General features: G+C 64.5%; 52 protein-coding genes, 1 other RNA gene, 2 pseudogenes and 1 riboswitch (1 of these 56 running past the window's edge). Of the genes and pseudogenes, 32 read left to right on the top strand and 23 right to left on the bottom strand.

Features of this window, described 5'->3' with window-relative positions:
* The 8 genes and pseudogenes from AC1DOQ_RS23945 to ssrA all read right to left on the bottom strand — a co-directional run.
* Positions 1-243, bottom strand: partial view of a hypothetical protein gene (locus AC1DOQ_RS23945; protein ID WP_477369892.1) — the 5' end (the start) only. The gene continues 735 nt to the left of window position 1, outside the view; only the first 243 of its 978 coding nucleotides appear in the window; its start codon is at positions 241-243; its stop codon lies off the left edge, out of view.
* Positions 240-953 (bottom strand): WbqC family protein, encoded by a 714-nt coding sequence (locus AC1DOQ_RS23940; protein WP_477369889.1) that lies wholly within the window; start codon positions 951-953, stop codon positions 240-242. The genes AC1DOQ_RS23945 and AC1DOQ_RS23940 overlap by 4 nt, the downstream gene beginning before the upstream one ends.
* Positions 934-2,052 carry a dTDP-4-amino-4,6-dideoxy-D-glucose aminotransferase VioA gene (gene vioA, locus AC1DOQ_RS23935; RefSeq protein ID WP_477369886.1) on the bottom strand — a complete coding sequence of 373 codons (1,119 nt, stop codon included), beginning with the start codon at positions 2,050-2,052 and terminating at the stop codon, positions 934-936. Before vioA ends, AC1DOQ_RS23940 begins: the two co-directional genes overlap by 20 nt.
* Positions 2,053-2,190: 138 nt before the next feature.
* Positions 2,191-3,060, bottom strand: a complete 870-nt coding sequence (locus AC1DOQ_RS23930) for an IS5 family transposase (protein ID WP_477369883.1) — start codon at positions 3,058-3,060, stop codon at positions 2,191-2,193.
* Between the two features lie 66 nt (positions 3,061-3,126).
* Positions 3,127-4,821 carry a glycosyltransferase gene (locus AC1DOQ_RS23925; RefSeq protein ID WP_477369880.1) on the bottom strand — a complete coding sequence of 565 codons (1,695 nt, stop codon included), beginning with the start codon at positions 4,819-4,821 and terminating at the stop codon, positions 3,127-3,129.
* A 364-nt stretch (positions 4,822-5,185) separates the two neighbouring features.
* Positions 5,186-5,398 (bottom strand): annotated as a pseudogene (locus AC1DOQ_RS23920) (transposase); the annotation flags it as partial.
* A gap of 18 nt (positions 5,399-5,416) precedes the next feature.
* Positions 5,417-5,968: pseudogene (locus tag AC1DOQ_RS23915) on the bottom strand (IS5 family transposase); the annotation flags it as partial.
* A 150-nt stretch (positions 5,969-6,118) separates the two neighbouring features.
* Positions 6,119-6,477: a transfer-messenger RNA gene (ssrA, locus tag AC1DOQ_RS23910) on the bottom strand.
* Between the two features lie 162 nt (positions 6,478-6,639).
* Here ssrA and AC1DOQ_RS23905 point away from each other — a divergent pair.
* A complete protein-coding gene (locus tag AC1DOQ_RS23905) occupies positions 6,640-7,491 on the top strand; it encodes a class I SAM-dependent methyltransferase (RefSeq protein ID WP_477369877.1) in 852 nt (283 codons plus the stop codon).
* Positions 7,492-7,541: 50 nt separating this feature from the next.
* On the opposite strand, the gene AC1DOQ_RS23900 is transcribed toward AC1DOQ_RS23905, so the two are convergent.
* The 4 genes from AC1DOQ_RS23900 to ompA all read right to left on the bottom strand — a co-directional run bounded on the left by AC1DOQ_RS23900 (position 7,542) and on the right by ompA (position 10,642).
* The gene (locus AC1DOQ_RS23900) at positions 7,542-8,177 is read right to left on the bottom strand and encodes a glycine zipper 2TM domain-containing protein (RefSeq protein ID WP_477369874.1); all 636 of its coding nucleotides are present in this window, start codon (positions 8,175-8,177) and stop codon (positions 7,542-7,544) included.
* A gap of 205 nt (positions 8,178-8,382) precedes the next feature.
* Entirely contained in the window at positions 8,383-9,090 is a 708-nt protein-coding gene (locus tag AC1DOQ_RS23895) for an HAD family hydrolase (protein ID WP_477369871.1), read from the bottom strand.
* An 11-nt stretch (positions 9,091-9,101) separates the two neighbouring features.
* Complete coding sequence (gene ubiG / locus AC1DOQ_RS23890) at positions 9,102-9,821, bottom strand: bifunctional 2-polyprenyl-6-hydroxyphenol methylase/3-demethylubiquinol 3-O-methyltransferase UbiG (RefSeq protein WP_477327878.1); 720 nt, start codon at positions 9,819-9,821, stop codon at positions 9,102-9,104.
* A gap of 104 nt (positions 9,822-9,925) precedes the next feature.
* The gene (gene ompA / locus AC1DOQ_RS23885) at positions 9,926-10,642 is read right to left on the bottom strand and encodes an outer membrane protein OmpA (protein WP_477369868.1); all 717 of its coding nucleotides are present in this window, start codon (positions 10,640-10,642) and stop codon (positions 9,926-9,928) included.
* A gap of 407 nt (positions 10,643-11,049) precedes the next feature.
* Here ompA and gyrA point away from each other — a divergent pair, with 407 nt between their 5' ends.
* The 16 genes from gyrA (at position 11,050) to cysM (ending at position 28,573) form a co-directional block, all read left to right on the top strand.
* A complete protein-coding gene (gene gyrA / locus AC1DOQ_RS23880) occupies positions 11,050-13,665 on the top strand; it encodes a DNA gyrase subunit A (protein WP_477369865.1) in 2,616 nt (871 codons plus the stop codon).
* Positions 13,666-13,870: 205 nt separating this feature from the next.
* The gene (locus AC1DOQ_RS23875) at positions 13,871-14,428 is read left to right on the top strand and encodes a DUF2059 domain-containing protein (RefSeq protein ID WP_477369863.1); all 558 of its coding nucleotides are present in this window, start codon (positions 13,871-13,873) and stop codon (positions 14,426-14,428) included.
* A gap of 13 nt (positions 14,429-14,441) precedes the next feature.
* Positions 14,442-15,530: a 3-phosphoserine/phosphohydroxythreonine transaminase gene (serC, locus tag AC1DOQ_RS23870; RefSeq protein WP_477369860.1), complete on the top strand. Its 1,089-nt coding sequence runs from the start codon at positions 14,442-14,444 to the stop codon at positions 15,528-15,530.
* Between the two features lie 114 nt (positions 15,531-15,644).
* Positions 15,645-16,715, top strand: coding sequence for a prephenate dehydratase (gene pheA / locus AC1DOQ_RS23865; protein WP_477369857.1), 1,071 nt, complete (start codon positions 15,645-15,647; stop codon positions 16,713-16,715).
* A gap of 112 nt (positions 16,716-16,827) precedes the next feature.
* The gene (hisC, locus tag AC1DOQ_RS23860) at positions 16,828-17,931 is read left to right on the top strand and encodes a histidinol-phosphate transaminase (RefSeq protein ID WP_477369854.1); all 1,104 of its coding nucleotides are present in this window, start codon (positions 16,828-16,830) and stop codon (positions 17,929-17,931) included.
* Positions 17,932-18,837: a prephenate dehydrogenase gene (locus tag AC1DOQ_RS23855; RefSeq protein ID WP_477369851.1), complete on the top strand. Its 906-nt coding sequence runs from the start codon at positions 17,932-17,934 to the stop codon at positions 18,835-18,837.
* Positions 18,834-20,165, top strand: a complete 1,332-nt coding sequence (aroA, locus tag AC1DOQ_RS23850) for a 3-phosphoshikimate 1-carboxyvinyltransferase (protein WP_477369848.1) — start codon at positions 18,834-18,836, stop codon at positions 20,163-20,165. The genes AC1DOQ_RS23855 and aroA overlap by 4 nt, the downstream gene beginning before the upstream one ends.
* A 34-nt stretch (positions 20,166-20,199) precedes the next feature.
* The gene (cmk, locus tag AC1DOQ_RS23845) at positions 20,200-20,862 is read left to right on the top strand and encodes a (d)CMP kinase (protein ID WP_477369845.1); all 663 of its coding nucleotides are present in this window, start codon (positions 20,200-20,202) and stop codon (positions 20,860-20,862) included.
* Positions 20,863-20,953: 91 nt separating this feature from the next.
* On the top strand, positions 20,954-22,660 hold the full coding sequence (rpsA, locus tag AC1DOQ_RS23840; protein WP_477369842.1) for a 30S ribosomal protein S1: 1,707 nt from the start codon (positions 20,954-20,956) through the stop codon (positions 22,658-22,660).
* A gap of 18 nt (positions 22,661-22,678) precedes the next feature.
* Positions 22,679-22,984 carry an integration host factor subunit beta gene (locus tag AC1DOQ_RS23835; RefSeq protein WP_008446215.1) on the top strand — a complete coding sequence of 102 codons (306 nt, stop codon included), beginning with the start codon at positions 22,679-22,681 and terminating at the stop codon, positions 22,982-22,984.
* A gap of 164 nt (positions 22,985-23,148) precedes the next feature.
* The gene (locus tag AC1DOQ_RS23830; RefSeq protein WP_230027580.1) at positions 23,149-23,451 is read left to right on the top strand and encodes a LapA family protein; all 303 of its coding nucleotides are present in this window, start codon (positions 23,149-23,151) and stop codon (positions 23,449-23,451) included.
* Between the two features lie 15 nt (positions 23,452-23,466).
* On the top strand, positions 23,467-24,642 hold the full coding sequence (gene lapB / locus AC1DOQ_RS23825) for a lipopolysaccharide assembly protein LapB (protein WP_477369839.1): 1,176 nt from the start codon (positions 23,467-23,469) through the stop codon (positions 24,640-24,642).
* 4 nt (positions 24,643-24,646) lie between these two features.
* Entirely contained in the window at positions 24,647-26,017 is a 1,371-nt protein-coding gene (locus tag AC1DOQ_RS23820) for a UDP-glucose dehydrogenase family protein (RefSeq protein WP_477369836.1), read from the top strand.
* Positions 26,018-26,025: 8 nt separating this feature from the next.
* On the top strand, positions 26,026-27,036 hold the full coding sequence (rfaE1, locus tag AC1DOQ_RS23815; protein WP_477369833.1) for a D-glycero-beta-D-manno-heptose-7-phosphate kinase: 1,011 nt from the start codon (positions 26,026-26,028) through the stop codon (positions 27,034-27,036).
* Between the two features lie 98 nt (positions 27,037-27,134).
* Positions 27,135-27,488: a ComEA family DNA-binding protein gene (locus AC1DOQ_RS23810; protein ID WP_477369830.1), complete on the top strand. Its 354-nt coding sequence runs from the start codon at positions 27,135-27,137 to the stop codon at positions 27,486-27,488.
* 182 nt (positions 27,489-27,670) lie between these two features.
* Positions 27,671-28,573: a cysteine synthase CysM gene (gene cysM / locus AC1DOQ_RS23805; protein ID WP_477369827.1), complete on the top strand. Its 903-nt coding sequence runs from the start codon at positions 27,671-27,673 to the stop codon at positions 28,571-28,573.
* Positions 28,574-28,714: 141 nt separating this feature from the next.
* On the opposite strand, the gene AC1DOQ_RS23800 is transcribed toward cysM, so the two are convergent.
* The 5 genes from AC1DOQ_RS23800 to AC1DOQ_RS23780 form a co-directional block, all read right to left on the bottom strand.
* Positions 28,715-29,059 carry a hypothetical protein gene (locus AC1DOQ_RS23800; protein WP_442123671.1) on the bottom strand — a complete coding sequence of 115 codons (345 nt, stop codon included), beginning with the start codon at positions 29,057-29,059 and terminating at the stop codon, positions 28,715-28,717.
* A 452-nt stretch (positions 29,060-29,511) separates the two neighbouring features.
* Positions 29,512-30,660 (bottom strand): lytic murein transglycosylase B, encoded by a 1,149-nt coding sequence (gene mltB / locus AC1DOQ_RS23795; RefSeq protein WP_477369824.1) that lies wholly within the window; start codon positions 30,658-30,660, stop codon positions 29,512-29,514.
* A complete protein-coding gene (locus AC1DOQ_RS23790; protein ID WP_477369821.1) occupies positions 30,657-32,675 on the bottom strand; it encodes a transglutaminase TgpA family protein in 2,019 nt (672 codons plus the stop codon). The genes mltB and AC1DOQ_RS23790 overlap by 4 nt, the downstream gene beginning before the upstream one ends.
* Positions 32,672-33,676, bottom strand: coding sequence for a DUF58 domain-containing protein (locus AC1DOQ_RS23785; RefSeq protein ID WP_477369975.1), 1,005 nt, complete (start codon positions 33,674-33,676; stop codon positions 32,672-32,674). The genes AC1DOQ_RS23790 and AC1DOQ_RS23785 overlap by 4 nt, the downstream gene beginning before the upstream one ends.
* A 24-nt stretch (positions 33,677-33,700) precedes the next feature.
* Entirely contained in the window at positions 33,701-34,621 is a 921-nt protein-coding gene (locus AC1DOQ_RS23780) for an AAA family ATPase (RefSeq protein WP_477369818.1), read from the bottom strand.
* A 118-nt stretch (positions 34,622-34,739) separates the two neighbouring features.
* On the opposite strand from AC1DOQ_RS23780, the gene AC1DOQ_RS23775 reads away from it, so the two are divergent.
* The 7 genes from AC1DOQ_RS23775 to AC1DOQ_RS23745 all read left to right on the top strand — a co-directional run bounded on the left by AC1DOQ_RS23775 (position 34,740) and on the right by AC1DOQ_RS23745 (position 41,161).
* Positions 34,740-35,669, top strand: a complete 930-nt coding sequence (locus AC1DOQ_RS23775) for a histone deacetylase family protein (protein ID WP_477369816.1) — start codon at positions 34,740-34,742, stop codon at positions 35,667-35,669.
* 56 nt (positions 35,670-35,725) lie between these two features.
* Positions 35,726-36,613, top strand: coding sequence for a hypothetical protein (locus AC1DOQ_RS23770; RefSeq protein ID WP_477369813.1), 888 nt, complete (start codon positions 35,726-35,728; stop codon positions 36,611-36,613).
* Positions 36,614-36,787: 174 nt separating this feature from the next.
* Positions 36,788-37,663: a hypothetical protein gene (locus AC1DOQ_RS23765; RefSeq protein WP_477369810.1), complete on the top strand. Its 876-nt coding sequence runs from the start codon at positions 36,788-36,790 to the stop codon at positions 37,661-37,663.
* The gene (locus AC1DOQ_RS23760; RefSeq protein ID WP_477369807.1) at positions 37,653-38,945 is read left to right on the top strand and encodes a choice-of-anchor X domain-containing protein; all 1,293 of its coding nucleotides are present in this window, start codon (positions 37,653-37,655) and stop codon (positions 38,943-38,945) included. The genes AC1DOQ_RS23765 and AC1DOQ_RS23760 overlap by 11 nt, the downstream gene beginning before the upstream one ends.
* Positions 38,946-38,954: 9 nt before the next feature.
* The gene (locus AC1DOQ_RS23755) at positions 38,955-39,572 is read left to right on the top strand and encodes a hypothetical protein (protein WP_477369804.1); all 618 of its coding nucleotides are present in this window, start codon (positions 38,955-38,957) and stop codon (positions 39,570-39,572) included.
* A 30-nt stretch (positions 39,573-39,602) separates the two neighbouring features.
* Complete coding sequence (ylqF, locus tag AC1DOQ_RS23750) at positions 39,603-40,550, top strand: ribosome biogenesis GTPase YlqF (RefSeq protein ID WP_477369801.1); 948 nt, start codon at positions 39,603-39,605, stop codon at positions 40,548-40,550.
* Positions 40,550-41,161, top strand: coding sequence for a pyridoxamine 5'-phosphate oxidase family protein (locus tag AC1DOQ_RS23745; RefSeq protein ID WP_477369798.1), 612 nt, complete (start codon positions 40,550-40,552; stop codon positions 41,159-41,161). Before ylqF ends, AC1DOQ_RS23745 begins: the two co-directional genes overlap by 1 nt.
* Positions 41,162-41,177: 16 nt before the next feature.
* On the opposite strand, the gene AC1DOQ_RS23740 is transcribed toward AC1DOQ_RS23745, so the two are convergent.
* The 4 genes from AC1DOQ_RS23740 to AC1DOQ_RS23725 all read right to left on the bottom strand — a co-directional run bounded on the left by AC1DOQ_RS23740 (position 41,178) and on the right by AC1DOQ_RS23725 (position 45,751).
* Positions 41,178-41,588, bottom strand: coding sequence for a GNAT family N-acetyltransferase (locus AC1DOQ_RS23740; protein WP_477369795.1), 411 nt, complete (start codon positions 41,586-41,588; stop codon positions 41,178-41,180).
* Positions 41,589-41,590: 2 nt separating this feature from the next.
* Positions 41,591-42,412, bottom strand: a complete 822-nt coding sequence (locus tag AC1DOQ_RS23735; protein WP_477369794.1) for a DODA-type extradiol aromatic ring-opening family dioxygenase — start codon at positions 42,410-42,412, stop codon at positions 41,591-41,593.
* A gap of 184 nt (positions 42,413-42,596) precedes the next feature.
* On the bottom strand, positions 42,597-43,529 hold the full coding sequence (locus AC1DOQ_RS23730; RefSeq protein ID WP_477369791.1) for a hypothetical protein: 933 nt from the start codon (positions 43,527-43,529) through the stop codon (positions 42,597-42,599).
* Positions 43,526-45,751 (bottom strand): M1 family metallopeptidase, encoded by a 2,226-nt coding sequence (locus AC1DOQ_RS23725; protein WP_477369788.1) that lies wholly within the window; start codon positions 45,749-45,751, stop codon positions 43,526-43,528. Before AC1DOQ_RS23725 ends, AC1DOQ_RS23730 begins: the two co-directional genes overlap by 4 nt.
* Before the next feature lie 140 nt (positions 45,752-45,891).
* Positions 45,892-46,184, top strand: a riboswitch (cobalamin riboswitch).
* A 76-nt stretch (positions 46,185-46,260) separates the two neighbouring features.
* Here AC1DOQ_RS23725 and AC1DOQ_RS23720 point away from each other — a divergent pair.
* From AC1DOQ_RS23720 to AC1DOQ_RS23705, 4 genes are all read left to right on the top strand, one after another.
* Complete coding sequence (locus AC1DOQ_RS23720) at positions 46,261-48,198, top strand: TonB-dependent receptor (protein WP_477369785.1); 1,938 nt, start codon at positions 46,261-46,263, stop codon at positions 48,196-48,198.
* A 402-nt stretch (positions 48,199-48,600) separates the two neighbouring features.
* Complete coding sequence (locus tag AC1DOQ_RS23715) at positions 48,601-49,263, top strand: thiol:disulfide interchange protein DsbA/DsbL (RefSeq protein ID WP_477369782.1); 663 nt, start codon at positions 48,601-48,603, stop codon at positions 49,261-49,263.
* On the top strand, positions 49,260-49,598 hold the full coding sequence (locus AC1DOQ_RS23710; RefSeq protein WP_477369780.1) for a hypothetical protein: 339 nt from the start codon (positions 49,260-49,262) through the stop codon (positions 49,596-49,598). The genes AC1DOQ_RS23715 and AC1DOQ_RS23710 overlap by 4 nt, the downstream gene beginning before the upstream one ends.
* Positions 49,599-49,699: 101 nt before the next feature.
* Entirely contained in the window at positions 49,700-50,374 is a 675-nt protein-coding gene (locus AC1DOQ_RS23705) for a thiol:disulfide interchange protein DsbA/DsbL (RefSeq protein ID WP_477369777.1), read from the top strand.
* Positions 50,375-50,445: 71 nt separating this feature from the next.
* Here AC1DOQ_RS23705 and AC1DOQ_RS23700 read toward each other — a convergent pair whose 3' ends face one another.
* Positions 50,446-51,762: an ATP-binding protein gene (locus tag AC1DOQ_RS23700; RefSeq protein WP_477369774.1), complete on the bottom strand. Its 1,317-nt coding sequence runs from the start codon at positions 51,760-51,762 to the stop codon at positions 50,446-50,448.
* A gap of 212 nt (positions 51,763-51,974) precedes the next feature.
* On the opposite strand from AC1DOQ_RS23700, the gene AC1DOQ_RS23695 reads away from it, so the two are divergent.
* The 4 genes from AC1DOQ_RS23695 to AC1DOQ_RS23680 all read left to right on the top strand — a co-directional run bounded on the left by AC1DOQ_RS23695 (position 51,975) and on the right by AC1DOQ_RS23680 (position 55,575).
* Entirely contained in the window at positions 51,975-53,201 is a 1,227-nt protein-coding gene (locus AC1DOQ_RS23695) for a hypothetical protein (protein ID WP_477369771.1), read from the top strand.
* Between the two features lie 62 nt (positions 53,202-53,263).
* A complete protein-coding gene (locus AC1DOQ_RS23690; RefSeq protein ID WP_477369768.1) occupies positions 53,264-54,133 on the top strand; it encodes a MipA/OmpV family protein in 870 nt (289 codons plus the stop codon).
* A 2-nt stretch (positions 54,134-54,135) separates the two neighbouring features.
* Entirely contained in the window at positions 54,136-54,810 is a 675-nt protein-coding gene (locus tag AC1DOQ_RS23685; protein ID WP_477369765.1) for a hypothetical protein, read from the top strand.
* Positions 54,811-54,828: 18 nt separating this feature from the next.
* Complete coding sequence (locus AC1DOQ_RS23680) at positions 54,829-55,575, top strand: SDR family oxidoreductase (protein WP_477369762.1); 747 nt, start codon at positions 54,829-54,831, stop codon at positions 55,573-55,575.
* Between the two features lie 15 nt (positions 55,576-55,590).
* Here the strand turns inward: AC1DOQ_RS23680 and AC1DOQ_RS23675 are convergent, their stop codons facing one another.
* On the bottom strand, positions 55,591-56,277 hold the full coding sequence (locus tag AC1DOQ_RS23675; protein ID WP_477369759.1) for a response regulator: 687 nt from the start codon (positions 56,275-56,277) through the stop codon (positions 55,591-55,593).
* Between the last annotated feature and the right edge of the window lie 362 nt (positions 56,278-56,639).

Below are 56,639 nucleotides of genomic sequence, written 5' to 3'. Positions count from 1 at the left end.
TCCGATGATCTCGAAACGCTCATCAACGGAATACTGCTCGCAACCAATGCCGGCCTCGCGGAGCGGCGCATACATCGTGTCACACAGGTAGCGCGGCATCCATACCCGATTCGGCCTCGCCGCACGAAGTAATGCGAGGAACGCCGATCGCCCTGACTGGAAACGCAGCGCGCCCGGATAGACCTGGGTCCGGCCACGCGGCAGCTCGAGTTCGAAATAACCTCCGATCGGGTTGACCATCATGCACTGACCTCAGCACCGAACATTGCCATCACCTGCTCGCGACTATTGAACATGAGAATATCGATGATCGACAGGCCCGGCTGAAATTGGTCCGTAAACTGCGGATATGGCTTCAAGCTCGGCCGGACGAAGTGCAGCCCCAGCCCTCGCGCGGAAAAATCCTGCGGGTTGTACAATTCGCGTCCGCCCGGCGGATTGACATAATCACTTGCACCCTCCCTAGCGCAGATATCGAGCACGCGAGCGGTCCCGCCGAGCGATGCATTGCCATAGATTGCCGAGCTCGGAACAAATTCCGTGGTGAGGCCGAGGTAGCGGCACACGGCCGTCACGCTGGCCTTTGCGATCTCGCCGATCTTGTGCTGATCCGATAAAACGATTTCCTGGAACAACGCATTGACGTCTGCGAAGTACGGCGCCTTCGAGTATGAATGCCGCAGACTCTCTACCAGCTTGCGCCGCCATCCGTCGCCGGTTTGGACGCCGATCTCATTGATCTTCAGGAATGGGCTCGCCCCGGCAAGGGGCACGGTGATATAGCGCGTAGCGCCGGCCAGGATCAGACGGTTCCGGTTGATCCAGCCATTCTTGATGAAGTTGACGTCATCGTAGAACACGAACTTGTCTACCGCCGCGACCAACTGGAAATACCCTATGTATGGGAAAAATAGGGCTGCATGATCGCCAGTTTCACCAGTTTTCTCCAGCAATGATGCGCACCACGCGTTTTACGTCCTCATCGGCCAGGTTCGGGTAGATCGGCAAGCAGAGAACCTGCCGGGCTGTCCGAGTTGCCACCGGCAGGTTGTCGCGATGCGCGGACGGCAGGCCTCGGTACATCGGAAAGTCCGAGATGAGCGGGTAAAAATATCGGCGCGCGACGATGCCCTGATCCTTCAACTTCTGGAACAGTTCGTCGCGCTTGAGCGGATACGCCTCCTCGACAAGGATCGGGAAGTACGAATAATTCGACGTCTCTTGGCCGGCATCGGCCAGGCAACGGACACCCGGCACCTCCGCCAGCAGGCGGCGATACAGCGAGTCGATCTGCTGGCGCCGTGCGATCGCGCCGTCGACGTATTCCAGCTGAAGCATGCCGAAGGCGGCATTAATCTCGCTCATCTTGCCGTTAATGCCGGGCGCAACCACGGTCAACTCGTCGACAAAACCGAAATTCTTCAGCTGGTCGATGCGCAGTTTGGTTTTCGCATCCGGGCAGATAATTGCACCGCCTTCGAAGGTATTGAATACCTTGGTCGCGTGGAAGCTCAGGATTGAGAGGTCGCCGTAACGCAGCACGCTGCCTCCATTGGTTTCGACGCCGAATGCGTGCGCCGCATCGTAGATGACCCGCAGGTTGTAGTTATCGGCGATTTTCTGGATGGCTTCCACGTCGCACGGATTCCCATAGCAATGCACGGGCATGATCGCCGTGGTCTGCGGCGTGATCGCTGCCTCGATCTTGGCCGGATCGAGATTGAGGGTCGCTGGATCGATATCGACAAACACCGGCTTGATCCCGTTCCACAGCAGCGAATGCGCCGTTGCGACGAACGAGTACGGTGTGGTGATCACCTCGCCGGTGATACGCAGCGCCTGCAGTGCCGTAACGAGTGCGATCGTCCCGTTCGAGAATAATGCCAGGTGCTCGACCCCAAGGTATTCGCACAATGCCTTTTCCAGCTGCTGATGGAACGGCCCGCCATTAGTCAGGATCTTGTTGTCCCAGATCTTTTGCAGATAAGGGTAAAACTCTTCCAGCGGCGGCAGACTGGGTTGGGTGACGTAGATCGGTTTTTGGTTACTCATTCTTGTCTCGTTACGCATGCCGGCAAGCGGCGTGTCATAGGCGACGGTTGTCAGTATTTTTCGATGTACCGCGCCATGGCGGTATGCAGGCCGTCGCGGATACGGTGGGGCGGGCGATACCCGAGCGGACTGCGGGCGTCAGAACGCCTCGATGCCGGCCTCCTTCAGGTAAACCAGCCGCTGCAAATTGTAGGCCGCGACCTTCCAGTGCAGATGCAAGGTGGGTCGCGGCAGACCGATCAAACGCACTGCCTTGCCGCCGAATTGCGCCAGGCCAGCGGACACGTGCTCGACGCGTGCGCGCGTCCTGGCAATGCGGTGGTTGCGGCGCTGCCGGGCCTCGGAAATGGGTTTGTCCTTGCTGCCTTTGCGCTGGATGTGCATGCCCCAGCCTTGCTTGGACAGCCGCGCCTCACGCCCGCCATTTACGTAGCCCTTGTCGGCCAGGATGTTGCGGTTCGTGTTAGCCGAATCGAGGACGTCTTCGAAGTGGAGCGTATCGTGTTCGCTGGCGGTGCTCACCTTGATCTTGCGCACCAGCTTGTAGCGCTTGTCGGCGTTGGCCGACACCTTGTAGGCGAAGTAGGATCTGCCGTGCTTCTTGGTCCAGCGCGCGTCCACATCCTTCTGGCGCCGCTTCGCTGGCGTCCATTCGATAGGCATCGCGTCCTGTTGCACCAGCGCTTTCTCTTCTTTGCTGAGGGATTGTTTCGGTGCTTGCACAATACTGGCATCGATCATCTGACCGCCGCGCGCAATGAAGCCGTGCTTTGCCAACTGCTCGTCGCTCAGATTGAACGACTGCTGGATCAGCAGAACGCGGACCATCAATTCGGTCGGAAACGGCGGACGGCCGCCGCGCTCACGGCTCGGGCGTGGTGCCGCACAGTCCACTTCTGCCGCCAACGCGGCGAAATCGACGTGCTGCTCCAGCACGCGAAGCGCATCGCCAAGCTTGTTCAGCTTCGCTTCGCGCTCCTGGTCGGTAAACAGGCTGGTCTTGATCATGAGAACTGCATCAAACTCGGGAAGCCATCATCATGCCATGCGGTGGCGGGTTTTCGAGGTGCCCTATTATGAAAACATTGGCGCCTTCCCTTTCGAGAAAAAGAAAAATGGCTCTCGGGAGTTGCAACCATATGTTTCGGCATCAAGATCTCCAAGCACGGTCGTGTGAGGATATAGATCCCCATTCAACCCTGCTGCATGAAATTTATTAAGAATGTCTGCGCCGAATAGGCGAACATGGTCATCTTGGCCGTAATAATGCGTGGCGAATTCTGAGGTGGCGGGTTTGTTCAGTTCAAACGTGTAACGCAAGACGGGGGAATATGGCGTTTGTGCAACCAAATGCCCGTTGAATGTCAGGCAGCGCCGAAATTCAGCGAGAGCCACTTCGGGAGAATTGACATGTTCGAGCACATGATTGCAAATAATGAAATCGAAATGATCATCCGGGAAATCTAATTTCTCGACATTGATTTTGCTGTGTAACGGTGAGCGAGGAAATAGATCGCCGGTAACGTACTCCAATGGATTAAGTTTGCGGATTTTTGATTCAAGCTGCGGTTCCGGGGCAATGTGCAGGATGCGCATATTTTTGATTTGATCAAAAAATCCCGCAGCTTGAAGATACAGCCACAAATGTCTTTCCCTATCATTGCAATGACAGCGTGGGCAGAGATGCTTGTCCAGACGGGAACCGATGACCTCCATGCTGGATATGAATGAAGTCCAAAGAAGGGACGCGTTGGGATGGGGGACCCATTGTTCAACTGGCGATTGGCATATTACGCAAAAACTATGGTCTTGCGAGGATTTCCTTTTTGCCTCCAGACGAGCCGCAACAGCTTTGCGCGCACACGCATAATCCTCTTGGAAGCGCTCTGAACTGAAAAGTGTATTTGGTGGGGCCTGGATTATTTCATCGAGGTTTGAAAGAAGCTTCGTAATTTCTGGAAAGTGTGAACCATGTGCGACATATAGGCTTTTCAACCGATTTTGTGCGTCGTGCAGAGCAGCCGAGGAAAGATTTCCATCTGCCGCTTCTCCGCGTATAAACACTTCCCATTCGTACAGGCCAGCACTGAATCCAGGAGAGTTTTTGTTCGAGTTTTGTGCTTCATGTTGTCTGAATTTGCTTAAATAGCCACCTACCGCAACAAGAGGGAAATCCTTCGATGCATTAAGGTACATGGCCACATCATTGAGAAAATCCATTTGTGCAGATCGATAGGTTGAGAGCGTCATTGGGTCGACGATCTCTTGGTTGAACATGATGTTGCTTGGCTCTCCGACGAAATTATGAATTTTCCCAACCATGTTGTTGACAAGAAAAGGACGGTCGACGAGAGCGACTGTTCCTGGTTGCAGCAATGGAGCGGGTGTAAAGACCGTGGCATTATTCGCATCAATGAATTGGCGCTCATGAAACGCCAAAGCTGCGCGTGGATGCATCTGTAATGCAAGCAGTAAGGCCTCAACTGATCCAGGTAATAAAAAGTCATCGTCGTATAGCCATTTGATATACTGGCCTTTGGCATGGCGAAGAAGCTCTCTGGCATTTTTTAGCGAGTCTTGGAATCCGTGGTGAATGTATCGGATGCGTGGGTCGCCAAGACGCTGGACAATTGCTTCCAGTCGGGCATCGGGTGTGTCGTCACCGACGAGAATTTCAATATCCTGGAATGTTTGACGCTGCGCGCTCATCAGCGCTAATTCTAGATGTTCCGGCTTATATGCAGGAATGAGTACGGTGACTGCTGGCATATTGGCAAAGAGAGTATTAGTGTCTTGTTAGGACATTATTTGTCATAATCTCGTTATTCGAGAAATAGGGGGCTTTGTGGCTTTATATGTATTCGATGATCTGCTCGTCGGAAAACTAATTCTTCACGTTCGCTCCATGTTAAAAACTTTATTAGCCTCTTGTGGCGCACTGTTTATTGAGGGTGAATCAGTTGCTGGAAGTTAATTGGGAACGCGCTGAGCAAATCAGAATTTTGTTAAAAATGATGCGAGCGAATCGAATTTTTCAGGACTTGGGTACTCGGAAGCGAGAAATAATCACTCTATAGCCGTTTTCGCCCCGTTTCTCCCGCACTTTCCTGCAAATTTCACTTGCTCGCCCATTTCAAGGTGCACCTTGGGCGTTGTGCTGAGAAAGCCGTCGCCTGGCGATCCGAAGATTGGCCAGTCCGAACAACGTGAACAGTTGAGTCGTATTATTGAACAATCTGCGGTAACGCACTTTCTTCATGCCAAAGATGTTCTTGATGATGTGAAACGGATGCTCGACCTTGGGGTGCACCCTTGCCTTGAGTTTCTCGATCTGGTCCTTGATGCGGCCCAGCGGCGTCTCCGGGACCGCCTCGTCATCGGCAATCTGGCCGAGCAAACACGGCAGCATCGGCGCGTCGCCGGTCACTTCGATGGCCCGGATTTCCAGCGTAGTCGCATCGATGCCAAGATGAACCTTGCGCCACTGGCGACGGTAATCGGCGCCGTGTTTCTTCGTCCTCCATTCGCCTTCGCCGAGCATCTTGATGCCGGTGCTGTCGACAAGAAGGTGCAATCCTGTCATCGTCGGCTGCACCCAATCGTTAGCACCAAATGCTTCTGGCGTCGGCTGACGGTGCTGAAGTCGGGAACCTGCCAGCCCAGCCCTGCCAGCTCGAGCAGGCTTTGCGACATCCCATTGCCTGACACAGGGCAGATTAAACAGTTCCTTGATCGTCAGGCAGAACTGAATTGCCGCCTCGCTGTACTTTTGGCTTCGACCCCGCTTGCCGCTGGCACTGCCGTGCCAGCACATGTCTTTGTCCAGCCATATGAGCAGCGAGCCAGACGCCTTCAACGCTGCGTTGTACTCTTTCCAGTTGGTCGTTCGATAGTTCGTTTTTGCCGGCGCACTCATCTCGTTAGTTTACCCGCGCTCCCGTTCAGGCGCAGGGGACAGATTTGTGCAACAAAGCCTATGTTACCCCAAGATATACAACTCTCCATAGTAAAAAACCCGCACGGAGGCGGGTTCTTGAACGTGGAAAAACCACGTCGGAGTGTTTATTGGTGGAGGCGGCGGGAATCGAACCCGCGTCCGCAAGCACTCTACAGACAGTTCTACATACTTAGCACTATCTTTTAATTTAACCAGTACAACGGGGATGTGCACCCTGTGTACAAGCGAGTCACCTTAAATTTCGGAAGCAACCAAGTGACCCAGTTGATTCCTAGCCTCTGTAAATGACTCTACTTGCCTTGCGGCTCACCCCAGAGGCGAGGTGATGTAGAGCTAGCAGCGATTAGGCTGCGAGTGCGTACGAGTTATCGTTTGCAGTTATTGATTTCTGGATGTATTTACGAGGTAACCAGTCCTCGGTATGCCCTGCGCTGCTTTGCAACCCACGTCGAAACCAGGTCGCCCCCAACGAAGAACTACCATTGTACTCCAAACTGAGGCGATGTGCAGTGATCCGGATCTCTCCGGGAACTCGCGAAAATGTTAACTTTCGATAGATTTCCGTTGTCAAATCCGAACTATCATGTACGGTTGCTGGAGACGGCTCGATGACACTGAACGGAGAGAATATGGCATGTATCGTCTGCGGTACGCCGCAAACCGCCGGGTTGGCTGGATGGCATGCGTCCTGCCACGAATGTGGGTACGAAAGTGCCGCTCTGCAAGGAGCGATCAACGAGAAGAGCGCGGGGGCATCGGTCGACGAGGATGAGCGCGAGCTGGGCCTGAAGGCGCTGCGACAGGAGAACTTCCGCGACATCGTCGACATCGCAGTCCGCCTGGCCCAGCCCGGTGCGCGCAAGCTGCTCGACGTCGGCTGCGCGCATGGCTGGTTCCTCGAGACGGCGCGCGAGCGCTTCGAGGCGCTGGGGATCGAGCCGGACGCCGTGGTCGGCGGACGCACCGCGGCGCGCGGCTTGCCGGTGCGGCAGGGTTATTTCCCGGATGCGCTGGAGGCCGGCGAACGTTTCGACATCATCGTCTTCAATGACGTCATCGAACACATTCCCGACATCCGCGCCGCGCTCGACGCCTGTCATGCGCGCCTGGAAGAGGGCGGCTTGCTGATCCTCAACCTGCCCAACAGCGCCGGCTTCTTCTATCGGCTGTCGAAGGCCTTTGCGCGGATGGGCTGGCGCAGTCCCTTCGAACGCCTGTGGCAGAAGGACCTGCCTTCTCCCCACGTCCATTACTTCCGACCCGCCAACCTGGAGCGCCTGGTGGCCCGGCACGGCTTCGAGCGCCTGCATTCGGGCGAACTGCCTTCGCTACGCGCCAAGGGCCTGCTGGAGCGCATCCGCTGCGCCGGCAATATCTCCGGCCCCTCGCTCTACCTGCAGTACGCCGCCGTGACGTGCGCGCTTCCGCTGCTGCGCCTGTTCCCGAGCGACATCATCGTCAGCGTGTTCCGCAAGACGTAAAAAAGCCGCGGGCTTGCGCATCCGCGGCTTTCCTTCGAGGAGACCGGCGATCAGCGATTGATCATCTGGTTGCCGATCATGCCGCCGCCGATGATGCCGGCCACGGTCGCCAGCTTGCGGCCGTTGCCGCTGCCGACCTGGTTACCGATCAGGCCGCCAATCACGGCGCCGGTGCCGATGCCGACGTAGTTCGGCTGCGGTGCCGGACGCGGTGCCGGGGCGTAGTAGTCGTCGCGGGCATAGTTGTGGTGGGCGACGGTACGCGGACGCGGTGCGGCCTGCTTCACCGGCACTTCCTTGATCACGGTTTCCTTGATCACCACCGGCGCCGGAGCGGGCGCCGGCTGGGCTGCCACCTGTTGACCATAAGCCGGCTGGCCATAGCCCGGTTGAGCGTAAGCGGCCGGTTGGACGTAGCCTGCAGTCATCGGCTGGGCATAGCCGACGGGCGCCTGCTGCACGCCCTGCGGCGCGACGGGTGCGGCGACCGGGGCCAGGGCGCCGGCATAGCCAGGCGCGGCCTGCGAGCTCATCAGCGCAGCCGGCTGGGCTTGCGGAGCGCTGTTCGAGCTCGGCAGGATGCCGGTGATGGCGGCGGCGCCGGCCAGGCTGACGACGATGACCGACACGGCGGCGCCGGCCATCAGCGGGTGGATACGGTTGGTGGTGTTCTTGATCGCTTCCATGTTCTCTGCTCCCGAAACGTTGCGTTGTTGTATGGGAGTAGATTAATGGCGGGCATCACGCAGAGATAGACTGATCCCTGTATCAATCGTAAAGATATGTAAGCGCCTAACAAAAACCCCATGGCGGCGTTGCATCGTCTCGCCGTACTCGCGTACTGTCTTCGACGATGCGCCTTGCCCTGGGGCTTTTGTTAGGCGCTTTTAATTAGGCCGACGCTTCGGCGGCGCGTGCCGCCTCGATCAGCTCGCGCAACACCTGCAGCAGGTGCAGCGGGCTGTCGAGCAGGTAGTCGGCGCCCCAGGTTGCCGGCGGAATCTCGCCGCAATAGCCCCAGCCGCAGGCGACCGTGACCATGCCGGCGGCGCGGCCGGCTTCGACGTCGCGCAGGTCGTCGCCGACGTACCAGCATTCCTCGGGCGCCAGGTCGAGCAGGCGCGCACCTTCCAGCAGAGGGGCCGGGTGGGGCTTGGCGAAGGCGGTGGTGTCGCCGGAGACCACGCAGCCGGCGTGCGCCAGGCCGATCTGCGGGATCAGCGGGTCGGTGAAGCGCATCGGCTTGTTGGTGACCACGCCCCAGGCCATGCCGGCCTGCTCGATGCCGTCCAACAGTTCGGGCACGCCGTCGAACAGGCGGCTCTCGACCGCCATCGCCGACTGGTAGCGGTCGAACCATTGCAGGCGCAGCTCTTCATAGCCCTCGTCGCCCGGCGCCAGGCCGAAGGCGGCGCCGATCATGCCGCGCGCGCCGGCCGAGGCGGTCGGGCGCAGCACCGCGTAGGGCGTCGGTTTGAGGCCGCGCTCGGTGCGCAGCCAGTTGACGGCGGCGGCGAGGTCGGGCGCGGTATCGGCCAGGGTGCCGTCGAGGTCGAACAGGACGGCGCGCGGCACGGGCAGGCGGGAGGGAAAGGTCATGCAGTATCGTCTTAAAGCGGCTTGGTGCAGGCCACCATGTAGTTCACATCGGTGTCCTGGTTCAGCGAGTAGATCTTGGTCAGCGGGTTGTAGCTCAGGCCCTTCAGGCCCTCGACCTGCAGGCCGGCGGCGCGGATGAAGCTGGAAAGCTCGGCCGGCGTGATGAACTTGGCGTAGTCGTGGGTGCCGCGCGGCAGCATGCGCAGCACGTACTCGGCGCCGATCACCGCGAACAGGTAGGACTTCGGATTGCGGTTCAGGGTCGAGAAGAATACGTGGCCGCCCGGTTTCACGAGGGTCGCGGCGGCGCGCACGATGGCGGCCGGATCGGGCACGTGCTCGAGCATTTCCATGCAGGTGACGACGTCGAACTGGCCCGGTTCCTCGGCGGCCATGTCTTCCGCGGCGATGAGCTTGTAGCGCACCTCGACGCCCGATTCCAGGCTGTGCAGGTCGGCCACTTTCAGCGCCTTCTTCGACAGGTCGATGCCGGTCACTTTCGCGCCCTTGCGCGCCATCGATTCGGACAGCACGCCGCCGCCGCAACCGATGTCGATCACGTTCTTGCCGCTCAGGGGCACGCGCGCGTTGATCCATTCCAGGCGCAGCGGATTGATCTCGTGCAGCGGGCGGAACTCGGAGGTCGGGTCCCACCAGCGGTGGGCCAGTTCGCTGAACTTCTGGATTTCCAAGGGGTCGGCGTTGGCCGTCGTCGATGCTTGCGTAGTCATAGGTGCGAATAATAGCGGAAATGCCGCCGTGCTACGGTTGGGTTGGCGAAAAAAAACCCCGCCGAAGCGGGGTTTGTCCGGGGCGTCAGCCCGCCAGCGGCAGATTACTGCTGCTGGGTGTTGCGGGTGCCGACCACTTCGATTTCCACGCGGCGGTTCTTGGCGCGGCCTTCGGCAGTCTTGTTGTCGGCCACAGGCTGCTTCTCGCCCTTGCCTTCGGTGTAGATGCGGTTCGATTCGACGCCCTTGCCCTGCAGGTAGGCCTTGACGGCTTCAGCGCGGCGGACCGACAGCTTCTGGTTGTAGGCATCGGTACCGATCGAGTCGGTGTGGCCGACGGCGATGATGACTTCCAGGTTGATGTCCTTCAGCTTCGAGACCAGGTCATCCAGCGATGCCTTGCCGGCCGGCTTCAGCACGGCTTTGTCGAAGTCGAAGAAGGCGTCAGCCGAGTAGCTCACTTTTTCCGAGGTCGGGACCGGAGCCGGAGCCGGTGCCGGGGCAGGTGCCGGGGCAGGAGCTTCGACCGGCGGCGGCGGCGGCGGCGCGACGCACTTGCCGTTTTCCAGTTTCTCAGGCGGCACGCACAGCGGTGCGTCGCAGCCCGGGACCGCGTCGGCCGGGGTCCAGTAGCCGGTACGCCAGCACAGGCCGAAAGGATTGCGCGCGATCACGCCGCGGGCATCCTGCACGTAAGCGCTGTAAGGCTTCGGCGCCTGGATGTCGGTCGTCAGCGGCGCGTACGGCGGTGCGCTTTGCGCGAAAGCGCTGCCTGCCATCGCGGCCGAGGCTGCGAGCATGAGGGTTGCCAGTTTTTTCATATTTTTTCTTCCTTTCGGTAAATTCTTCCCGCCGCGAAACTTGCGCGCCGATGCGCATGACGTGAGCACGTGGGCAGAATATTAACACTTGCACGGACGTGTCTGTTTCGCATTGTGAAACGAGCAATTAACATCTCGGCCATTTTGCCACATACGCTACATCCGCACGACCGCGGAAAGCCCATTTGCTGCGCATGCGATTTCTCTCGTTGTTTCTGCGCAACAACGTTATTGTGAACAGACCGCAAGCTTGACGAAAGTTTATTACAGGCATGTGTCAAATTGGCAAACGTGCACAAGCAAGCCGTATCGGACTTGCTTTCAAAATGCACTGCTGATATAGCGCGCGTGGTAAAATCTACCCCTTGGAAACTTAAATTTCACGGCCCAAAACAGCCGACCCGCCAATGGATCAATTCGCAAAAGAAACAATTCCAATTTCCCTGGAAGAAGAAATGCGCAAGAGCTACCTCGATTACGCGATGAGCGTGATCGTGGGCCGTGCTCTGCCGGACGCGCGCGACGGTCTCAAGCCGGTGCACCGCCGTGTGCTGTTCGCGATGCACGAGATGAACAACGTGTGGAACCGCCCGTATCTGAAGTGCGCCCGTGTGGTCGGCGAGACCATGGGTAAGTTCCACCCGCACGGCGACGCCTCGATCTACGACACCCTGGTGCGTATGGCGCAGGATTTCTCGCTGCGCTATACCCTGGTCGACGGGCAGGGCAACTTCGGTTCGATCGACGGCGACAGCGCCGCGGCGATGCGCTACACCGAGTGCCGCCTGGACAAGATTTCCCAGGAGCTGCTGGCCGACATCGACAAGGACACCGTCGACTTCCAGCCGAACTATGACGGCAAGGAAAAAGAACCGACCGTCCTGCCGACCCGCATCCCGAACCTGCTGGTCAACGGCTCCTCCGGCATCGCGGTCGGCATGGCGACCAACATCCCGCCGCACAACCTGTCCGAAGTCATCAACGGCGCGCTGCACGTGCTGAAGAACCCGGATTGCACGATCGACGAGCTGATCGAGCTGATCCCGGCGCCGGACTTCCCGACCGCCGGCATCATCTACGGCGTGTCCGGCGTGCGCGACGGCTACCGCACCGGCCGCGGCCGTGTGGTGATGCGTGCCAAGACCCACTTCGAAGAGTACGGCAAGGACGGCGGCCGCGTGGCCATCATCGTCGACGAACTGCCGTATCAGGTAAATAAAAAGTCGCTGCTCGAGCGTATCGCCGAGAACGTGCGCGACAAGAAGCTGGAAGGCATCTCCGACATCCGCGACGAGTCCGACAAGTCGGGCATGCGCGTGGTGATCGAGCTGAAGCGCGGCGAAGTGCCGGAAGTGGTGCTGAACAACCTGTACAAGCAAACCCAGCTGCAGGACACCTTCGGCATGAACATGGTCGCCCTGGTCAACGGCCAGCCGAAGCTGCTGAACCTGAAGCAGATGCTGGAAAGCTTCCTGTCGCACCGCCGCGAAGTGGTCACCCGCCGCACCGTGTTCGAGCTGCGCAAGGCGCGCGAACGCGGCCACATGCTGGAAGGCCTGGCGGTCGCGCTGGCGAACATCGACGAGTTCATCGCCATCATCAAGGCCGCGCCGACCCCGCCGGTTGCCAAGGTCGAGCTGATGCAGCGCACCTGGGATTCGTCCCTGGTGCGCGAGATGCTGAGCCGCACCGAAACCGGCGCCGCCGGCGGCATCGAAGCCTTCCGTCCGGAACACCTGCCGAAGCACTACGGCATGCAGCCGGATGGCATGTACCGCCTGTCCGACGAGCAGACCCAGGAAATCCTGCAGATGCGCCTGCAGCGCCTGACCGGCCTGGAGCAGGACAAGATCGTCAACGAGTACAAGGAAGTGATGCTCCACATCGCCGACCTGCTCGACATCCTGGCGAAGCCGGAACGCGTCACCGCGATCATCGTGGACGAGATGGGCCAGATCAAGGCCGACTACACCGAGAACGGCAAGGACGCACGCCGCTCGGCCATCGAGCACAATGCCAGCGACCTCGAAACCGAAGACCTGATCACCCCGCAGGACATGGTAGTGACCCTGTCGCACACCGGTTACATGAAGTCGCAGCCGATCTCGGAATACCGCGCCCAGAAGCGCGGCGGCCGCGGCAAGCAGGCGATGGCGACCAAGGACGAGGACTGGATCGACCAGCTGTTCATCGCCAACACCCACGACTACATGCTGTGCTTCAGCAACCGCGGCCGGATGTACTGGCTGAAGGTGTGGGAAGTGCCGCAGGGTTCGCGCAATTCGCGCGGCAAGCCGATCGTGAACATGTTCCCGCTGCAGGATGGCGAGAAGATCACCGTGATCCTGCCGCTGTCGGGCGAGAACTCGAGCTTCCCGGAAGACCACTACGTGTTCATGGGCACCAGCCTGGGTACCGTCAAGAAGACCCCGCTGAAGGACTTCAGCAACCCGCGCAAGGCCGGCATCATCGCGGTCGACCTGGACGAGGGCGACTTCCTGATCGGCGCCGCGCTCACCGACGGCAAGCACGACGTGATGCTGTTCTCGGACGCCGGCAAGGCCGTGCGTTTCGACGAGAACGACGTGCGCCCGATGGGCCGTACCGCGCGCGGCGTGCGCGGCATGAACCTGGAAGAAGGCCAGAACGTGATCGCGCTGCTGGTGGCCGAGAACGAGCAGCAGTCGGTCCTGACGGCCACCGAGAACGGCTTCGGCAAGCGTACCCCGATCACGGAGTACACCCGCCACGGCCGCGGCACCAAGGGCATGATCGCGATCCAGACCTCCGAGCGTAACGGCAAGGTGGTGGCCGCGACCCTGGTCGACGAAACCGACGAGATCATGCTGATCACGACCGGCGGCGTGCTGATCCGCACCCGCGTGGCCGAGATCCGCGAGATGGGCCGCGCGACCCAGGGCGTGACCCTGATCGCGGTGGAGGACGGCACCAAGCTGTCCGGCCTGCAGCGCGTGGTCGAGAGCGACGTCGACGAGGTGGAGCTGGAGCCGGCGCCGGAATAATCCGCGTCCCAGCCATCGAAACGGCCCCTGCAGCGATGCACGGGCCGTTTTTCTTTGACGTAATCGACGGCGGATTGCTGCAATGCGGCGAAAAATGGTCCACCCTGAGGATTTTTTGCAAGTTTCGTGCGAAAATCAGGTTCCCCGTCACCGCTGCCATGACGCCAACAGGCTCGCCCAAGAGCCGTCCATCCAAAGGATCATCATGAGAAAACCGCTCGCCGCTATCGCTTCCGCCTTCATTCTGAGCTGCGCACCCGCTTTCGGTCTGGCGGCGGCGCCGGTGCCGTCCGCCGATCCGGCGGTGGTCGCGGCGACCAGGGACATGCTGGCGGCAATGAAAGTGCACGACATGATGACGAACATGCTGGCGCAAATGGAGCAGCGGATGCCGGCCCAGATGCGCTCGACGATGACGGCCTCGATCAACGGCAATCCCAACCTGAGCGCCGATCAGAAGGCCGAGCAGCTGAAGAAGCTCGACGAGGCGACCAAGGCCGCGGCCGTCCAGGCGCACGCGCTGTTCGCCGATCCGACCCTGGTCGACGACATGATCGCGGAAATGGTGCCGCTGTATGCGGAAACCTATACGCTGGACGAGATCCGCCAGCTGACCGCCTTCTACACCTCGCCGCTGGGCCAGAAGATGCAGGCCAGGGCGCCCGAGCTGATGGCCCGCAGCATGGAGATCAGCCAGCGCGTGATGATGCCGCGGATCCAGAAAGCCATGGCGCAAAGCCACCAGGCTCTCGGCGGGAAGTGAGGCAACAGGCGCGATGACCCAGGTTTTCAATTTTTCCGCCGGCCCGGCCGTCCTCCCGAAAGAAGTTCTCCAGCAGGCCGCCGCCGAGATGCTCGACTGGCACGGCAGCGGCATGTCGGTGATGGAGATGAGCCACCGCGGCCCCGAATTCATCTCGATCTACCAGCAGGCCGAAGCCGACCTGCGCGAACTGCTGGACGTCCCGTCCAACTACAAGATCCTGTTCATGCAGGGCGGGGGACTGGGCGAGAATTCCCTGGTGCCGCTGAACCTGGCCGGCCGCAAGCCCCAGCCGGCCACCATCGACTTCGTGCAGACCGGTTCCTGGTCCAGCAAATCCCTGAAGGAAGCGCGGCGCTACGCCAACGTCAACATCGCCGCCTCCGGCGAGGCCAGCGGCTTCACCACGGTGCCGCCGCAGGAAAGCTGGAAACTCAGCAGCGACGCCGCCTACCTGCACGTCTGCACCAACGAGACCATCGACGGCGTCGAATTCAATTTCGTGCCGACCGTGCAGGGCGAGACGCCGCTCGTGGCCGACATGTCCTCGCACATCCTGTCGCGCGCCGTCGACGTCTCGAAATACGGCGTGATCTTCGCCGGCGCCCAGAAGAACATCGGCCCGGCCGGCCTGACCCTGGTGATCGTGCGCGACGACCTGCTGGACCACGCGCTGCCGATCTGCCCCGGCGTCTTCAACTGGCGCGCGGTGGCGGATGCCGACTCGATGCTGAACACGCCGCCGACCTACGCGATCTACATCGCCGGCCTGGTGTTCGCCCACCTGAAGCGCGAAGGTGGAGTCGCGGCGATGGAACAGCGCAATATCGAAAAAGCGCGCCTGCTGTACGAGGCGCTGGATGCCGACGATTTCTACCAGAATCGCGTGGCGCCCGATTGCCGTTCGCGCATGAACATACCCTTCTACCTGCGCGACGAATCCCTGAACGACCAATTCCTGGCCGGCGCCAAGGCGCGCGGGCTGCTGCAACTGAAGGGCCACAAGTCCGTCGGCGGTATGCGGGCATCGATCTACAACGCGATGCCGATCGAGGGCGTGCATGCCCTGGTCGATTATTTGAACGAGTTTGCCGGGCGCTAGGACGGTAGGGTGGGGACGCCGTGCCCACGCGTGACGTTCGCGTGACGCCGCTTTTCGCGTGGGCACTGCGTGCCCACCCTACGACGGCGGCAAACTCAAATTCATGAGCAAACAATGACAGACAAACTACTCCCCCTGCGCGAACAGATCGATGCCATCGACGCGCAAATCCTCGAACTCCTGAGCCGTCGCGGCAAGGTTGCCCAGGAAGTCGGCCACGTGAAGGCCGAAACCAATGCGCCGGTGTTCCGCCCGGAGCGCGAAGCCCAGGTGCTGCGCAAGGTGGCCGAGAACAATCCCGGTCCGCTGAAGGACCAGGACGTGCAGACCATCTTCCGCGAGATCATGTCGTCCTGCCGCGCGCTGGAAAAGCGCATCACGGTCGCCTATCTCGGCCCCACCGGCACCTTCAGCGAGCAGGCCGTGTTCCAGCATTTCGGCAGCGCCGTCGAAGGCCTGCCCTGTGTGTCGATCGACGAAGTGTTCCGCGCCACCGAGGCCGGCACCGCCGACTACGGCGTGGTGCCGGTCGAGAATTCGTCGGAAGGTGCGATCAACCGCACCCTCGACCTGATGCTGGCCACCACCGCCATCATCAGCGGCGAAGTCTCGATCCCGGTCCACCACAGCCTGATGAGCAAGACCGGCAGCATGGACGGCGTGAAAGTCGTGTGCGCGCATTCGCAGGCCCTGGCCCAGTGCCAGGCCTGGCTCAACCTGCATCACCCGAACGTCGAGCGCCGCGCCGTCGCCTCGAACGCCGAAGCCGCCGTGCTGGCCAGCCAGGATCCGACCATCGCCGCGATCGCCAGCGAGATGGCGGGCGAGCAGTACAAGCTGGGCGTGGTGCAAGCCCATATCCAGGACGATCCGCACAACCGCACGCGCTTTGCCGTGATCGGCTGCCAGGCCACCGGCCCGTCGGGCCAGGACCGCACCTCGCTGGTGCTGGCGGTGCCGAACAAGGCCGGCRCCGTCTACAACCTGCTGGCGCCGCTGGCCGGGCATGGCGTGTCGATGACCCGCTTCGAGTCGCGCCCGGCGCGCATCGGCACCTGGGAATACTACTTCTACGTCGACGTCGAAGGGCACCTGCAGGATGCGGCCGTCGCCCGCGCCCTCGAGGAACTGAAAGCCAACGCCGCTTTCTTCAAGGTCCTGGGCTCCTACCCCGTCGGCCTGTAGTGGAACCTCGAATAACCTACTGCGCGGGCACATTTCCGGCCTGCCCTGCTCGCTACGGTTCTTCGAGGTCCTGTTAAGCTAACTGATTACAGAATCAACCCAGAGAGAAATCATGTCGCAATTCGGTCCAGAATACGTCCGTGCCATCGCCCCTTACCAGGCGGGCAAACCCATTTCCGAAGTCGCCCGCGAGTTCGGCCTGGATGAAGCCACCATCGTCAAGCTGGCGTCCAACGAAAATCCCTTCGGCGTGCCGGAATCGGCAAAGCAGGCCATGGCCGCCGCCGCCGCGGAACTGGGCCGCTATCCGGACGCCAACGGCTTCGAGCTGAAGGCCGCGCTGGCCAAGCGCTACGATGTGCCGGCCGACTGGATCACCCTCGGCAACGGCTCCAACGACATCCTCGAGATCGCCGCCCACGCCTTCGTGCAGAAGGGCCAGGCCGTGCTGTACTCGCAGTATTCGTTCGCCGTGTACGCGCTGGCGGCCCAGGGCGTTGGCGCGCGCGGCATCGTGGTGCCGGCCAGGGACTACGGCCACGACCTTGATGCGATGGCGGCCGCGATCGACGGGGACACCAAACTGGTCTTCATCGCCAATCCGAACAACCCGACCGGCACCTTCATCTCGGCGCCCGAGATCGAAGCCTTCCTCGCCAAGGTGCCGGCCAACGTCGTCGTCGTGCTGGACGAGGCCTACAACGAATACCTGGAACAGAAGGACCAGTTCGAATCGACCCAGTGGGTGCGCAAGTTCCCGAACCTGATCGTCTCGCGCACCTTCTCGAAGGCCTACGGCCTGGCCGGCCTGCGCGTCGGCTTCGCGATCGCCCAGCCGGCGGTGACCGATCTGATGAACCGCATCCGCCAGCCCTTCAACGTGAATTCCCTGGCCCAGGCAGCGGCCATCGCCGCCCTGAACGACAAGGAATTCCTGCAGAAGGGGGCGGAGAACAACCGCGCCGGCTACAAGCAGCTGACCGCCGCCTTCGATGAGCTCAAGCTCGAGTACGTGCCCTCGCACGGCAACTTCGTGCTGGTGAAGGTGGGCGAGGACGAAGGTGCGGGCGCGCGCGTCAACCTGGCGCTGCTGAAGCAGGGCGTAATCGTGCGTCCGGTCGGCGCCTATGGCCTGCCGCAGTGGCTGCGCATCTCGATCGGCCTGCCGGAAGAGAATGCGCGCTTCATTGAAGCACTGCGGAAGGCACTGGCCTGAATGTTCGATAAAGTCGTCATCGTCGGCGTCGGCCTGATCGGCGGCTCCTTCGCCCTCGGCCTGAAGGCGGCCGGCGCGGCGCGGCAAATCGTCGGGCTGGAGCGCTCCGGCGCGGCGCTGGAAAGGGCGGGGCAGCTCGGCATCATCGACGAAGCCTGTACCGATCCGCGGCAGGCCCTGCGCGGCGCCGACCTGGTGCTGCTGGCGGCGCCGGTGGCCCAGACCGGCCGCATCCTCGAGTCGCTGCTGCCCTGGCTGGAGCCGCATACCATCGTCACCGACGCCGGCAGCACCAAGTCGGACGTGGTGGCCAGTGCGCGCGCCGTGCTCGGCGAACGGATCGCCCAGTTCGTGCCCGGCCACCCGATCGCCGGGCGCGAATCGAACGGTCCGGACGCCGCCATCCCCGACCTCTACCGCGGCAAGAAAGCCGTGCTGACGCCGCTGCCGGAAAACCCGCCGGCGGCAGTCGACAAGGTGGCCGCCGCCTGGCGCGCCTGTGGCGCCATCATCCATGTCCTCGCACCGGAAGAGCACGACAAGGTGTTCGCCGCCGTCAGCCACCTGCCGCACCTGCTGGCCTACGCGCTGGTCGACGATATCGCCAACAAGCCGCATGCGGACCTGCTGTTCCAGTATGCGGCCAGCGGTTTCCGCGACTTCACCCGGATCGCCGGCTCCTCGCCCGAGATGTGGCGCGACATCAGCCTCGCCAACCGCGACGCGCTGCTCGGTGAGCTGGATGCCTATCTGGCACAATTGAATGGCCTGCGCGCGCGCCTGGCGGAAGCAAATGGCGCCGCGCTGGAGGGAATCTACGGCAATGCCCAGCGCGCGCGCCGCGCATGGATCGAAGCGATCGAGGCCGCCGAAAAGCCGCCCGCACCGGAATCAGGAACAGAATGAGCCAAGCAAAACACTACCCCGAACACCTCGACCTGGAACCCGTGATGCACGTGGAAGGCGCCGTGCGCCTGCCGGGCTCGAAGAGCATTTCCAACCGTACCCTGCTGCTGGCTGCGCTCAGCGAGGGTACGACCACCATCCACGACCTGCTGGCCTCGGACGACACCCTGGTGATGCTGGGCGCCCTCAAGTCGCTCGGCATCCAGTGGGAGCAGCTCGACGAGCGCACCCACGTCGTGCACGGCGCCGGCGGGCAGCTGCCCATCCATGCGGCCGACCTCTTCATGGGCAATGCCGGCACCGCGATTCGTCCGCTGACGGCGGCCCTGGCCGTGATCGGCGGCGATTACACCCTGCACGGCGTGCAGCGCATGCACGAGCGCCCGATCGGCGACCTGGTCGACGCCCTGAACGCGGTCGGCGCCCAGATCGAATACACCGGCAACCCGGGCTATCCGCCGCTGCGCATCCGCCGCGGCCACATCCACGCCGACCGCATGTCGGTGCGCGGCAATGTCTCGAGCCAGTTCCTGACCGCGCTGCTGATGGCCGCACCGCTGATGGCGAAAGACCATCCGGTGACCATCGAGGTGGAAGGGGAGCTGATCTCCAAGCCTTACATCGAGATCACGCTGAACCTGATGCGCCGCTTCGGCATCACGGTCGGGCAGGACGGCTGGGCATCCTTCACGGTGCAGCCGGGCCAGCGCTACCAGACTCCCGGCACCATCCACGTGGAGGGCGACGCCTCGTCCGCCTCCTACTTCCTGGCGGCCGGCGCGATTGCCGGCGGTCCGGTGCGGGTCGAGGGCGTGGGCCGCGACAGCATCCAGGGCGACGTGCGCTTCGCCGACGCGCTCGAGCAGATGGGCGTGACCATCGTCAAGGGCGATACCTGGATCGAGGCCCGTTCGAACGGCGTCCTGAAAGCCATCGACGCCGACTTCAACCACATCCCGGACGCCGCCATGACGATCGCCGTGGCCGCGCTGTACGCCGACGGCACCAGCACGCTGCGCAACATCGCCAGCTGGCGCGTGAAGGAGACCGACCGCCTGGCCGCGATGGCGACCGAGCTGCGCAAGGTCGGCGCGATCGTGGAGGAGGGCCCGGACTATATCCGCGTGACCCCGCCGGCCGAGCTGCAGCCGGCCACCATCGACACCTACGACGACCACCGGATGGCGATGTGCTTCTCGCTGGCCTCGCTGGACGGCAAGGCGCGGCGCGGCAATGCCATGCGCATCAACGATCCGAAGTGCGTGGCCAAGACTTTCCCGGATTATTTCGAAACGTTTGCGTCGATTGCCAAAGACGAATTATTCTGACGCCTTGGGCCATTGGTAAATAAATAATCTACATATGCCTCACTCAAATATTCCCGTCATCACTATCGACGGCCCGACCGCGTCCGGCAAGGGCACGGTGGCCCACCGGGTGGCCGACCACCTGGGCTTCCACCTGCTCGATTCCGGCGCCCTGTACCGCCTGACCGCGCTGTCGGCGCTGCGCCGCGGCACCCTCCTGTCGGACGAGCACGCGGTCGCCAAGGTGGCCGAGCACCTGCCGGCCCGCTTCAACGGCGGCCACATCTACCTGGGCACGGAAGACGTCAGCAATGCGATCCGCGCCGAGGAAGTCGGGAATACCGCCTCCAGGATCGCGGCCCTGCCGGCGGTGCGCCAGGCCCTGTTCGGGCTGCAGCTGGGCTTTCGCCAGACCCCGGGCCTGGTGGCAGACGGGCGCGATATGGGGACCGTCATCTTCCCCGGCGCCAAGCTGAAAGTGTTTCTGACGGCAAGTGTCGAGGCGCGTGCGCAACGCCGGTATAAGCAATTGATTGACAAAGGGTTTTCTGCTAATATGGACGATCTGCTGGCGGATTTGCAGTCCCGCGATGCGCGCGATACTCAGCGCGCCGTGGCGCCGCTGGTCCCGGCAGAGGGTGCGCATATCCTCGACACCTCGGAGATGACCGTGGAAGACGCGGTCGCCAAGGTGCTCGGCTGGTGGGCGCACGGCTAGTGGTGCCCGGGGCGTGTTTCCCGGGTGTGTTTCAACCTGACCCAGTTCAGAGCGCATTTCGCCGTTCTGCTGGCTAACCTTTAAAAAACTCATGGCTACTGCAGCAAATCAAGATACCGGCATGGAAAGCTTCGCAGCACTCTTCGAAGAGTCGCTGTCGCGTCAAGACATGCGTTCGGGCGAAGTCATTTCGGCCGAAGTCGTGCGTCTGGATCACAACTTCGTGATCGTCAACGCCGGCCTGAAATCGGAAGCTTTCATTCCTATCGAAGAATTCAAGAATGACCAGGGCGAACTGGAAGTCAACGTGGGTGACTTCGTTTCCGTGGCCATCGAATCGCTGGAAAACGGTTTCGGCGATACCATCCTGTCGCGCGACAAGGCCAAGCGCCTGGCATCGTGGCTGGCTCTGGAAAAAGCAATGGAATCCGGTGAAATCGTCACCGGTACCGTCAACGGTAAAGTCAAGGGCGGCCTGACCGTCCTGACCAACGGCATCCGCGCATTCCTGCCGGGTTCGCTGGTCGACACCCGTCCGGTCAAGGACACCACCCCGTTCGAAGGCAAGACCCTCGAATTCAAGGTTATCAAGCTGGACCGCAAGCGTAACAACGTCGTGCTGTCGCGTCGCGCCGTCATCGAAGCATCGATGGGCGAAGAGCGTGCGAAGCTGATGGAAACGCTGAAGGAAGGCACCGTGGTCACCGGCGTCGTCAAGAACATCACCGACTACGGTGCGTTCGTCGACCTGGGCGGCATCGACGGCCTGCTGCACATCACCGACCTGGCATGGCGTCGTGTGCGTCACCCGTCGGAAGTCCTGACCGTCGGCCAGGAAATCACCGCCAAGGTCCTGAAGTACGATCAGGAAAAGAACCGCGTCTCGCTGGGCGTGAAGCAACTGGGCGACGATCCGTGGACCGGTCTGTCGCGTCGCTACCCGCAAGGCACCCGCCTGTTCGGCAAGGTCACCAACCTGACCGACTACGGTGCGTTCGTGGAAGTCGAGCAGGGCATCGAAGGCCTGGTGCACGTCTCGGAAATGGACTGGACCAACAAGAACGTGGCTCCGAACAAGGTTGTCCAGCTGGGCGACGAAGTCGAAGTCATGGTCCTGGAAATCGACGAAGAGCGTCGCCGTATCTCGCTGGGCATGAAGCAGTGCAAGGCGAATCCGTGGGACGACTTCGGCATGACCCACAAGAAGGGCGACAAGGTCAAGGGTTCGATCAAGTCGATCACCGACTTCGGCGTGTTCATCGGCCTGCCGGGCAACATCGACGGCCTGGTGCACCTGTCGGACCTGTCCTGGACCGAAGCCGGCGAAGAAGCCGTGCGCAAGTTCAAGAAGGGCGACGAGCTGGAAGCCGTGGTTCTGGCAATCGACGTCGAGCGCGAGCGTGTCTCGCTGGGCGTGAAGCAGCTGGAAGGCGACCCGTTCAACAACTTCGCTTCGCTGAACGACAAGGGCACCCTGGTCACCGGTACCGTGAAATCGGTTGAGCCGAAAGGCGCCGTGATCGCCCTGAGCGACGAAGTCGAAGGCTACCTGCGCGCTTCGGAAATCTCGCGTGACCGCGTTGAAGATGCCGGCACCCACCTGAAAGTGGGCGACAAGGTCGAAGCCCTGGTCATCAACATCGATCGCAAAGCACGCAGCATCCAGCTGTCGATCAAGGCCAAGGACAACGCCGACACCCAGGAAGCGATGAGCAAGCTGGCTTCGGACAGCAACGCCGCATCGGGCACCACCTCGCTGGGCGCCCTGCTGAAGGCCAAGCTCGACAACAAGGGTTAATAACCTGGGACCGCGCAGATGACCAAGTCCGAGCTGATCAACCGCCTGGCTGAACGTTATTCCCAGCTGGTGGCCAAAGATGCGGAATACGCTGTCAAGACCATCCTCGATGCGATGACCAACGCCCTGGCGACCGGCCAGCGCATCGAGATCCGCGGTTTCGGCAGCTTCGCGCTGAACAGCCGGCCGCCCCGCATCGGACGTAATCCGAAGTCCGGCGACAAGGTGATGGTGCCCGAAAAACGGGTACCCCACTTCAAGCCGGGCAAGCAGTTGCGCGAGCGGGTCGACGCGATGGTCGGGCAACCGATCATCGAAGACTGAGTCGTCTGCCGTCCGGCGGACAGAAACGGCGTCTCTTCGGAGATGCCGTTTTTTTTCGTTTAAACGTCATTCCCGCTTTCGCGGGAATGACGGGGTGTTTTGAAAACTCCACTCAAATATGCGACACTTTGCCTTCGACGTATTTCCTGACAGGACCAAATGAGATGAAGATTGTTTCCGCCATCCTTGGATGCATCCTGTTCGTCCTCTTTTTCGGCTTCGCCCTCAAGAATACCGACCAGGTGGACCTGCATTTCTTCCTGGGCTATGAACTGCGCGGACCACTGGTATTGATGCTGCTGGCCTTCTTCATCGCCGGCGCCTTCCTCGGCATCCTGGCGGTCACGCCCACCGTGTTCCGCCACCGCCGCGAAAGCTCCCAGCACAAGAACACCATCCAGGCCCTGCAGAGCGCCGCCGGCACCGCCGCCAGCGCCCCGCAACCCGACAGCGTCACCCCCCGCTAACAAAAAAAGAATCACATGGAATTTGAAATCTGGTGGCTGCTCGGCATCCCCGTCTTTTTTGCCCTCGGCTGGATCGCCGCCCGCGTCGACATCAAGCAACTCGTGTCCGAATCGCGCAGCCTGCCACGCGGCTACTTCAAGGGCCTGAACTTCCTCCTCAACGAGCAGCCCGACAAGGCGATCGATGCCTTCATCGAGATCGTCAAGCTGGACCCCGAAACCGCCGAGATGCACTTTGCGCTCGGTAACCTGTTCCGCCGCCGCGGCGAGACCGAGCGTGCCATCCGCGTCCACCAGAACCTGCTGTCGCGTCCCGACCTGCCGATCGAGCAGCAGGTGCACGCCCAGTACGAACTCGGCATGGACTACCTGAAGGCCGGCCTGCTGGACCGCGCCGAGGAAACCTTCAACCTGCTGGTCGACACGCAGTACGGCGTGCAGGCCCGGCGCGCCCTGCTGGAGATCTTCCAGCGCGAAAAGGAATGGCGCCGCGCGATCACCGCCGCCGAGGGCCTGCAGGAATCCGGCGCCGGCGCCCAGCACAAGGAAATCGCCCAGTTCTATTGCGAGCTGGCCCAGGACGCGCTGGTGCACATGCAGCCGGCCGACGCCATGCAGCTGCTCGACAAGGCCCTGCAGGCCGACCGCAAGAGCGTGCGCGCGACCATGCTGTACGGCGACGCCCAGACCGCCCAGGGCGACATCGAAGGCGCCCTCAAGACCTGGCGCCGCGTCGAGCAGCAGAGCGTACCCCACGTGGCCCTGGTCGCGGCCCGCCTGATGGACGGCTACCGCAAGGTCGGCCGGCCCCAGGAAGGCGTGAACCTGCTGCGCTCCTACCTGGCGGAAGCGTCGTCGATTGATCTGATCGAGGTGGTGTTCAAGGCCGTCATCGAACTGAACGGCGTGGACGCTGCCAAACAGCTGGTGGTCGAAGAATTGCGCCGCAACCCGACCTTGCTCGGCCTGGACAAACTGCTCGAAGCACGCCTCATGGATGCGCCGGCGAATGTCTGGGAAGAGCTGTCGATGGTGAAGAACCTCGTCCACGGTTATACGCAGAAGCTCGCACGCTACCAGTGCAGCCACTGCGGTTTCAAGGCACGCCAGTACTATTGGCAATGCCCGGGATGCAGCAAGTGGGAAACCTACCCGCCGCGCCGCACCGAAGAACTCAATGTGATGAATTAAGAATATGAAGATTACGATTATCGGCACCGGCTACGTCGGTCTCGTCACCGGCGCCTGCCTGGCGGAACTCGGCAACGATGTGTTCTGTCTCGACGTCGACCAGCGCAAGATCGACCTCCTGAACAACGGCGGCATCCCCATCCACGAACCCGGACTGGAAGAGATCGTCGCGCGCAACCGCGCCGCCGGCCGTCTGCATTTCTCGACCGACGTCGCCGCCAGCGTGGCCCACGGCCACCTGCAGTTCATTGCCGTCGGCACCCCGCCGGACGAAGACGGCTCGGCCGACCTGCAGTACGTGCTGGCCGCCGCCCGCAACATCGGCCGCCACATGGACGGCTTCAAGGTCATCGTCGACAAGTCGACCGTGCCGGTGGGTACCGCCGACCGCGTCTCGGCCGCGATCCGCGAGGAGCTGGCGGCGCGCGGCAAGAGCGAGGCCGAGTTCTCGGTGGTCTCGAACCCCGAGTTCCTGAAAGAGGGCGCCGCGGTCGAGGACTTCATGCGTCCGGACCGCATCGTGATCGGCCTCGACGACACCCCGGCGGGCAGCCGCGCCCACGAGCTGATGAAGCTGCTGTACGCGCCGTTCAACCGCAACCACGAGCGTACCTACTGGATGGACGTGCGTTCGGCCGAATTCACCAAGTACGCCGCCAACGCCATGCTGGCGACCCGCATCTCCTTCATGAACGAGCTGGCCAACCTGGCCGACAAGGTGGGCGCCGACATCGAAGCGGTGCGCCACGGCATCGGCTCCGATCCGCGCATCGGCCACAGCTTCCTGTATGCCGGCGCCGGCTACGGCGGCTCCTGCTTCCCGAAGGACGTGCAGGCGATCGAGCGCACCGCGCGCCAGTACGGCCAGGAACTGCTGATCCTGAGCGCGGTGGAAGCCGTCAACGACCGCCAGAAGCAGGTGCTGGGCCGCAAGGTCGTGGCCCGCTTCGGCGAGGACCTGTCCGGCATGCGCTTCGCGGTCTGGGGCCTGGCCTTCAAGCCGAACACCGACGACATGCGCGAAGCGCCGTCGCGGGTGCTGCTGGCCGAGCTGATCGAGCGCGGCGCCACCGCCACCGTGTACGACCCGGTGGCGATGGAAGAGGCGCGCCGCGTGCTGGCCCTCGACCTGGATGAGGACAAGCTGTCCCGCATCAGCTTCGCCGATGCGCCGATGGACGCGCTGGCTGGCGCCGAGGCGCTGGTGATCGTCACCGAGTGGAAGGCTTTCCGCAGCCCCGACTTCGAGCAGATCAAGGCGCGCCTGAAGAATCCGGTGATCATCGACGGCCGCAACCTGTACGAACCGGCCCTGATGACCAGCCAGGGCATCGAATACCACGGGATCGGCCGTTCGGTCCTGACCAGCAAGTGAGGCCGTCGATGTCGAGCTACAAGGACATTCCCAGCCGGCTGCTACCGACCGACAGCTACCGCCAGGCCGAGGCGCCGCAGCTCGAGAGCGTGCGCCTGCTGGTGGTCGGCGACGTCATGCTCGACCGCTACTGGTTCGGCGACGTCTCGCGCATCTCGCCGGAGGCCCCGGTGCCGGTGGTGCGCATCGAGCGCCGCGAAGCCCGCCTGGGCGGCGCGGCCAATGTGGCGCGCAACGCCGCCGCCCTCGGCGCCCACTGCGGCCTGCTGGGCGTGGTCGGCAACGACGAGGCCGGCGACGAGGTCGAGCAGATCCTGCGCGAGTCCAGCATCGATACCTATCTGAAGCGGGACGAGCAGATCTCCACCATCGTCAAGCTGCGCGTGATCGGACGCCAGCAGCAGATGGTGCGCATCGACTTCGAAGAGGCGCCCAGCGAGACCACGCTGCGCGACAAGCTGACCCAGTTCAAGGCCATCCTGCCGGACTACGACGTCATCATCTTCTCCGACTATAACAAGGGCAGCCTGGTAAACGTGGCCGAGATGATCCGCATGGCGCGCGCGGCAGGCAAGACCGTGATGGTCGACCCCAAGGGCGACGATTTCTCGCCTTACGCCGGCGCCACCATGCTGACCCCGAACAAGTCGGAACTCAAGCGCATCGTCGGCAGCTGGAAGACCGAGGAACAGCTCACCGAGAAGGCCCAGGCCCTGCGCGAGGAGCTGGGTCTCACCGCGCTGCTGCTGACCCGTTCGGAAGAGGGCATGAGCCTGTACACCGCCGACGAGGTGCTGCACGTGCATGCCGACGCACGCGAGGTGTTCGACGTCTCCGGCGCCGGCGACACCGTGATCGCGACCATGGCCGCGATGCTGGGCGCAGGCGTGCCGCTGGCGGAAGCCCTGGCCACCGCCAACCGCGCCGGCGGCATCGTGGTCGGCAAACTGGGTACGGCCACCGTCACCCGCGACGAGCTGTTCGCGCACCGCCGCCGCACCGACGACGCCGGCGCTTGAGCCTTCCCAAAGGCCGGGCGTCAACGGCCGGCGGCCTGGTCCGTTAATGGATGTGGGCGGCGCTCGCCGTCCACCTACAAACCAACGGAGAAGACCAGATGATCAAGAAACTGTTCCTTGCAATCGCCGCGCTGGCGGCGTCGGTCAACATCGCGTTCGCCCAGGTCGACGTCAACAAGGCCGATGCCGCGGCACTTGACTCGGTGAAGGGCGTCGGTCCCGCCATGTCGAAGACCATCATCGACGAACGCGCCAAGGGCGAGTTCAAGGACTGGGCCGATTTCCAGAAGCGCGTGAAGGGCGTCGGCGAGAAGCGCGCCGCCAAGCTGTCCGAAGCCGGCCTGCAGGTGAACGGCAAGTCGAAGGAAGGCGCGCCGATGGCTGCGCATTCCGCTGCGCCGATGGCCAAGGCCGATGACAAGGCTGCCAAGCCGGCCAAGGCTTCCAAGTAAGCCAGGGTAGGGTGGGCTCGCCGAGCCCACGCGAGAGCTTGCGTCACGCCGGCCGCCACGTGGGCACGGTGTGCCCACCCTCCATTGCTGTGAATCATGCTGTCTGCGGGCGGCTCGATACGCCTGTCTTGATCTCGGATTAGAATGGCGTTTTTGAGATCGCAAGAAAGCAGACGCAACCCATGGCATACAAGACCATCCAGGACACGATCGGCAACACCCCATTGGTGCAGCTGGTACGCATTCCCGGCGCCGACGCCGCGGCCCGCAACAACGTCATTCTCGGCAAACTCGAAGGCAACAATCCGGCAGGTTCGGTGAAGGACCGCGCTGCGATGTCGATGCTGCGCGGCGCCGAGGAGCGTGGCCAGATCAAGCCGGGCGATACCCTGATCGAAGCCACCAGCGGCAATACCGGCATCGCGCTGGCGATGGCGGCCGCCATCCGCGGCTACAAGATGCTCCTGATCATGCCGGACAACCTGTCGGTCGAACGCCGCCAGAGCATGGCCGCCTACGGCGCCCAGATCATCCTGACCCCGAAGACCGGCGGCATGGAATATGCGCGCGATCTCGCCGAGCAGATGCAGAAGGACGGCAAGGGCATCATCCTGGACCAGTTCGCCAACCAGGACAATCCCCGCGCTCACTACGAGACTACCGGCCCCGAGATCTGGCGCGATACCGAAGGCCGCGTCACCCACTTCGTCAGCGCGATGGGCACGACCGGCACCATCATGGGCGTGTCGCACTACCTGAAGGAGCAGAACGAGGCGATCCGCATCATCGGCGCCCAGCCGGAAGAGGGTTCGTCGATTCCCGGCATCCGCAAATGGCCGGAAGCCTATATGCCGAAGATCTTCGACAAGGCGCGCGTCGACCAGGTCGAGAACGTGACCCAGGCTGCTGCGGAACAGATGGCGCGCCGGTTGGCGGCCGAGGAGGGGATCTTCTGCGGTATCTCCGCGGCTGGGGCCTGCGAAATCGCGTTGCGTATTTCGCAGACCGTGGAGAACGCGACGATCGTGTTCGTCGTCTGCGACCGCGGCGATCGTTATCTGTCGACGGGTGTGTTCCCCGCCTGATTGGCTGGATGTCTTTTTCCCGGCGCGAGGTCTGGGCGCTGGGTGTCTCCCCTCACGAGGATGAACTGGTAAAGCTGGCAGTAGTCATGCTGGTACCGGTGCGGCGGCACGTGTGGCCGCCGTCCGTCGTCGCGCCCACGGTTATTCTGCGCTGGCGGCTGCGTTGTTGTCCTTGTCCTTCGGTTTGAACTGCTTGTCGCTGATACGGAATTTCGCACGGCGGTCGCCCATCAGGTAGCGCAGGTCGCGGATCGACAGGTCGCTGACTTCGTGCATGCGGATCAGCAGCGAGGCGCCGACCGGCAGGCGGTGGTGGCGGATCTTCGAGATGACCGGCGGTGCCACTTCCAGCGCGCGGGACAGGGCTGCGTCGTTCTTCAGGCGCAGGTTCTCGATCAGGGTGTCGAGCAGGCGGTTCGGGTTGTACTGCAGCAGTTCGTCATTCTCCGAATCGCTGTTCATATCAATGCCGACTTGGTTCGTCATGATGTCACTATTCCTATTTTTGGGTTAAGGGAGCTCGTTGGCGGCTCTACTCTATTATCACAACAAAGTTTCGAAAATTTCTACTAAATTATACAACTTTTTAAAATTTAGTACTTGAGAGCAATAACTATCCGGCTTGGCTGCTCATTTCGTTGTCTTGCTGCAACAATAGCCGCAATGCAATTCTCTCACAAACTCACTGAAAAATTAATTGCTTTTTATTTAAAATTAAGTGTAGAGCAATTCTCGATGCGCTGCCGCACGTTTCCAAAAAGCATGTAGAAACACCAAGAACCATGGGGGTATCGGGGCGGAAGGTCTGTTTCCTCGGAGAACTACGTCGAGGAAACCAGCATACCCCGGGGAGTATATCGTTGTCAGTACTGCATTAGCTCAGCAATAACACTGTTGTACCGTTACAAACAGATACAAAGTTTATTGCTGATTAAGGGTTACAGACCCCGCGCCAATCGCACCGCGCGGCCCAGTTCGACCACCGACATGGCATAGAAATAACTGCGATTGTACTTTGTGATTGCAAAGAAGTTAGCATTTGCGACCCAGTACTCGGTCGGAGCGGCGCCGTTCTGCAGGTCGATCAGGCCGTACTGGCGCTGTTCCGGCAGCGGCGTGCGCGTGACGACACCGGCGCCGCGCAGCTCGGCCGGCTCGTAGCGGGCCTCGAGCCCGCCCAGCAGGGGCTCCCAGGCAAGGCTCGGCGCGACGTCGGCCTGGAAGACCGAGGGCCCGGTCGCATTCCGGTCCCAGCCATGGTTGACCAGGAAGTTGGCCACGCTGCCGATCGCGTCGGCGGCCGAGTTGCGCAGGTCGACGATGCCGTCGGCGTCGAAGTCGACGCCGTATTTCAGGATATTTCCAGGCATGAATTGCGGCATGCCGACCGCGCCGGCAAACGAGCCCAGCAGCGAGAAGGGATCGATGTTCTCCTTGCGCGCCAGTACCAGGGTCTTTTCCAGCTCGCTGCGGAAGAACTGCATGCGGTCGTTGCGGTTCGGCGATTCCGGATAGGCGAAGGCGAGGGTGGTCAGTACGTCCACCACGCGGAAGCGTCCGGTGTCGCGGCCATAGATGGTCTCGACACCGATGATGCCGACGATGATCTCGGCCGGCACCCCGTAGACTGCCTCGGCGCGTTCCAGAAGGGCCGCGTTCTCGTTCCAGAAGCGGACGCCGGCATTGATGCGGATCGGCTCGATGAAGCGCTCGCTGTAGGCCTGCCAGTTCTTCGGCTTGCCAGGCGGGGCTGGCTTCACCAGCTGGACCGCGGAGTCGATGAAGCGGGTCCTGGCCACCAGTGCGTCCAGCGCGGCGCGGTCGAAGTTGTGGCGGCTGACCATCTCGTCTTCGAAATCGCGCACCGCCTGCCATTCGCCGAAGGCGACCTGTTCGCCCTCGTAATCGATCGCCGGACGCTTGGGCGCCGGCGCGGCTTTCGCGGCCGTGGCCTTGACCTTGGCTTTTTTGACAGCCTTGGCGGATTTGGCCGCCTTGGCATGGTGGATCGAGGAGGCGGCGACGGCGTCGGACGCATGCCCGGCACCGATGGCGAGGGCAAGCAGCAGCGGTACAAAAGATTTCATCGAACTCGGGACAGCAACTCTTTCAGGATAGTCGGCAGGCCTGCGCCATGCGGCTGGGACTGCGTGGGAGGCGCATAGCGCCAGGCGCTGTAGCGGCGCAGGAATTCGGCCGCGGCGGCCTTCGGTCCGGAGGCCAGGTCGGCGCCGGCGACACGCGCGGCATATGCCGTCGGACCTTCGTCCGGCGCGCGCGGCAGGCCCAGTTGGCCGAGGCGCTGGCACAGGGCCGAGTATAGCTTATCGACCGGGTCCATCCGCCCTTGCCGCGACAATTTTCCTGCGAGCAGCAACAGCCCGCAGCCCAGGGCCAGCAGGGCGGCGCTGCGCCAGCCGAACAGATTGTCCTGCAGGCTTTCCAGCAAGGCATGCTGGCGTTGCGGCGTGTAGTTCAATACCCACTGGTTCCAGCCATTGTTCGCGGCCGCGATCGCATAGCGGACCCTGGCCAGCAGCGAGCCGGGGTCCGGCTGCATCAGCCGTCCCAGGCCTTCGATGCCGAAGGGCGCCGGCGCCGGCAGCGCGCGCGCCAGGCTGCGTTGCACGCGCTCCGGCGCGACCGCGGCGGTGGGGTCGACCCGTACCCAGCCCTGTCCCCGCAGCCAGACCTCGGCCCAGGCATGGGCGTCCGACTGGCGCACCGTGAAGTAGCCGTCGATCGGATTCAGCTCGCCGCCCTGGTAGCCGGTCACCACGCGCGCCGGGATGCCGGCCGCGCGCATCAGGAACACGAAGGCGCCGGCATAGTGCTCGCAGAAACCGGCGCGGGTGGTGTAGAGGAATTCGTCGACGGCGTCGCCGCCGAGCAGGGGCGGCTGCAGCGTGTAGGCATAGCCGCCGCCGGCGAACTGGCGCAGCACCGCCTGCACCCGCTGCATGGCTTGCGGATAGTCCCGGCGCAGGCGCTCGCCGGCCGCCAGCGCCTGCGGGTTGCGGCCGTAGGGCAGCTGCAGCCACTGGTAGGCGTTGTCCAGCGGCTCATCGGCCTGCAGGCTGAAGTCGACGTAGGATGAAAGCTCGTAGCGGATCCGCTCGCGTACCGGGGCCGAGGCCTGCAGCTCCAGGTCGGGCGTCACGCCGGCAGCGCCGTCGGACATCCGGGGCAGGGCGCGCGGCATCTCGAGGGCGAACAGCCAGCGCGTGTTCGAGGGCTCCATCGTGACCTGGTAGTGCAGCGGCGCGCCGCGCACCGAGATCGCTACCGCTTGCGGCGCCTGGCGCCCGAAATGCGGACGCGGCAGCAACCGGGTCCAGGTGCGGCCGTCGTAGGCGCCCAGCACCGGGCCGCGCCAGTAGAGCTGCGGCTGGGCCGGCGGCGGGCCGTCGAACTTCACGCGGAAGGCCGGATCGTCCGATTGCGCCAGGTTCGAGAACTGGCCCGGCGCCATGCTGTCGGACAGGCCGCTGCGGGCGCCATGGGCATCCTCGGGCAGGCCCCACAGGGGCCCGTCGACGCGCGGGAACAGGAAGAAGCCGAGCGCCGCCAGCGGCGCCGCCAGCGCCAGGATCTTCGCGCCCATCAGCAGGCGGGTGCGCAAGGGCGGTACGGCACCGGTCAGCTGGAAGGACAGCTGGGTGGTCAGGAGGGCCACCACCGAGACCAGCATCAGCAAGGCGGTGCCGATGCCCTGCGAGTAGAAGAAATTCGTCAGTACCAGGAAGAAGCACAGGAACACCACCACGAACAGGTCGCGCCGCGCATGCATCTCCAGCATCTTGAAGGCCACCAGCAGCACCAGCATCGCGACCCCGGCATCGCGCCCGAGCACCGTGTGATAGGTGTGCAGCACGCCCGCCATCGCGGCGATCGCCAGTGGCACCAGCACCAGGTTGGCCGGCATGCGCCGTCCCAGCAGGGTGAGTGCGGCGCGCCACACCAGGGTCGCGCCGCACAGCAGGGTCACCCAGGGCGGCAGGTGGGCGGTGTGCGGCAGCAGCACCAGCACCGTGCTGGCCAGCAACAGCAGGGTGTCCTGCTTGTCGCGCGACAGCGGGACGGCGGGGCGCAGGGCTTTCATGCGGCCTCGCCGGCGCTGCCGTACAGCGCAAGGGCTTCCAGGCAGGCGGCCTGGTGGGCCGGCCCCAGCGCGGCCTCGATCCCGTGGCGGCCGAGCCGCAGCGCATAGGGCAGGGCGCGCAGCTCGGCCTCCAGCACCCAGCGCGCCAGGCGCGACAGCTTCAGTTCGAGGTCGAGCCGTTGCGGCAGCGCGTCGAGGTCGAGCACCAGCTCGTCCATCGAGCCGCCTTCGAACTGCTTGGTGACCAGCTGGCCGCCGAACGCCGGATCGAGCCGCGCGATGTGGCGCCAGGCCAGCTGGCGCAGCGGATCGCCCGGCTGGTAGCTGCGCACGCCGGCGAAGTCGTCGCTGCCGGCGCTCTTGACGCCGTCCGGACTCGGGTGGCCGCTGAACGGCAGCGGCGGCGCGTCCTGCTCGGGATAGGGATAGACCAGCGCGCGGCTGTCGGGCTGCCAGTAGCTCCAGGCATTGAACAGGCCGAGCGGGAAGCGGGTGGACAGGCGCACGCGCGGCGCCTTCATCCAGCCGCGCCGCCTGCTGGTGGCCGAGAGCACCACGGCGGCGCTCGAGCCGGCCGCGACGTCGACCGCATGGCGCGCCTCCTTGACGGTGTCGACATCGACCCAGAGCGCGTAGCGGGCCAGGCGGGTGCGGTTGGCCAGCAGCAGCTCGAAGGATGCCTCTTCGCCCGCGAACACCGCGCCCGCGCGGCCCGGGCGCAGGTGCAGGTGGGCCAGGTTGCGGTAGGTATGGATCATGTCGACCAGCGCGCAGGCGGCGGCCACGAAGGTCAGGCCGAAGCCCAGGCCGAGGCTGTAGTTGACCGAGCCGATCAGCAGCGCCAGCAGCAGGGCGCCGAAGCCGAGGCCGGCGCGGGTCGGCAGGATGTAGACGCGGCGCTGGCTCAGCTCGACCTCGCCGCGGTCGCGCGCGGTGGTGCGTTCGCGCCAGGTGCTGCGCCGTCCGCGCAGCCAGCCGAAGATGCGGACCCCGAGCGGCAGCCTGGTCAATGCCGCGTCCACCATTCAGACCGGCACCGACTTCTGCAGCTGCAGCACCAGGTCGCGGCTGGCGCTGCCGCCCCCATGCGCGGCCTTCAGCGGCCGCAGGCGGTGCGCGCAGACCGGCACCAGCAGGGCCTGGATGTCTTCCGGGATCACGTGGTCGCGTCCTTCCAGTGCGGCCCAGGCGCGCGCCGCCTGCAGCAGGGCCAGGGTGGCGCGCGGCGACAGGCCTTCGGCAAACAGCTTGCCGGAACGCGATTCCTGGGCCAGGGCCTGCAGGTAGTCGACCAGGGCGCCGGAGGCGTGGATCCCGCGCAGCGAGCGCTGGGCATCGAGCAGCTCTTCCGGCCGCATCACCGGCTGCAGGGTCTTCAGCATGGCGCGCCGGTCCTCGCCCATCAGCAGCGCGCGTTCGGCACTGGCGTCGGGGTAGCCGAGGGACAGGCACATCAGGAAGCGGTCGAGCTGGGACTCCGGCAGCGGGAAGGTGCCGACCTGGTGCGCCGGATTCTGGGTCGCGATCACGAAAAAGGGTTCCGGCAGGGCGCGCGTGACGCCGTCGGCCGTCACCTGGCGCTCCTCCATCGCTTCCAGCAGGCCGGACTGGGTCTTGGGCGTGGCGCGGTTGATCTCGTCGGCCAGCAGCACCTGGGTGAAGATGGGGCCGGGATGGAACACGAAGCCGTTCTTCTCGCGCTCGTACACCGAGATGCCGGCCACGTCCGCCGGCAGCAGGTCGCTGGTGAACTGCACGCGGTTGAACTGCAGGCCGAGCGACAAGGCGAGGGCATGCGCGAGCGTGGTCTTACCGACGCCGGGGACGTCGTCGATCAGCAGGTGGCCGCCGGCCAGCAGGCAGGTGAGGGCCAGGCGTACCTGCTGGTCCTTGCCCACCACGATCTGTCCGACCTGGCGCGCGGCGGAATGTAATTGTTTGAACATGGATGGCTTCTTCTCGTCGATCCGAGGCGCATGGTAGATTAGCGTCATCGGCAATCTTTTCGGCCTTTCGATTCTATGCGAGAACGCCGATCCATGTGATACGGATGAGCGCAGCACAATGAGTACAGCAATCTACAGCCACCCCGACTGTTCCCTGCACGAGATGGGCGACTGGCACCCGGAGACGCCGGCGCGCCTGCAGGCGATCGAGGACCAGCTGATCCTGGCCAGGCTGGACGGCCTGGTCGAGCGCTGCGACGGCCCGCCGGCCGACGAGGCGGCGATCCTGCGCAACCACAGCCGGGGCGCGCTGGACCTGGTGCGCGAGAACCTGCCCGCGGCCGGCGAACACTATCCGCTCGACGGCGACACCCTGCTGTGCAAGGACAGCTACCGCGCCGCCCTGCGCGCCGCCGGGCTGGCGCTGGCCGCCACCGACGCCGTCATCGCCGGCAGCATCGACAACGCCTTCTGCGCGGTCCGCCCGCCCGGCCACCACGCACGCCCCGGCGAACCGATGGGCTTCTGCCTCTTCAACAACGTCGCCATCGCCGCCCGCCATGCGCTCGAGGTGCATGGACTGGAGCGGGTCGCCATCGTCGACTTCGACGTCCATCACGGCAACGGCACCGACGAGTCTTTCCGCGACGATCCGCGCGTGCTGATGGCCAGCTTCTTCCAGCATCCCTTCTACCCCTACACCGAGCCGACCCCGGTCACGGCAAACAGCGTCAACATCCCGGTGCCGGCCTACAGCGGCGGCGAGGTGGTGCGCAAGATCGTGCTGGAGCAATGGCTGCCGGCCCTGCATGCGCACCGGCCGCAGATGATCTTCATCTCGGCCGGCTTCGACGCCCACAGGGAGGATGACCTGGGCGGCATGGCCCTGGTCGAGGCCGACTACGCGTGGATCACCCACCGGCTGGTCGAGGTCGCCCGCGAGCACGCAAGCGGACGCATCGTCAGCTGCCTGGAAGGGGGCTATAATTTATCCGCACTAGGCCGCAGCGTAGCGGTGCACGTCAAGGCGCTGGCCGATCTCGACTGAGAACCACCGCAACGCAGCGGTATCTAACCTCGACAATACATTGGACTGGAGGGGATATGAAACTGCTGCGCACCTTCATGGCGCTGTGCCTGTTCGCGCTCACCGCATCGGCGGCGAGCCCGGCAGCGGCGACCAACTACAGTCTCTGGATCAACGGCCGCACCGGCGGCGGCGCCATCGGCAACTACAACAGCTGGACCTACTGGGGCCTCGGCACCATCAATGCCGGCATCAACAAGAAGTCCGTCAACTGGGACGGGCGCAGCAGCATCGCCAGCCAGAGTGGCCTCATCCGCAATGCCCTCGACTGCTTCTGCACCGGGAACAACTGGTGCTATATCGCGACCCACAGCGCGGGCGACCTGATGATGGGCTATGTGCTGGCCAACTACGGCGGCTCGGCGCGCATGAAGAAGAATGCGGTGCCGAATTCCTCGGGCGTGTGCGGGAATGCGGGCGGCACCTCGCAGACCGGCTGGAACATCAAGTGGGTGCTCTCCGCGGCCGGTTCAGGCGGCGGTTCCGAGTTGGCCGACTACGGTGCCTGGAGCACGTCGGAACCGCTGGTGCAGGACGTGAAGACCAGTACCGCGCGTGCCATGTACAACCACAACGTCACGCGCAACATCTGGTTCTACATGTATGCCGGCGCCTCCGGCGGACCGGGCTCCTTCCTCCTGCCGGGCCAGGACGACGGCGTCGAGGCCTACCACAGCGCGGGCGGCGTCTCGGGCAGTTCGGGCAGGTCGCTGTGCAATCCGCGCGACTGGTTCTGCAACGACCTCACGCTGGGGACGGCGCCCAACGAGGGCGGCAGCACCAAGTGGGCTTACCACTCGGTGTCCTTCCGCGACGATCGCGAAGTCTACAGCCACTCCACGGAAGCGAGCTGGAGCGGCATCGTCTCCGTGATGCTGGGCACGATGGTCAACTATGCGCGCTAGCTTGAAATGAGGCCATTTTCGCCACACTCGGCAGTTTGGCTCGCGCGGTAATTGACTTGTACATATGTCCCATCTACATTCGACTCGGCTCCCGCACGGTCGTGCGCTTTTTTGCGTACGGCCGGGTGGGCAGCACACGTAATCCAACGACGATAACGAACGAGTGGAGAAAAGATGAGACTGATACGCACGATACTGGCAGTGTGCCTGTTCGCGGTAGCGGGACTGGCATCGGCAACCAACTACACGTTATGGATCAACGGCCGCACGGGCGGCGGTACGATCGGCGACTACAACAGCTTCACCTACTGGGGCCCGTCGTCGACGGCGGCGGGCGTCAACAAGAAGGCCGTCAACTGGGACGGCTACAACAGCATCTCCTCGCAGAGCGGCCACATCCGCGATGCCCTCGACTGCTTCTGCACCGGGAACAACTGGTGCTATATCGCGACCCACAGCGCCGGCGACCTGATGATGGGCTATGTGCTGGCCAACTACGGCGGCTCGGCGCGCATGAAGAAGAACGCGGTGGCGAATTCCTCCGGCGTCTGCGGGAATGCGGACGGCACTTCGCAGACCGGCTGGAACATCAAGTGGGTGCGCGCCGCTTCCGGCGCCGGCGGCGGCTCGGAACTGGCCGACTACGGCTCCTGGGCGGTCTCCGACCCGCTCACCCAGGACCTCAAGACCGCCACCGCGCGCGCCATGTACAACCACAACACCACGCGCAGCATCTGGTTCTACATGTATGCCGGCGCCAAGGGCACGGCCTACTCGGGCATCCTGCCCGGCCAGGACGACGAGGCGGTCGCCTACCACAGCTCGGGCGGGGTCTCGGGCAGTTCGGGCGGTTCCTACTGCAACCCCAGCGACTGGCTGTGCAACGACCTGACCCTCGGCAGCGCCGCCAACGAAGGCGGCTCGGCCAAGTGGAGCTACCACTCGGTGTCCTTCCGGGACGACAACGAAGCCTATAACCACTACACGAGCGGGAACTGGGCCGGCATCGTTTCCGTCGTCCGAAGTGCGATGGTGAACAGTGCGCTCTGACAAGCCACCGGAGAAAAAACGCCGGCCGGCGAAGCCGCGGTCCGCGCCGCGGCCCTGGCTGCGCCGGCTGGCGCTGCCGGCCGTGGCGCTGGCGGTGCTGGCCGCGCTGGTCTGGAGCCTGATGGGCCATGGCGGCCCGGCACCCGTCGCCACCGCGGCCCAGGCCCCGGCGCCGCAGGGCCGGCCCTTCTTCCAGCCGGTGGACGAGCGGGGCCTGCCGGCGGTCGACGAACGCGGCCAGCGCCGCCGCCAGCTGCTCGAGAATTACCGGCTGGCCGACCACACCTTCTGCAGCTACCGCGAGAGCAGCCAGTACCCGGTGGGCTCGCGCCCGATCGCGGAGAACGCCGACCAGAACCAGCCGAACGCGCCGGTCACCGACATGAACCCGATGCGCCTGCAGGGCGGCGGCGCGGACCGCGGCGTGCTGCTGCAGACCTCGCAGTCGCGGGTCTATATGGCGGCCAACGAGGCGGTGGCCTTCTCGCTGCGCGCCGTGGATGCCTCGAACCGGGTGCTGCCGCTGGTGGTCACGCGCGCGGTCAGCCAGGGCATCACCTATGCCGGCGCGCGCCAGACGCCGCAGGTGAGCATTCCCTTCGCCGACGACGGCAGCGGCGCCGACCCGGTGCCGAACGACGGCGCCTTCGCCGGCGTGCTGGCGCCCGCGCAGACCGGCCTGGCCGGCTTCAACGGTACCATCCGCACCCAGGTCAGCTATAACGTCAACGGCAAGAATGGCATGGTGGTGTTCGACGTGATCTACACGCCCGAGCTGCCGGCGGTCTGGACCGGCCAGGTCCGCGAGGCGGTCGAGAACGGCTCGCTCAGCTTCATCCTCCCGGTCGAGGTGCGCATGCCGGGGCGCTACATCATCAGCGGCCGGGTCGACGATGCGCGCGGCAGGCCCTTCGCCCTGTTGACCTTCAACGAGCTGCTCGGCCCCGGTCCCAACGAGGTCAGGCTGACCATGTTCGGCAAGCTGATGCGCGACCAGGACGCGGCCCTGCCGCTGACCCTGCGCGACGTCGACGGCTATCTGCTGAAGGAAAACACGGACCCCGACCGCGCCCTGATGCCTCGCCTGGAAGGCAGGGTCTTCACCAGCAGGAACCATCCGCTGAAGGGCTTTTCGGACGCGGAATGGCAGAGCGAGGAGCGCAGCCGCTACCTGACCGAGTTCGCCAAGGACGTCAAGCTGGCGAAGAACGAACTGGAAGCCTTCGACCCCAGCCAGTCGGCGCCGCCGAGCGAGTGTGCCCCCAAGCCGGTAGCGCGATAGAATGTGCCAATGGCAGATTCGACGTTCAGCTACGACAAGCAATTTCAACTGAGTGCCCTGGCGGCGCTGCCGCCGGCGGCGCGGCAGGCCTGCGCGGCGGCGGCCGCCACGCGGCTCATGCCGGCCTGCGAGCGCTTCGCTTCGATACAGTCCACCGGCAAGGAGGGCCGCGCGCGCGAGATCATCGCCGAGCTGTGGCAAGCCATCCTGACCGGCGACCCCGGCCAGCAGCCCTGGCCGGCCATCCTCGACGAAGTCATGGCCATGATCCCGGGCCCGGAAGTGGAGGGCGGCCTGCTGGCGCAGATCGCCGAGGATGCGCTGGCCTCGCTGGCCTATGCGATCCGCTGCCTGCTGGTGGACGAGCCGTCCCAGGCCGAGTGGGCGGTGGCGCGCGAGTACGACTGCGCCGACCAGGCCGCGATCCGGCTCACCGGCGTGGTCCCGGATACCCCGAAAAAGGAGGCCAGGCTGCTGGCCCACCCCCTGATCCAGCGCGCGCTCGGACGCCAGCGCGCCGACCTGGCCCTGCTGCGCCACGGCGATGTCGCCGAGCTGCTGCGCCAGGCCGTGGCGAACCCGAGCTTCAGCGAACATGAGCTCGCGGGCTTCTCCAGCGTAAAATAGCGCCTTGTACGCAGATTATTGAGAATAAGTATGTCGATTCAATGGTTCCCGGGCCACATGGCCGCTGCCCGCAAGCAGGCTGCGGAGCAGATGGAAAACACCGATGTGGTCATCGAGGTCCTTGACGCGCGCCTGCCGGAGGCGAGCAGCAACCCGATGGTCGAGGAGTTGCGCAAGTTCCGCAACCGTCCCTGCCTGAAGGTCCTGAACAAGACCGACCTGGCCGACCCCGTGGCGACCGCCGCCTGGGCCGCCTGGTATGACGCCCAGGAAGGCGTGAGCGCCTATCCGATGACGACCAAGAAGCCGTCCGACGTGGCGCGCATTCCGGAACTGTGCAAGGCGCTGGCCCCGCACCGCGGCGTGCCGACCAAGCCGTTGCGCATCATGATCATGGGGATCCCGAACGTCGGCAAATCGACCCTGATGAACGCGCTGCTGAAAAAGCGCGTGGCCAAGGTCGGCGACGAACCGGCCGTCACCAAGGCCCAGCAGAAGATCTACCTGGACAAGTTCACGGTGCTGGTCGACACCCCCGGCATGCTGTGGCCGAAGATCGCCATGGACAGCGACGGCCTGATGCTGGCCGCCAGCCACGCGGTCGGCACCAATGCCGTGATCGAGGAAGAAGTGGCCGAGTTCCTGGGCGGGCTGCTGCTGCAGCGCTATCCCCAGCTGCTGGCGGCGCGCTACGGCCTCAAGACCGAGGGCATGGACGGCTTCGGCGTGATCGAGGGCGTGGCCGCGCGGCGCGGCTTCCGCGTGCGCGGCGGCGACTACGACTACGAAAAGGCGGCCCACGTGCTGCTGCAGGATTACCGCCAGGGCGCGCTGGGCCGCATCAGCCTGGAGACGCCGACGACCCGCGCGGCGGCGCTCGAGCAGCACCGCATCGACATGGAAGAAAAGGCGCGCATCGCCGCCGAGAAGGCCGCGCGCAAGGCGGAAGAAGCGGCGCGCGGCAAGCGCGGCACTTGATGGGCGCGTCCATCAGGTCCCTCGCAGCCCTGCGCGAGCTGTATCCCGAACCCGCCGGCCGCGCAGTCCTCAAGCAGCTGAGGCATCTGGACGCCCACTGCGCCCGCTTCATCGCGCTGTCGCCCTTCGTGGTGCTGGCCACCAGCAGTGCGGATGGCAGGGCCGACGCCTCGCCGCGCGGCGGGGCGCCGGGATTCGTGAAGGTCCGGGATGCGCACACCCTGCTGATCCCGGATTCCCCGGGTAACAACCGGCTCGATTCCCTGGGCAATGTGATCGGCACCGGACAGGCTGGTCTGCTGTTCATGATCCCGGGAATCAATGAAACCCTGCGGGTCAACGGCAAGGCCGTGCTGTCGGTCGATGCCGGCGAACTGGCGGCCTGCGCCGACGATCGCAGGACGCCGAAGCTGGTCATCCGGATAGCGGTCGAGGAAGCCTATCTGCACTGTGCGAAGGCGTTCATGCGCTCGGGACTGTGGCAGCCAGCAAGCCAGGTGCCGCGCAGCATGCTGCCGCCCATGGGACAAATGATCGCGGAACAGACCGGCATCGCCGGCCCCGTCGAGACGCAGGAAGAGATGGAGCGCCGCTACGCGCCGGATCTGTAGGGTCAGCCCTGTCGATTCAGCCGGCCCGGCGCATGAGGCTGGGCGAATCGCCGACCGGTTCGAAGCCGAAGCGGCGGTACAGCCCGTGCGCATCGGCGGTCGTGAGCATCAGCGTGCCCACGCCTTCCTGTTCGAGCCGCTCGAGCATGGCGGCGACCAGCAGCTTGCCGTGGCCGCGGCCGCGGTGTTCCGGCAGCACGAAGATGTCCTTCAGGTAGCCGAAGGACGCCAGGTCGGTGACGACTCTGCCGAACGCGGCGAATTCGCCGTCGAGACGGGCCACGAAGCACAGCGAGTTGGCCAGCGCCTTGCGGACGGCGTCGAGCGATATGCCTTTCGACCAGTAGGCTTCTGCGGCCAGGAAGCGGTGGATCTGCCGCAGCTCGGCGTCGAGCACCGTATTCGAGACGGTGAAATTGCCGCCCATGCTCAGCCTTCTCCCGGCGCCGTCCCGAAGCGGAAGCTCGACACCGTCAGCGCGCCGAAGAAGCTCTCCTCGTGATAGACGCAGGCGGCCTGTTCCTGCTCGGCCGCGCCCAGCGCCACCCACAGCGGCACCAGGTGGTCTTCGCGCGGATGCGCATGGCGCGCGTAGGGCGCTTCGCTCCAGTCCAGCAGGGCCTGTTCGCGGTCGGCGGGCGAGAGTTCCAGCAGCACGTGCTGCAGCCAGGTGTCGAAGGCATGCGAAGCCAGCGCGCCGCCGGGGCCGAACTGGCGCAGGTTGTGGAAGGACAGGCCGCTGCCGACGATCAGCACGCCCTCGTCGCGCAGCGGCGCCAGCGCGCGGCCGGCGGCCAGGTGCACGGCCGGGTCGTAGCCGTGGCGGATCGACAGCTGCACCACCGGCATGTCGGCTTCCGGATAGACCGGGTAGAGCATCGAGAAGGTGCCGTGGTCGAAGCCGCGCTCCGGATCCAGGGCGGCCGGATGGCCGGCGGCGGTGAGCAGGTCGGCCACGCGGGCGGCCAGCCGAGGATCACCCGGCGCCGGGTACTGGATCTGGTAAGTGTGCGGCGGGAAGCCGCCGTAGTCGTAGATCATGCCGGGTGCCGGATTGCTCGACACCATGAACTGTTCGGTCTCCCAGTGGCTGGTCACCACCAGCACCGCCTTCGGCCGCTCGCCGGCCTGGCGCTTCATGTCGACCAGCGAGGCTTCGAGGCGGTCGTAGACGCCGCCGTACTGGGCCTTCATCCAGGGCCAGGGGCCGCCTCCGTGCGAGACGAAATAGGTGGGTAGGCGGGTGGGCATGGGGGCTCCTGAGGTGCGGCGATGAAGCCGCAATGGTAGCCGATCCGCGCAACTTCCGTACGTCGTTCCCGCCAAATGTTACACGTCGTTCCCGCGAAGGCGGGAACCCAAGTTCTGCTAGCGTTACGACGGCTCACGCAAACTTGGATCCCCGCCTGCGCGGGGACGACGGTTTAGCGCTAGCTCACTGCGGACGAGCCCGCACCAGCGCCATCATCGCAAACAGCCGCGCACTGCGCATCCAGCCCAGCACCAGCACCGCCAGCTGGGCCAGCAGGACCGCGCCGATGGTGCCGCCGGCGCCCAGCGCCGGCACCTGCACGCGCACGGCCGCCAGCAGCGCGGCCAGGACCAGGCCGATGCCGGTGACGATCAGGTACACGCCCAGCAGCGAGAAGGGCCGGCGCAGCATCAGCCGCACGCCGCCCCACCAGGCCACGATGGCCGAGCGGCGCCGGCGTTCGTTGGCCAGCAGGGCGCGGCCGGCGTCGATGGTGGCGTGCACCAGCACGAACACCACCGCGGTGGCGGTCAGCGCCAGGTGCGAAGCATGTTCGGCATCGCTTTCGAGGATCGCAGTCTCGGCGGTCTTGCCGGCCACCTTGAAGGCGATGCCGGCCACGATGCCCACGATGAGGAGGGGGAACACGCTCCACACCATCATGCGGAACATGCGCGCGTATTCCTGGGCGCCGCCGGCCAGCAAGTCGATCATGCCGGGGCGGCGCGGCGCCCGCGCCGCGTGGATGCTCATTCCCGCCAGCAGCGGCGACAGCAGCAGGGTCAGGCCGAGCGCGACGATGCCGCCGGCGCCGATCGCCGCGGCGAAGCGATCGCGCACGCTGCCCGCGAGGTCGGCGATCGCGATCATGTCGAGCTTCTCCGCCAGCTGGGCCGCATGGACGGAATGGTCGAGGCTCGCGCCCAGCATCTGCCACACCGGCAGGCTGGCGACGATGGTCGGCAGCAGCAGGAGCAGCGCCCACCACAGCAGCAGGCGCCACTGCAACGCGGCGCGCATGGCGCCGAACAGGGGCCGCAGGCCATGGCGGCGGCGCGCGCCGGCGTTCTGCGGCGCCAGGGAGGGCGAGTCGAGGGTCTGGTCGGTGTTCATCATACGGTCGCGATCAGGCTGAGGAGGTATTCGATGAAGGAGGACGCGTCCATGCCCCAGCGGCGTGCGGCGCTGGCGTCGGCCTTGAGGATGCGGCTGTCGTCCAGCTTGTTGGCGTCGAGGTAGTGCAGGCGCTGGGGATCGAGTTCGGCCGAGACGGCGCGCGCCGGCTTGACCCAGCTGAACTTGTGCCAGCTCTCGTCGGCGTCCCAGCGCACGGTTTCCGTGCTGCCGTCGGCGAACTTCACGACCAGGGTCTGCGGCACTGCGGCGCCGTAGCGGCGCAGCAGGACCTCGGTGCGGAAGGGGTAGGGGCCGAGGCCCTCCTTCGCCTTCGGATTCGCCTTGGCCCAGGCTTCGCGCGCCTTCTCGATGCGCTTGTCGAGGTCGGCCTGCTTGTCCTCGACCCAGCCGCTGCCGGCCTGGCGCGTGCCCGGCAGCGGCAGCTGTTCGCGGCTGCTGAAGTCGGCGATGCGGTCGTCGACCTTGGTCGCCGCATACACCTGCCGGGCGAATACCGATTCGACGGCGGCGCGCTGCCCGGTCACTTCGGCCAGCGTCTCGCGCAGGTCGGCGGTGCCCGGGTGGCGGAACTTCCAGCGCCGGTAGTATTCCTTGAAGGCGCGCTCCATCGGCTCCTTGCCGACGCGCGCCTCGAGGTCGCGCATCAGGGTCGCGGTGCGGCTGTAGACCGGGCCGATGTCCTGCAGGCGGTCGTAGGCGTTCTGGCCCGGCGCGTCGGCCGGGTCGCTGCGCGGCGTGCCCATGCGCTCGGCCGCGAAGGCGTCGAAGGCCGGCTTGATGCCGAGCCTGCGGGTAAACGGCGTGCCGGCATGGATCTTCTGGCCGCGGTCGCGGATCATGCGCAGGTCCCAGTACTCGTTCAGGCCTTCGTCCAGCACCGGTTCCTCGAACTCGTTGTTCGCCAGGATGCCGTAGAAGTAGCCGTGGCCGAATTCGTGGATGGTGACGAAGTCCAGCAGGTACTGGCTGGCGAGGTCCGGCTCGACCTTCGCATAGCCTTCGGCCGTGAAGAAGGTTGGATACTCCATGCCGCCGGCTTCTTCCGCGTTGTGCGGCGGGATCACCACGGTGAGGGTCTTGTAGGGGTAGGGGCCGAGGGTGTTCGAGAAATAGCTCAGCGAATCCTTGGCCGCCTTCATGGCCGGCGCGGCGCTGGCCGCGTACTCGGGCGGATACAGCACGGTGACGGTGACGTTCGGGCTGCCCGGGCCGGTCCAGGTCTCGACCATCGGCCTCGCGCTGCGCTTGTCCGCGGTCCAGGCGAAGTCGTGGACGTCGCCCTGCACGTAGCGGTGGGTCAGCATGCCGTGCTGTTCGACGGGTGCGCCCTGCAGCTCGCCGGTGGCGCCGATCGTGTAGTCCTTCGGCGCCGTCAGCCGCACGTCGAAACTGCCGAAGTCGGCGTAGAACTCCGAGTTCAGGTGCATCTCGTGGGCGTTCCAGCGCGGCGTGGTGGCGCCGCGTTCGCCCGGCAGTTCCAGCACGCCGATCTTCGGGAACCACTGGCCCATCAGGTGGAAAGTGCCGAAGTAACCGGTGCGCGCCATCACGCGCGGCAGCTGGGTGTGGAAGTCGATGTCGAAGGTGGTCGAGGCGCCCGGCGCCACCGCGGCGGGCAGGTCGAAGCGCACCACGGTATGGTCGGTGGCCGGGCCGTTGTCCGGATGGACGAAGGTCCAGGGCACGGTGGCGTCGCCCTGGGTCACGCTGCGCAGCGCGATGTGGCCCCATTCGCCCTCTTTGATGTCGACGCCGGAGCGGAAGGCGGTGTCGCGCTGGCGCTTCTCGGTGAAGAAGGTGCTGCCGGCGCCTTCGAAGGCGTTCATGTACAGGTGGACGTAGACGCTCTTCACCGGCACGCTGCTGCGGTTGCGCCAGGTGAGTTTTTCGCGGCCCGTCACGGTGTGCTTGACCGGGTCGAGGGTGGCGTCGATGTCGTAGTGGACGACGCGGTCGGACAGCGTCGTCTCGAGCCCGGTGCGGATGCCGCCCCAGGCGTTTGCTGCGCTTGCCACGGTGACGGCGGCTGCGTTCGGCGCCGCCAGCGGAATGCCGTCGGGCGAAGGCGCCGGCGTGCCGGCCGCGGCGGGTGCGGGCGCTGCCTGGTCCGGCCCCGCCAGCAGGTCGGCGGTGACCGCCACTCCCGCCGCCAGCAGGACGGCCGCCGCACCCGTGCGCAATAGTGTGGAACCCAATCTCATGCAAAGACCCCCAAGGATGGATTGTTTATTAAGTTGTATTTGTGTTCACACTATATGCGAAAACCTTGCTTTAAATCTCACAGATCGCTACAAACGGCGCCGAAATCGCCCCCGGACGGCAGAGTTGTTGCTTATTAGGTTTATAATTCGCCGGTTCTGGTGCCCGCACGCATGGTCTATGCGTGCAGTTAAACGGGAAACACGGAGCGCAGGCGCCCCCGGCGCCGCGCCAACGTGTGCTGCCCCCGCAACGGTAAACAAGCGCCGCCTTGATGGCGGCTGGCCGCTCCAATCACCACTGCGTTCAAGAGCGTCCTACAGAGCCTAGGGCAAGGCGATGCAACACCGCCCCAGGCTTTGTAGGACGCTCTTGCAGGAAGGTGGAGCGGTCTGTCTTGCTAGCCCGGATACCGGCCAGGACAGGGGGAAGCGGGCACTGTGCCGCGCTTCCGTGACGAGCCGGTGTGCGGGGACGCGCGCCGGCCTAACGATCGAACACTGAATAATCGATGAACTCCAAAAAGCCGCTCGCGCTGGCCTGCGCCATTGCCTTTTCCATTCCTTTTGCCGCCCAGGCCGACGAAGCGCTGCCCAGCACCGTCGTCATCACCGGCTCGCGTTTTCCCAGCAACGAGGCGCTGCAGCCGATCGGCGCGACCGTCATCACCCAGGACGAGATCCGCGAAGCCGGCGTCAACGACGTCAACCAGGCGATCCGCAAGATCGGCGGCGTGTTCGGCCGCCAGAGCCTGGATTCCTCGCCGGACTTCGCGCTCGACCTGCGCGGCTTCGGCACCAATGGCGCGCAGAACATGGTGATCATGGTCGACGGCGTGCGCCTGAACGAGAATGAGCTGACCAGCTCGGTCCTGTCGACGATCCCGATCGACACCGTGGAGCGCATCGAGATCACGCGCGGCGGCAGCAGCGTGCTGTACGGCGAGGGCGCGACCGGCGGCATCATCCACATCATCACCCGCCGCTCGGCCCAGCCGGGCACGCACGGCTCGGTTTTCGCCGAAGCCGGGCAATTCCGTGAGCGCGACGTGCGCGCTTCCCTGTCGCACGTGGCCGGCAATATCAGCGCGGACGTGGCCGTGGCGCGCCAGGACAACGACAACTACCGTGACAACAGTAACTTTATCCAGAACAGCGTGTCCGCCGGGCTGCAGCTCACGTACTCGGGCGGCCGCGCCGGCGTGCGCATGGAAAGCGCGCGCCAGGACCAGCGCTTCCCGGGTTCGCTGACCCTGGCCGAGTTCCAGGCCGATCCGACCGATACCAAGACGCCGAGGGACTTCGGCAAACTCGATACCGACCGCGTCAACGCCTACGCCGAATACCGCCTGGGCGCGGTCGACCTGGCGGCCGAACTGTCGCACCGCGAACGCGAAGCCGACTCGAACTACTACTTCGGTTCGTCGGCATCGGTCACGCATTACAAGGGCCGCCAGAACCAGTTCTCGCCGCGTGCGCGCTGGCTGCATGACATCGGCGCTGGCATGCTGAATGAACTCGTGGCCGGCATCGACGTCATCGACTGGAAGCGCAAGACCACGTCCGACTTCTCGCTGGCCGACGCCAGCCAGAAATCGAAGGCCGTCTACATGCGCGACGAGCTGCGCTTCGACCCGGCCCACGACGGCCGCGTGGCGCTGGGCGCACGCCGCGAGATCTTCGACAAGGATTACGTCGACGCGATGGCCGGCGGCGCGGCCGACAACGGCTCGCAAGCCCAGAACGCCTGGGAGGCGCAGGGCAGCTATCGCGTGCTGCCGCAACTGGAACTGACGGCGCGGGCGGGGCAGAGCTACCGTGTGGCCAACGTCGACGAGAACAGCTTCCGCACCAGCCTGAGCCTGCTGAAGGTGCAGACCTCGCACGACCTGGAATTCGGCGCCAGCTGGGGCGACGAGCTGCGCAAGCTGAGCGCGCGCGTGTTCCGCCACAAGCTGGACAACGAGATCTTCTACGACCCGACCGCCTTCGCCAACACCAACCTCGACCCGACGCGCCGCCAGGGCTTCGAGATCGATGCCGAAGCCCAGCTGGCCCCCGCCTGGCGCGCCACCGCCCACTTGCAGCACGTCAACGCCAAGTTCACGGACGGCCCGAACGCCGGCCGCGAGCTGGTGCTGGTGCCGAAGAACGTGCTCACGGCCCGCCTGGCATGGCTGCCGGGCAATGGCCAGACCGCCGATTTCGGCGCGCAATGGGTCGACAGCCAGCGTTACGGCAGCGATTTCGACAACCGCTGTGCCGCCCGCATGCCGTCCTACGTGACCTTCGACGCGCGCTACGCCGTCAAGCTGGGCCCGTGGGAAGTCGCCGTCAACGGCCTCAACCTGGCCGACCGCCACTACTTCAGCAACGCCTACGGCTGCCAGTCCGGCATCTACCCGAGCGACGGCCGCCAGCTGAAACTGTCAGCCCGCTACGACTTCTGATAATTCGGGGTCAGAGCGATTTTTGCTGCAAATTCGGGGTCAGAGCGATTTTCCGGCTGACCCTTACGGCGCTGTCTCGCGCTGCCGAAGGCGAGGCTCGCGGCGCTGAAGTAGCGCCGCCCGCTGCTTTCGTTTCCAGCAGTCGATTGCACCGAAATGTGCTCTGACCCCGAATTTTGTCGGAAATGTGCTCTGACCCCGAATTACCGAAATGTGCTCTGACCCCGAATTTTGTCGGAAATGTGCTCTGACCCCGAATTACTGACCCTGAATTAACCCCGACTCATGCCCGAGGGTGTAACAAGCGGTAAGGGGTGCAAAAAATAAGCGGGGGCTAAGGTTGGCGGGCGAAAAAGTGGTAATCTCGCGGTCGTTTGCACAACCTACACTAGAAGGATACTTATGCGTTCCCTCCGTTTTGCCCTGCTTGCCGCCAGCCTCGTCGTCAGCACCGCTTTCGCCTCGCCGACCGATCCGAAGAACGGCGTCGAGTACGTGACGCTCGCTCAGCCGCAGCCGACGCAGGCCGCCGGCAAGAAGGTCGAGGTGATCGAGTTCTTCATGTACCACTGCCCGCACTGCAATGCGCTGGAACCGCAGTTCGAACAGTGGGTCAAAAGGCAGGGCGATAACATCGTCCTGAAGCGCGTGCACATCCCGGCCAGCGGCCCCAACGATCCGGAAGCCCACCTCTACCTGACGCTGGAAGCGCTGGGCAAGGTCGACGAGATGCACGCCAAGGTGTTCAAGGCCATCCACGTGGACCGCATCCGCATGAAGGACGACGCCACCGTCATCGACTGGGCCTCGAAGAACGGCATCGATCGCGCAACCTTCACCAACGCCTGGAATTCCTTCGGTGTGATGACCAAGCTGCGCCGCCTGTCGCAAGTCGTCGATGCCTACAAGGTCGATGGCGCGCCGACCGTCGTCATCGACGGCAAGTACCAGACTTCGCCGGCGACGGTCTACAATTCGGTCAAGACGGGTAACGAACCCCAGCTGTTCCAGGCCACCCTGCAGGTCATGGATGCACTGGTCGCGAAGGCAGCCAAATCGAAATGAGCGATGCCGAAGGCAAGATCCTGAAGATCTATGACAAGTCCAAGCCGGAAGACGAGGACTTGTACGACACCAGGTATTACCTCCACTGGGTCTGGGCCCTGGTGGCGGTCCTGGTCGGCCTGGTCTTCTGGCTCTGCATCGCCCTCGTGAATGCCGAAAACCAGCGTTATGCGCTGATGACGAACAAGTGTGCCGATCCCCTGTTCAAAGGGGAGATCGACCGCCGCTGCCTGCTGACCGTGGACTCGCGTCCGCACTTCTGGGAGCATCTGTGGTACGGCATGAGCCACCTGAAGCCGGAACGGCCGCCGGAAACGCCGGCGCGCCGCCGCTGATTCTTCAGGTTTCTCCAGGAATCCCGCTACCCAGGCGGGATTTTTTTTGCCGGAAAGAATGGTAAGCTAGACAATACCGATAACCACAAGGGGAATTGTCCATGCGCCTACTGCGTCTTGCCGCCGCCTGCCTGCTCGCCACCGCCACCGCCGTCGCCATCCCGGCCTTCGCATCGCCGGCGAATCCGCAAAACGGCATCGACTACACGACCCTCGCCCAGCCTCAGCCGGTGCAGGCCAGCGGCAAGAAGGTCGAGGTGATCGAGTTCTTCATGTACCACTGCCCGGTGTGCAATGGCCTCGAGCCGGGCTTCGAGGAATGGGTGAAAAAGCAGGGCGACCGCATCCAGGTGCGCCGCATCCACATGCCATTCACGGGCGCCAACGATCCGGAAGCCCACCTGTTCCTGACCCTGGAAGCGCTGGGCAAGCTCGACGAGATGCACGGCAAGGTCTTCGATGCCGTCCACAAGCAGCGCATCCGCCTGAACCAGGACGGCCCCATCATCGACTGGGTCTCGAAGAACGGCATCGACCGCGCGACTTTCCTGAACGCCTGGAATTCCTTCGGCGTGCAAGCCCGCCTGCGCGGACTGGACCGCGTGCTGGGCGCCTATAAGGTCGAGACGGTGCCGACCCTGGTCATCGACGGCCGCTACGTGACCTCGCCGGGGCAAGTCAACACCAGCCTGAAGACCAACAATCCGCAGGAAATGTTCCAGGCCACCTTGCAGGTGGCCGACGCCCTGGTCGCCAAGGCGCTGCAGAGCAAATAAGCTCAGCCAAGATCTGACCGGCTGACAAGGCCCTCAGGGCGAGCCGATGCAACGCCGCCATGCGGGTCTTGTCAGCCGGTCAGCACGCCGTCGGGAAGGGTGATCGTAAACCGCGCCCCACCCAGCGGCGATCGCTCCACCCGCAAGGTGCCGCCATGCAGCCTGACCGCCTTGTGCGCGATCGACAGCCCTAGTCCGAAGCCGCCGGTGGCGCGGTCGCGGCTGCGGTCGAGGCGGTAGAAGGGCTCGAAGACGCGTTCCCGTTCTTCCTCGGGAATGCCGGGACCGTCGTCGTCGACCAGGATCCGCAGCAGGCCGCCATCGCGGCGGGCGCTCAGCGCCACCGTATGCGCGGCATATTTCTGGGCATTGCGCAACAGGTTGCCCACCGCACGCGCCAGCAGGCGGCGGTCGCCGTCGACGCTGCCCAGCTTGGCGCCGAGTTCGACCTGCAGCTCGGCCGGCGGCGGGTGCAGGCCCTCGGCGCACTCGCGCAGCACCGGCTCGACCTCGAACAGGGCACGTTGCGGTTCGGTCGCGTTGTCCAGCTTGCTCATCGACAGCAATTCGTTCACCAGCTCGTTCAGCTCGGCCAGGTCGCCGTGCATGGCGGCGACTCGTTTCGACACCGCCGGGTCGCCGGCATTGTCGGCCAGCAGCTCGAGCCCGAACTCCAGCCGCGCGATCGGGGTGCGCAATTCGTGCGACACCGAGTGCAGCAGGTTCTTCTGCGATTCCAATAATCCCTGGATGCGTCCGGCCATCGCATTGATGCGCTGGGCCAGCGGCCAGGCCGCGTCCGAGGGTTTCATCTGCGCGCGCGCCGACAGCTGGCCGGCGCCGAACTCGTCGGCCACCCGCGCCAGCATCTGCAGGCCCTGCCAGTGCGAGCGCGACCACAGCGCGATCGGCACCAGCAGCGCCAGCGCCACCACCACGTAGCGCACCAGTTCCATCAGCAGGGCCTGGCCGAGGTCAACCGGCAGGCGGGAAGCGCGCACCGCTTCTTCGTTGCTGCCGATATAGCGATTGCCGGCCAGGTCGACCCGGCGGAAGAAGGTTTTATGGCTGGGGTCGAGCACCAGCTCGCCGCGCTCGAAGGCCGCCCGGCTGCCGTAGGGCAGGGCCTGGCGCGCCTGGTCGAGCGGGATCAGGTCGAACTGCGTCGTCGATACTTCGCGCACCTTGTTCAGGCGCCCCAGCCATTCGTCGGCGGGCGCCTGGTCCACGTATTGTTCGAGCAGGAAGATCTGGGCCGAGGCCTGGCGCCGCGCGATGTCTTCGAAGGGATCGCCGAACAGGCGCGTGAAGACGAAATACACGACGAAAGTCGCTGCCGTGATCGACAGCATGACCAGGATGAAGAAACGGAAGAAGAGGCGGTTCACGCTGCCGGGCAGGTCGTCATGCTCATGAGGCGAAATTGTATAGGAGCAATGATCAAAAAAACCATGTTTTACAAACTTCAGACAAAAGCCGGACATATCGAGGGGGATTTGCTTGCATGTCCTGCGTAGGATCGCTACTCATCAGGTTTTTCCGTTTGGCCCACCTGATGCGCGAGTGACGGTGGGCCTTTTTTATTCCGGGAGAGGGAAGCATGTTTGGACGTGCGATGTTTGCGCTGCCGGTCGCCGGCGCGCTTCTGGCGGGACTGGCCGGTTGCGGCGGCGGTTCCGGTACGCAATCCGACCGCCAGGCAGGCCAGGCCAGCCAGGGTGTGGCAGTGGGCGAACCGGCCCCGACCCTGGCGCTGGGCGACTTCATCACCCGTGCACGCGAGGCGAGCTGTAACGAGACCCGCAACCGCCTCTACGTCATCGACGGCAAGCAGGTCCTGTGGGACCACGCCGGCTACTGTGCCGATGCTTCCTATGAACAGGTGCTGTACGGCGACAAGCCGGACACCGTGCTGTGCACCCACGGCGACACCTTCGCCGGTGCGCGCACCACCTGCCAGGACAGTGCCGCACGCACGCTGTTCGAGACCATCATCCAGAACCTCGACAAGCCCGACCTCGGCCTGGGCAGCGCCCACAAGGTCGAACGGGTCAGCTTCGTGCCGACGGCCGGCACCCAGATCCCCTTCGAGCGCGTGGCCAAGGACAGCTTCTCCGGCGTAAGCGCGAAGAAGTATGTCGTCATCAAGGACGAAGCTGCCTGGGGCCGCCTGTGGAACGAGCACGTCGCCGGCCGCACGCCGGTCCCGGCGCTGCCGCCCGTCGATTTCGCCAACAAGATGCTGGTCGGCGTGTTCGCCGGCGCCTCTAGCAGCGGCTGCCACACGATCTCGATCCCGCGCGTGACCGCCGGCACGGCCACCATCAAGGTCGAGGTCGACGAGCGCGAGCTGCAGACCTTCGACGTCTGCCCGGCCGTCCTCACCCAGGCGATGCAGGTGGTGGCGATCGAGCGCAGCGATATCCCGGTCGAGTTCGTCGCCGCCTCCGCCAATGAGATCCCGTTCAAGACCATCAGCCAGACCAGCCAGTCGAAGGTGGAGGAAGCCCGCACGGTGGTCGTCAAGGATGCCGACGCCTGGGCCCTGCTGTGGCGCTACCACGCGCCGGACCAGCCGGTGCCGCCGGTCGACTTCAGCACTACGATGGTGGTCGGGGTCTTCATGGGCTACACCAACCCCTGCTACTCGACCTCGATCGCGAAGATCATCCGCGACGCCGGCAAGCTCACGGTCCAGAAAGTCGACCGGCATCCACCGCCTGGCGTGATGTGCGCCATGGTCGTGACCTCGCCGGCCCACCTGGTCGCCATCGAGCGCAGCGACCTGCCGGTCGAATTTGCGACAGAAGTCGTGCAGGGACAGTGAAGATGTGGGACGCAGGAAGACAAGCACGTAGAATGTTGTCTTCCTGAATCCTTACTCACCCTATGAACAAGCTTCTCTTCCTCGTTCTGAGTATTGGCACACTGGCGGGATCGCTGGCTGGCGGGGCGGCGCACGCCCAGACGCCGGCCGTCAATCCGATGCCGGACGGCAGCCGCGACATGTACGTGGGCCTGGGCGCCCAGTCGGCGCCGCGCTACGAGGGTTCGGGAAGCCGCAAGCTGTCCGCACTGCCGGTGCTCCAGGTCGAATGGAGCAACGGCATTTTCATTTCCGGGATGAGCGCCGGCATGCACCTGTCCGGATCGCCCACCGTCGAGTACGGCCCGCTTCTGGCGGTCCAGCCCGGCCGTGACGAGTCGGGCACCAGGGTCGAGGTCGGCGGCGTCGGGATGAACGGGCTGATCGGCCCGGCAGCCGGCGAGAAGGCGATGTTCATGACCGGCCGCCTGGCCGGCATGGACGAGATCGGTGCGCGCCTTCAGTTCGGCGGATTCTACAATGTCTACCTCGACCCGCAGTGGCGCCTGACGTCCAGCCTGCTGGTCGGCGCCGGCCGCGACCATGACGGCGCGCGCCTCGAGCTGAACGTCCAGCGCCTGGCCCTGGCCGCCGGCAGCCGTCACCGCGTGTCGCTGACGGCCGGCGTGGGCCTGGTCAACCGCCAGTACAACGAAACCTATTTCGGCGTCACCGTGGCGGAAGCCATGCGCAGCCGCTTCGGCGCCTACCAGCCGGGCGGCGGCCTGCAGGACGTGCACGCTTCCGTACGCTGGAACTGGGTGCTGAGCCCGTCCTGGATGCTGACCTCGAACCTGCAGGCCAAACGCCTGCTGGGCGACGCCAGCCATAGCCCGCTTACCCAGCGGCCCACCAACCTGACGGTTTCGACCGCCTTCGCCTATCGATTCTGACGATGCGTCCCGCCCGACAACTCATCGCATCCCTTGCCCTGCTGCTGACGGCCGGTTCGGTCGGCGCGCAGGCGCAGGATGCCGTGAGCTACCGGGACGCCTACCGGGCCATGGTCGTGTTCGACAAATACGGCGGCCCGAAAAACCTGCTGGTGAACCAGCTGCAAGTGCTGCCCAGGGAGCGCGGCGCCCTCGCCGAAGGGCTGCAACTGAACCTGGCCGGCAGGTCGACCCAGCTGAACCTGCCGCTCGATCCGCTGGGACGCACCGTGTTCCCCCTGCAGAAAGCCGCCTACGACGAGAACGCCTCGCTGAGCCTGAACCGCAAGGGCCTTGCCTTCACCCTGCGCCCGCAGGTGTCGATCGCGGCGCGGGCCGACGGCGTCTACGACGTGGCCGAGCTGCGCGGCGCCTGCGCCCAGGCCCTGGATTTCGCACGCTACGTCGACGCCTCCCAGCGCTCGCGCCAGTGCGCCGGCGTGCGTTTCGTGTTCGCGAAGAAGGCCGAAGCCGGCGCCCGCCTGCGCCGCCCGGACGGCACCGAGCAGGCGCTGCCGGTGACTGCCGAGGCCGAGGACGGCTTCCCGGTCGTCAGCTGGCGCTTCGGCGGCGGCGCCGAGCGCGGCCAGGTCGCCACCTATAACGCCCCGCTGGCCATCCTTCCCATCTTCGAATAGCCGCGTTATTCTTGCGGCATGACCAAGACACTACTCATCACCGGTGCCAGCCGCGGCATCGGCGCCGCCTGCGCCATCCTGGCTGCCGAACGCGGCTGGCAAGTCGCCATCAACTACCGTGCCGACGGCGAGGCCGCCGCCGCCATCGTGCGCACTATCGAGGAAGCCGGCGGCAGCGCCTTCGCCGTGCAGGCCGACGTCGCCCGGGAAGACGATGTGCTGCGCATGTTCGCCACGCTCGACCAGCGCTGCGGCCGCCTCGACGGCCTGGTCAACAATGCCGGCATCCTGGCGCGCCAGATGCGGGTCGAGCAGATGGATGCGGCGCGCATCGGGCGCATCCTCGCCACCAACGTGACCGGCAGCTTCCTGTGCGCGCGCGAAGCGGTGCTGCGCATGTCGACGAAGCATGGCGGCAGCGGCGGCGCGATCGTCAACGTCTCTTCGCGCGCCGCGGTGCTGGGCTCGAGCGGCGAATACGTCGACTATGCGGCCTCGAAGGCGGCGCTGGATGCGCTGACGATCGGCTTGTCGAAGGAAGTGGCGAACGAGGGCATCCGCGTGAACGGCGTGCGCCCCGGCTTGATCGATACGGAAATGCACGCCAGCGGCGGCGAACCGGGACGCATCGCGCGCCTGCAGGGCTCGGTGCCGATGGGGCGGGGAGGGGAAGCGATCGAGGTGGCGCGCGCCATCGTGTGGCTGCTGTCCGATGAAGCCACCTATACCACCGGTAGCTTCATCGACGTATCCGGCGGAAGGTGAACGCCTCGGGGCAGGTCAGTTCCAGGCCGAGGGCGAGAACAGGTAACCTTCGCCCCACACGGTCTTGATCTTTTCGGAGAGGTTGTCGTCGAACTTCTTGCGCAGCTTGGAGATGCAGTTGTCGATGCTGCGGTCCAGGCCGTCGAACTCGATGCCGCGCATCTTCTTGAGCAGTTCGTCGCGCGACAGCACGCGGCCGGACGCCTCGGCCAGCACCAGCAGCAGCTTGTACTCGGTATTGCTGAGCACACATGGCAGACCGCGCCAGGTGACGCTGCGGTCGTTGGTCATGATGCGCAACTGGCCGAATTCCAGCACCCGGGTATCCGGCACCGCCTTGGTCTGGGTGCGGCGCAGCAGGGCGCGCAGGCGGGCCAGCAGCACGCGCGGCTGGACCGGCTTGTTGACGAAGTCGTCCGCGCCCTGTTCCAGGCCCGAGACTTCGTCGTAGGTGTCTTCGCGCGCCGTCAGGATCAGGATCGGCACATCGGACTGTTCGCGGATCTGGCGGCACACCACCATGCCGTCCATGCCGGGCAGCATCAGGTCGAGCACGACGATGTCGGGCTGCTTTTCCTTGAAATGTTCGAGCGCGGTATCGCCCCGAGTGACGAGCTCGACCGAAAATTCATAGCCGGACAGGTATTCCGTGACCAGTTCCGCCAGGCGCGGATCGTCTTCGACCAACAGTACGCGATACATGATGTTCTCCTTGAGCCGTGATTGTATAAGAGCAAATATCAAAGAGGCAGATTTACCGTCGTAGCTGGACAAATTGATACAGTTTCGCGACAAAAGCGGGGTGGTAAATGAAAAGGCGCTGTTCGCGCCAAGTGTGGAATCTTTTCCGTAAGCCTGCGGTCCAATGTCGACCTGAACCGTTGACGGAGGCCCAATGCAAGCACGGCAGTTCGAACAGTTCCTGCAACGCCTGTCCAGTCTGACCCGGCGGCAACGCGACCGCCTGCTGGCACTACTGCAATCGGCGGCCGGCCTCGACCGCGTGCTCGAGATCGTCGAACAACCCGCCGCGCCGCTCTGTTGCCCGCACTGCCAGGCCAGCA

Source organism: Massilia sp. 01N417 (assembly GCF_056399645.1).
The sequence above is the reverse complement of the archived record's forward strand: the minus strand, read 5'-3'. Positions and strand labels throughout refer to the sequence as shown.

Coding starts and splice junctions, on each gene's coding strand:
- vioA (WP_477369886.1), bottom strand. CDS start 2,052: ATGAGTAACCAAAAACCGATCTACGTCACCCAACCCAGTCTGCCGCCG.
- AC1DOQ_RS23930 (WP_477369883.1), bottom strand. CDS start 3,060: ATGATCAAGACCAGCCTGTTTACCGACCAGGAGCGCGAAGCGAAGCTG.
- AC1DOQ_RS23925 (WP_477369880.1), bottom strand. CDS start 4,821: ATGCCAGCAGTCACCGTACTCATTCCTGCATATAAGCCGGAACATCTA.
- AC1DOQ_RS23905 (WP_477369877.1), top strand. CDS start 6,640: ATGGCATGTATCGTCTGCGGTACGCCGCAAACCGCCGGGTTGGCTGGA.
- AC1DOQ_RS23900 (WP_477369874.1), bottom strand. CDS start 8,177: ATGGAAGCGATCAAGAACACCACCAACCGTATCCACCCGCTGATGGCC.
- AC1DOQ_RS23895 (WP_477369871.1), bottom strand. CDS start 9,090: ATGACCTTTCCCTCCCGCCTGCCCGTGCCGCGCGCCGTCCTGTTCGAC.
- ubiG (WP_477327878.1), bottom strand. CDS start 9,821: ATGACTACGCAAGCATCGACGACGGCCAACGCCGACCCCTTGGAAATC.
- ompA (WP_477369868.1), bottom strand. CDS start 10,642: ATGAAAAAACTGGCAACCCTCATGCTCGCAGCCTCGGCCGCGATGGCA.
- gyrA (WP_477369865.1), top strand. CDS start 11,050: ATGGATCAATTCGCAAAAGAAACAATTCCAATTTCCCTGGAAGAAGAA.
- AC1DOQ_RS23875 (WP_477369863.1), top strand. CDS start 13,871: ATGAGAAAACCGCTCGCCGCTATCGCTTCCGCCTTCATTCTGAGCTGC.
- serC (WP_477369860.1), top strand. CDS start 14,442: ATGACCCAGGTTTTCAATTTTTCCGCCGGCCCGGCCGTCCTCCCGAAA.
- hisC (WP_477369854.1), top strand. CDS start 16,828: ATGTCGCAATTCGGTCCAGAATACGTCCGTGCCATCGCCCCTTACCAG.
- AC1DOQ_RS23855 (WP_477369851.1), top strand. CDS start 17,932: ATGTTCGATAAAGTCGTCATCGTCGGCGTCGGCCTGATCGGCGGCTCC.
- aroA (WP_477369848.1), top strand. CDS start 18,834: ATGAGCCAAGCAAAACACTACCCCGAACACCTCGACCTGGAACCCGTG.
- cmk (WP_477369845.1), top strand. CDS start 20,200: ATGCCTCACTCAAATATTCCCGTCATCACTATCGACGGCCCGACCGCG.
- rpsA (WP_477369842.1), top strand. CDS start 20,954: ATGGCTACTGCAGCAAATCAAGATACCGGCATGGAAAGCTTCGCAGCA.
- AC1DOQ_RS23835 (WP_008446215.1), top strand. CDS start 22,679: ATGACCAAGTCCGAGCTGATCAACCGCCTGGCTGAACGTTATTCCCAG.
- AC1DOQ_RS23830 (WP_230027580.1), top strand. CDS start 23,149: ATGAAGATTGTTTCCGCCATCCTTGGATGCATCCTGTTCGTCCTCTTT.
- lapB (WP_477369839.1), top strand. CDS start 23,467: ATGGAATTTGAAATCTGGTGGCTGCTCGGCATCCCCGTCTTTTTTGCC.
- AC1DOQ_RS23820 (WP_477369836.1), top strand. CDS start 24,647: ATGAAGATTACGATTATCGGCACCGGCTACGTCGGTCTCGTCACCGGC.
- rfaE1 (WP_477369833.1), top strand. CDS start 26,026: ATGTCGAGCTACAAGGACATTCCCAGCCGGCTGCTACCGACCGACAGC.
- AC1DOQ_RS23810 (WP_477369830.1), top strand. CDS start 27,135: ATGATCAAGAAACTGTTCCTTGCAATCGCCGCGCTGGCGGCGTCGGTC.
- cysM (WP_477369827.1), top strand. CDS start 27,671: ATGGCATACAAGACCATCCAGGACACGATCGGCAACACCCCATTGGTG.
- AC1DOQ_RS23800 (WP_442123671.1), bottom strand. CDS start 29,059: ATGACGAACCAAGTCGGCATTGATATGAACAGCGATTCGGAGAATGAC.
- mltB (WP_477369824.1), bottom strand. CDS start 30,660: ATGAAATCTTTTGTACCGCTGCTGCTTGCCCTCGCCATCGGTGCCGGG.
- AC1DOQ_RS23790 (WP_477369821.1), bottom strand. CDS start 32,675: ATGAAAGCCCTGCGCCCCGCCGTCCCGCTGTCGCGCGACAAGCAGGAC.
- AC1DOQ_RS23780 (WP_477369818.1), bottom strand. CDS start 34,621: ATGTTCAAACAATTACATTCCGCCGCGCGCCAGGTCGGACAGATCGTG.
- AC1DOQ_RS23775 (WP_477369816.1), top strand. CDS start 34,740: ATGAGTACAGCAATCTACAGCCACCCCGACTGTTCCCTGCACGAGATG.
- AC1DOQ_RS23770 (WP_477369813.1), top strand. CDS start 35,726: ATGAAACTGCTGCGCACCTTCATGGCGCTGTGCCTGTTCGCGCTCACC.
- AC1DOQ_RS23765 (WP_477369810.1), top strand. CDS start 36,788: ATGAGACTGATACGCACGATACTGGCAGTGTGCCTGTTCGCGGTAGCG.
- AC1DOQ_RS23755 (WP_477369804.1), top strand. CDS start 38,955: ATGGCAGATTCGACGTTCAGCTACGACAAGCAATTTCAACTGAGTGCC.
- ylqF (WP_477369801.1), top strand. CDS start 39,603: ATGTCGATTCAATGGTTCCCGGGCCACATGGCCGCTGCCCGCAAGCAG.
- AC1DOQ_RS23745 (WP_477369798.1), top strand. CDS start 40,550: ATGGGCGCGTCCATCAGGTCCCTCGCAGCCCTGCGCGAGCTGTATCCC.
- AC1DOQ_RS23740 (WP_477369795.1), bottom strand. CDS start 41,588: ATGGGCGGCAATTTCACCGTCTCGAATACGGTGCTCGACGCCGAGCTG.
- AC1DOQ_RS23735 (WP_477369794.1), bottom strand. CDS start 42,412: ATGCCCACCCGCCTACCCACCTATTTCGTCTCGCACGGAGGCGGCCCC.
- AC1DOQ_RS23730 (WP_477369791.1), bottom strand. CDS start 43,529: ATGATGAACACCGACCAGACCCTCGACTCGCCCTCCCTGGCGCCGCAG.
- AC1DOQ_RS23725 (WP_477369788.1), bottom strand. CDS start 45,751: ATGAGATTGGGTTCCACACTATTGCGCACGGGTGCGGCGGCCGTCCTG.
- AC1DOQ_RS23720 (WP_477369785.1), top strand. CDS start 46,261: ATGAACTCCAAAAAGCCGCTCGCGCTGGCCTGCGCCATTGCCTTTTCC.
- AC1DOQ_RS23715 (WP_477369782.1), top strand. CDS start 48,601: ATGCGTTCCCTCCGTTTTGCCCTGCTTGCCGCCAGCCTCGTCGTCAGC.
- AC1DOQ_RS23710 (WP_477369780.1), top strand. CDS start 49,260: ATGAGCGATGCCGAAGGCAAGATCCTGAAGATCTATGACAAGTCCAAG.
- AC1DOQ_RS23705 (WP_477369777.1), top strand. CDS start 49,700: ATGCGCCTACTGCGTCTTGCCGCCGCCTGCCTGCTCGCCACCGCCACC.
- AC1DOQ_RS23695 (WP_477369771.1), top strand. CDS start 51,975: ATGTTTGGACGTGCGATGTTTGCGCTGCCGGTCGCCGGCGCGCTTCTG.
- AC1DOQ_RS23690 (WP_477369768.1), top strand. CDS start 53,264: ATGAACAAGCTTCTCTTCCTCGTTCTGAGTATTGGCACACTGGCGGGA.
- AC1DOQ_RS23685 (WP_477369765.1), top strand. CDS start 54,136: ATGCGTCCCGCCCGACAACTCATCGCATCCCTTGCCCTGCTGCTGACG.
- AC1DOQ_RS23680 (WP_477369762.1), top strand. CDS start 54,829: ATGACCAAGACACTACTCATCACCGGTGCCAGCCGCGGCATCGGCGCC.
- AC1DOQ_RS23675 (WP_477369759.1), bottom strand. CDS start 56,277: ATGTATCGCGTACTGTTGGTCGAAGACGATCCGCGCCTGGCGGAACTG.